At 58.5% G+C, this 57,215-nt stretch carries 49 protein-coding genes, 2 tRNA genes and 1 pseudogene; 30 read left to right on the plus strand and 22 right to left on the minus strand.

What is annotated here, in order from left to right; all coding sequences use genetic code 11:
- Positions 1-24: 24 nt before the first annotated feature.
- Complete coding sequence (locus tag LG371_RS06025; RefSeq protein ID WP_225748009.1) at positions 25-471, plus strand: META domain-containing protein; 447 nt, start codon at positions 25-27, stop codon at positions 469-471.
- 193 nt (positions 472-664) lie between these two features.
- Here LG371_RS06025 and LG371_RS06030 read toward each other — a convergent pair whose 3' ends face one another.
- From LG371_RS06030 to LG371_RS06040, 3 genes are all read right to left on the minus strand, one after another.
- A complete protein-coding gene (locus LG371_RS06030) occupies positions 665-1,438 on the minus strand; it encodes a 1-acyl-sn-glycerol-3-phosphate acyltransferase (RefSeq protein ID WP_225748010.1) in 774 nt (257 codons plus the stop codon).
- A 57-nt stretch (positions 1,439-1,495) separates the two neighbouring features.
- Positions 1,496-2,317 carry a bifunctional DNA-formamidopyrimidine glycosylase/DNA-(apurinic or apyrimidinic site) lyase gene (gene mutM / locus LG371_RS06035; RefSeq protein ID WP_225748011.1) on the minus strand — a complete coding sequence of 274 codons (822 nt, stop codon included), beginning with the start codon at positions 2,315-2,317 and terminating at the stop codon, positions 1,496-1,498.
- Between the two features lie 179 nt (positions 2,318-2,496).
- On the minus strand, positions 2,497-3,171 hold the full coding sequence (locus LG371_RS06040) for a hypothetical protein (RefSeq protein ID WP_225748012.1): 675 nt from the start codon (positions 3,169-3,171) through the stop codon (positions 2,497-2,499).
- Between the two features lie 184 nt (positions 3,172-3,355).
- Here LG371_RS06040 and LG371_RS06045 point away from each other — a divergent pair, with 184 nt between their 5' ends.
- Both LG371_RS06045 and LG371_RS06050 read left to right on the plus strand, forming a co-directional pair.
- The gene (locus LG371_RS06045) at positions 3,356-4,324 is read left to right on the plus strand and encodes a tRNA dihydrouridine synthase (protein ID WP_370632658.1); all 969 of its coding nucleotides are present in this window, start codon (positions 3,356-3,358) and stop codon (positions 4,322-4,324) included.
- A 138-nt stretch (positions 4,325-4,462) separates the two neighbouring features.
- Entirely contained in the window at positions 4,463-5,152 is a 690-nt protein-coding gene (locus LG371_RS06050; protein ID WP_225748013.1) for a TIGR02117 family protein, read from the plus strand.
- A gap of 125 nt (positions 5,153-5,277) precedes the next feature.
- Here LG371_RS06050 and pncC read toward each other — a convergent pair whose 3' ends face one another.
- The 10 genes from pncC to LG371_RS06100 all read right to left on the minus strand — a co-directional run bounded on the left by pncC (position 5,278) and on the right by LG371_RS06100 (position 18,217).
- Positions 5,278-5,751: a nicotinamide-nucleotide amidase gene (gene pncC / locus LG371_RS06055; protein WP_225748014.1), complete on the minus strand. Its 474-nt coding sequence runs from the start codon at positions 5,749-5,751 to the stop codon at positions 5,278-5,280.
- Between the two features lie 13 nt (positions 5,752-5,764).
- The gene (nudB, locus tag LG371_RS06060; protein ID WP_225748015.1) at positions 5,765-6,268 is read right to left on the minus strand and encodes a dihydroneopterin triphosphate diphosphatase; all 504 of its coding nucleotides are present in this window, start codon (positions 6,266-6,268) and stop codon (positions 5,765-5,767) included.
- Positions 6,265-7,713, minus strand: a complete 1,449-nt coding sequence (locus LG371_RS06065) for a mechanosensitive ion channel family protein (protein WP_225748016.1) — start codon at positions 7,711-7,713, stop codon at positions 6,265-6,267. Before LG371_RS06065 ends, nudB begins: the two co-directional genes overlap by 4 nt.
- Before the next feature lie 316 nt (positions 7,714-8,029).
- Positions 8,030-12,199: a pilus assembly protein gene (locus LG371_RS06070; RefSeq protein WP_225748017.1), complete on the minus strand. Its 4,170-nt coding sequence runs from the start codon at positions 12,197-12,199 to the stop codon at positions 8,030-8,032.
- A 216-nt stretch (positions 12,200-12,415) separates the two neighbouring features.
- Positions 12,416-13,681, minus strand: coding sequence for a F390 synthetase-related protein (locus LG371_RS06075; RefSeq protein ID WP_225748018.1), 1,266 nt, complete (start codon positions 13,679-13,681; stop codon positions 12,416-12,418).
- A gap of 249 nt (positions 13,682-13,930) precedes the next feature.
- Complete coding sequence (locus LG371_RS06080) at positions 13,931-14,872, minus strand: MBL fold metallo-hydrolase (RefSeq protein ID WP_225748019.1); 942 nt, start codon at positions 14,870-14,872, stop codon at positions 13,931-13,933.
- 18 nt (positions 14,873-14,890) lie between these two features.
- Positions 14,891-15,604 (minus strand): bifunctional 2-polyprenyl-6-hydroxyphenol methylase/3-demethylubiquinol 3-O-methyltransferase UbiG, encoded by a 714-nt coding sequence (ubiG, locus tag LG371_RS06085; protein WP_067595139.1) that lies wholly within the window; start codon positions 15,602-15,604, stop codon positions 14,891-14,893.
- 85 nt (positions 15,605-15,689) lie between these two features.
- Positions 15,690-16,046, minus strand: coding sequence for a hypothetical protein (locus LG371_RS06090; RefSeq protein ID WP_067595135.1), 357 nt, complete (start codon positions 16,044-16,046; stop codon positions 15,690-15,692).
- A 72-nt stretch (positions 16,047-16,118) separates the two neighbouring features.
- Positions 16,119-16,529: a hypothetical protein gene (locus LG371_RS06095; RefSeq protein WP_067595132.1), complete on the minus strand. Its 411-nt coding sequence runs from the start codon at positions 16,527-16,529 to the stop codon at positions 16,119-16,121.
- 92 nt (positions 16,530-16,621) lie between these two features.
- Positions 16,622-18,217: a glycosyltransferase family 39 protein gene (locus tag LG371_RS06100; protein ID WP_225748020.1), complete on the minus strand. Its 1,596-nt coding sequence runs from the start codon at positions 18,215-18,217 to the stop codon at positions 16,622-16,624.
- Positions 18,218-18,525: 308 nt separating this feature from the next.
- Here LG371_RS06100 and LG371_RS06105 point away from each other — a divergent pair, with 308 nt between their 5' ends.
- Positions 18,526-19,137, plus strand: a complete 612-nt coding sequence (locus LG371_RS06105; RefSeq protein ID WP_225748021.1) for a DUF4189 domain-containing protein — start codon at positions 18,526-18,528, stop codon at positions 19,135-19,137.
- 190 nt (positions 19,138-19,327) lie between these two features.
- On the opposite strand, the gene LG371_RS06110 is transcribed toward LG371_RS06105, so the two are convergent.
- Entirely contained in the window at positions 19,328-20,152 is an 825-nt protein-coding gene (locus LG371_RS06110; RefSeq protein ID WP_082890806.1) for a pyruvate, water dikinase regulatory protein, read from the minus strand.
- Positions 20,153-20,305: 153 nt separating this feature from the next.
- Between LG371_RS06110 and ppsA the strand changes: the two genes are divergently transcribed.
- From ppsA to LG371_RS06135, 5 genes are all read left to right on the plus strand, one after another.
- Positions 20,306-22,699, plus strand: coding sequence for a phosphoenolpyruvate synthase (gene ppsA / locus LG371_RS06115; RefSeq protein ID WP_067595124.1), 2,394 nt, complete (start codon positions 20,306-20,308; stop codon positions 22,697-22,699).
- Positions 22,700-23,041: 342 nt separating this feature from the next.
- Positions 23,042-23,485: a hypothetical protein gene (locus LG371_RS06120; RefSeq protein WP_067595121.1), complete on the plus strand. Its 444-nt coding sequence runs from the start codon at positions 23,042-23,044 to the stop codon at positions 23,483-23,485.
- 86 nt (positions 23,486-23,571) lie between these two features.
- Positions 23,572-24,657, plus strand: coding sequence for a TerC/Alx family metal homeostasis membrane protein (locus LG371_RS06125; RefSeq protein WP_067595113.1), 1,086 nt, complete (start codon positions 23,572-23,574; stop codon positions 24,655-24,657).
- A 252-nt stretch (positions 24,658-24,909) separates the two neighbouring features.
- Positions 24,910-26,970 carry a methionine--tRNA ligase gene (metG, locus tag LG371_RS06130; protein ID WP_225748022.1) on the plus strand — a complete coding sequence of 687 codons (2,061 nt, stop codon included), beginning with the start codon at positions 24,910-24,912 and terminating at the stop codon, positions 26,968-26,970.
- A 143-nt stretch (positions 26,971-27,113) separates the two neighbouring features.
- Positions 27,114-27,620, plus strand: coding sequence for a hypothetical protein (locus LG371_RS06135; protein WP_225748023.1), 507 nt, complete (start codon positions 27,114-27,116; stop codon positions 27,618-27,620).
- A 113-nt stretch (positions 27,621-27,733) separates the two neighbouring features.
- Here LG371_RS06135 and LG371_RS06140 read toward each other — a convergent pair whose 3' ends face one another.
- Positions 27,734-28,429, minus strand: a complete 696-nt coding sequence (locus LG371_RS06140; RefSeq protein ID WP_225748024.1) for an OmpA family protein — start codon at positions 28,427-28,429, stop codon at positions 27,734-27,736.
- Positions 28,430-28,742: 313 nt separating this feature from the next.
- Here LG371_RS06140 and LG371_RS06145 point away from each other — a divergent pair, with 313 nt between their 5' ends.
- From LG371_RS06145 to LG371_RS06160, 4 genes are all read left to right on the plus strand, one after another.
- Positions 28,743-29,693 carry a replication endonuclease gene (locus tag LG371_RS06145; protein ID WP_225747994.1) on the plus strand — a complete coding sequence of 317 codons (951 nt, stop codon included), beginning with the start codon at positions 28,743-28,745 and terminating at the stop codon, positions 29,691-29,693.
- Positions 29,669-29,839: a hypothetical protein gene (locus LG371_RS06150; RefSeq protein WP_225748025.1), complete on the plus strand. Its 171-nt coding sequence runs from the start codon at positions 29,669-29,671 to the stop codon at positions 29,837-29,839. Before LG371_RS06145 ends, LG371_RS06150 begins: the two co-directional genes overlap by 25 nt.
- Positions 29,840-29,849: 10 nt before the next feature.
- Positions 29,850-30,146: a hypothetical protein gene (locus LG371_RS06155; RefSeq protein WP_225748026.1), complete on the plus strand. Its 297-nt coding sequence runs from the start codon at positions 29,850-29,852 to the stop codon at positions 30,144-30,146.
- A 152-nt stretch (positions 30,147-30,298) separates the two neighbouring features.
- A complete protein-coding gene (locus tag LG371_RS06160; protein WP_225747993.1) occupies positions 30,299-31,129 on the plus strand; it encodes a transposase in 831 nt (276 codons plus the stop codon).
- Positions 31,130-31,534: 405 nt separating this feature from the next.
- On the opposite strand, the gene LG371_RS06165 is transcribed toward LG371_RS06160, so the two are convergent.
- The 4 genes from LG371_RS06165 to LG371_RS06180 form a co-directional block, all read right to left on the minus strand.
- Positions 31,535-32,179 carry a TetR/AcrR family transcriptional regulator gene (locus LG371_RS06165; RefSeq protein WP_225748027.1) on the minus strand — a complete coding sequence of 215 codons (645 nt, stop codon included), beginning with the start codon at positions 32,177-32,179 and terminating at the stop codon, positions 31,535-31,537.
- Positions 32,180-32,497: 318 nt separating this feature from the next.
- Positions 32,498-33,523 carry a UDP-N-acetylmuramate dehydrogenase gene (gene murB, locus LG371_RS06170; protein WP_067595101.1) on the minus strand — a complete coding sequence of 342 codons (1,026 nt, stop codon included), beginning with the start codon at positions 33,521-33,523 and terminating at the stop codon, positions 32,498-32,500.
- Positions 33,516-34,904 (minus strand): MATE family efflux transporter, encoded by a 1,389-nt coding sequence (locus LG371_RS06175; protein ID WP_067595098.1) that lies wholly within the window; start codon positions 34,902-34,904, stop codon positions 33,516-33,518. The genes murB and LG371_RS06175 overlap by 8 nt, the downstream gene beginning before the upstream one ends.
- Positions 34,905-35,518: 614 nt before the next feature.
- Positions 35,519-36,178, minus strand: coding sequence for an OmpA family protein (locus tag LG371_RS06180; protein ID WP_067595095.1), 660 nt, complete (start codon positions 36,176-36,178; stop codon positions 35,519-35,521).
- Positions 36,179-36,366: 188 nt separating this feature from the next.
- On the opposite strand from LG371_RS06180, the gene LG371_RS06185 reads away from it, so the two are divergent.
- The 9 genes from LG371_RS06185 to lpxA all read left to right on the plus strand — a co-directional run bounded on the left by LG371_RS06185 (position 36,367) and on the right by lpxA (position 46,929).
- Positions 36,367-36,909, plus strand: coding sequence for a hypothetical protein (locus tag LG371_RS06185; protein WP_156503590.1), 543 nt, complete (start codon positions 36,367-36,369; stop codon positions 36,907-36,909).
- 92 nt (positions 36,910-37,001) lie between these two features.
- Positions 37,002-38,423, plus strand: coding sequence for a cysteine--tRNA ligase (gene cysS, locus LG371_RS06190; protein WP_225748028.1), 1,422 nt, complete (start codon positions 37,002-37,004; stop codon positions 38,421-38,423).
- A gap of 386 nt (positions 38,424-38,809) precedes the next feature.
- The gene (gene ispC / locus LG371_RS06195) at positions 38,810-39,988 is read left to right on the plus strand and encodes a 1-deoxy-D-xylulose-5-phosphate reductoisomerase (protein ID WP_225748029.1); all 1,179 of its coding nucleotides are present in this window, start codon (positions 38,810-38,812) and stop codon (positions 39,986-39,988) included.
- Positions 39,989-40,161: 173 nt separating this feature from the next.
- The gene (gene rseP, locus LG371_RS06200; protein ID WP_225748030.1) at positions 40,162-41,514 is read left to right on the plus strand and encodes an RIP metalloprotease RseP; all 1,353 of its coding nucleotides are present in this window, start codon (positions 40,162-40,164) and stop codon (positions 41,512-41,514) included.
- A 3-nt stretch (positions 41,515-41,517) separates the two neighbouring features.
- Entirely contained in the window at positions 41,518-43,917 is a 2,400-nt protein-coding gene (bamA, locus tag LG371_RS06205) for an outer membrane protein assembly factor BamA (RefSeq protein ID WP_067595079.1), read from the plus strand.
- 12 nt (positions 43,918-43,929) lie between these two features.
- Positions 43,930-44,430 (plus strand): OmpH family outer membrane protein, encoded by a 501-nt coding sequence (locus LG371_RS06210; protein WP_225748031.1) that lies wholly within the window; start codon positions 43,930-43,932, stop codon positions 44,428-44,430.
- An 88-nt stretch (positions 44,431-44,518) separates the two neighbouring features.
- Positions 44,519-45,547, plus strand: a complete 1,029-nt coding sequence (gene lpxD, locus LG371_RS06215; protein WP_225748032.1) for a UDP-3-O-(3-hydroxymyristoyl)glucosamine N-acyltransferase — start codon at positions 44,519-44,521, stop codon at positions 45,545-45,547.
- A 1-nt stretch (position 45,548) separates the two neighbouring features.
- Positions 45,549-46,013, plus strand: a complete 465-nt coding sequence (gene fabZ, locus LG371_RS06220; RefSeq protein WP_225748033.1) for a 3-hydroxyacyl-ACP dehydratase FabZ — start codon at positions 45,549-45,551, stop codon at positions 46,011-46,013.
- A gap of 139 nt (positions 46,014-46,152) precedes the next feature.
- Positions 46,153-46,929: an acyl-ACP--UDP-N-acetylglucosamine O-acyltransferase gene (gene lpxA / locus LG371_RS06225; protein WP_067595059.1), complete on the plus strand. Its 777-nt coding sequence runs from the start codon at positions 46,153-46,155 to the stop codon at positions 46,927-46,929.
- 249 nt (positions 46,930-47,178) lie between these two features.
- Here lpxA and fumC read toward each other — a convergent pair whose 3' ends face one another.
- From fumC to LG371_RS06240, 3 genes are all read right to left on the minus strand, one after another.
- Positions 47,179-48,573 carry a class II fumarate hydratase gene (fumC, locus tag LG371_RS06230; protein ID WP_067595057.1) on the minus strand — a complete coding sequence of 465 codons (1,395 nt, stop codon included), beginning with the start codon at positions 48,571-48,573 and terminating at the stop codon, positions 47,179-47,181.
- A gap of 169 nt (positions 48,574-48,742) precedes the next feature.
- A tRNA-Asp gene (locus LG371_RS06235) sits at positions 48,743-48,819 on the minus strand.
- 13 nt (positions 48,820-48,832) lie between these two features.
- A tRNA-Val gene (locus LG371_RS06240) sits at positions 48,833-48,908 on the minus strand.
- 213 nt (positions 48,909-49,121) lie between these two features.
- Here LG371_RS06240 and recJ point away from each other — a divergent pair.
- The 8 genes and pseudogenes from recJ to LG371_RS12385 form a co-directional block, all read left to right on the plus strand.
- On the plus strand, positions 49,122-50,819 hold the full coding sequence (recJ, locus tag LG371_RS06245) for a single-stranded-DNA-specific exonuclease RecJ (protein ID WP_225748034.1): 1,698 nt from the start codon (positions 49,122-49,124) through the stop codon (positions 50,817-50,819).
- Between the two features lie 172 nt (positions 50,820-50,991).
- Entirely contained in the window at positions 50,992-52,668 is a 1,677-nt protein-coding gene (gene pilB / locus LG371_RS06250; RefSeq protein ID WP_225748035.1) for a type IV-A pilus assembly ATPase PilB, read from the plus strand.
- 36 nt (positions 52,669-52,704) lie between these two features.
- The gene (locus tag LG371_RS06255) at positions 52,705-53,937 is read left to right on the plus strand and encodes a type II secretion system F family protein (protein ID WP_067595048.1); all 1,233 of its coding nucleotides are present in this window, start codon (positions 52,705-52,707) and stop codon (positions 53,935-53,937) included.
- A gap of 94 nt (positions 53,938-54,031) precedes the next feature.
- On the plus strand, positions 54,032-54,889 hold the full coding sequence (locus LG371_RS06260; RefSeq protein ID WP_067595045.1) for an A24 family peptidase: 858 nt from the start codon (positions 54,032-54,034) through the stop codon (positions 54,887-54,889).
- Between the two features lies 1 nt (position 54,890).
- The gene (coaE, locus tag LG371_RS06265) at positions 54,891-55,496 is read left to right on the plus strand and encodes a dephospho-CoA kinase (protein WP_067595042.1); all 606 of its coding nucleotides are present in this window, start codon (positions 54,891-54,893) and stop codon (positions 55,494-55,496) included.
- Positions 55,497-55,499: 3 nt separating this feature from the next.
- Positions 55,500-56,276, plus strand: a complete 777-nt coding sequence (gene zapD / locus LG371_RS06270) for a cell division protein ZapD (RefSeq protein ID WP_225748036.1) — start codon at positions 55,500-55,502, stop codon at positions 56,274-56,276.
- Complete coding sequence (yacG, locus tag LG371_RS06275) at positions 56,273-56,455, plus strand: DNA gyrase inhibitor YacG (RefSeq protein ID WP_067595036.1); 183 nt, start codon at positions 56,273-56,275, stop codon at positions 56,453-56,455. The genes zapD and yacG overlap by 4 nt, the downstream gene beginning before the upstream one ends.
- 120 nt (positions 56,456-56,575) lie before the next feature.
- Positions 56,576-56,668, plus strand: a pseudogene (locus tag LG371_RS12385) (TRAM domain-containing protein); the annotation flags it as partial.
- Positions 56,669-57,215: the final 547 nt, after the last annotated feature.

Raw genomic sequence — 57,215 nt, forward strand, 5'->3', positions numbered from 1 at the left:
TGTTCACCCGAAAGGAGATACACCATGAAACCGATTTACCTCGCCGCCCTCCTGCTCGCCGCCTGCGCCGCGCACCCCGCCGATTCCGCAGCCAACGCGCCCGCTCCCGCTCCCGCTCCCGCCGCGCAGGCCGAGCAGCCGCCGCTGGCCGGCCAATGGCGCATCACCCGCATCGGACAAACCCGCCCCGCCCCCCGCAGCCTGCTGCGCTTCAACCCCGAAGCCCAACGCTTCAACGCCAACGTCGGCTGCAACACCTTGGGCGGCAGCTACCGCCAACAAGGCCATGCCCTGAACTTCGGCGAAACCGTTACCACCCTGATGGGCTGCCCGCAAGCCATCCATCTGCAAGAGCGCCGGCTTGCCGAAAACGTGCTGCCCAACGTGGCCGCCTACCGCCTCGCCAACGGCCGGCTGGAGCTGCTCGACAGCGCCAACCGCGTCTTGCTGCAAGCCGTGCCCACACGTTAGCCTGCCAAGTGTGATCGGCCGATAAAAAGGCTACCTGAAAATGAGCAACGCGGATTTCTGCGAATCCAAAATTTTCAGGTAGCCTTTTGCCGTGCCGCGTGCAGGCCGTGCATCCATACCCGGCCTGCCGAAAATTTTTCAGGTAGCCCCAAAGGCTACCTGAAAACTTGAACGCAAGCGAAACCCAAACGCCTCAATCTCCCCCGTTCACCACCCCGCCCACAAAAGCCTCGGTCTTATCCTTGAGCAGGAAGCGGGCGGAGGGGTCGGCGGCTTCTTCGGCGGTGAGCGCGAGCGGCGCGGAGCAGTCGGCGCGCACGATGATTTCGGGCATGGAAACAATGCGCCACAGCGAAGTGAAGAGGCTGGTGTTGCCCGCATAGGCGGGGCCGATGCTGCGTTTGCCCGCCGCATCGCAATAGCGCAGCGCCACGGCCACGGCGGGCAAGCCGCTATCAAGCGCAGATTGGAACAGCGCGGCCTTAAACGGCAGGGTGCCCGTGCCTTCCGAGGCTTTGGTTTCGGGGAAGAACGACACGCTGTGCCCCGCCGTGAGCGAGCGCACGATGGCTTCGTTTACCGGCGCCACGTCGTTGCGGCTGTTGCGGTTGATAAACACCGCGCCGGTGCGCGCCACCACGGCGCCGATAATCGGCCAGGAGCGGATTTCGCGCTTGGCGATAAACACGGTGGGATACATGGCCATCAAAATCATCGGGTCGAGCCAGGAAACGTGGTTGGCCGCGCCGAGAAACACGAGCGGAAACGGCGGGTTGGCCGGGTTGGCTTCAATGCGGATGTGCAACACTTTCAGCATGCTGCGCGCGAGCCGCTGCATCACGTCTTTGCTGTGCTGGTTGTATTCGCGCAGGCGAAACAGGCTCACGGCGGTGAGGAAAAACCAGCACAGCAGGTGCAGCAGGCGGAAGAGGCGGGTGAAGAGGGAAGTGGGTTGTGTGTTCATCATTATTGGTGTAGGAAGTGGCAAAAGGCTACCTGAAAAATCAGGCTACCTGAAAACATTTCAGCGCTGGCACTGCGGGCAATAAAAACTACTGCGCTGGCCGAGCACCTGCCGCGCAATCGGCGTGCCGCACGCCCGGCAGGGCTCGCCTTCGCGGCCGTACACATTATATTGCTGCTGGAAATAGCCGCTTTGGCCGTCGCTGTGTAGGAAATCGCGCAGGCTGCTGCCGCCGGCTTCCAGCGCCCGTTGCAGCACGCTGCGGATTTCGGCCACTAGGCGGCGGCACTCCTCAGCGGAAACGCGGTCGGCGCGGCGCGTGGGCAGGATGCCGGCGGCAAACAGCGCTTCGTTGGCATAAATATTGCCCACGCCCACCACGATTTTGTTGTCCATCAGCGCGGTTTTCACGGCGCTTTTGCGGCGCGAGAGCGCGGTTTTCAGGTAGCCTGCGGTGAATTCGTCTTGCAGCGGCTCGGGGCCCAGGTGCTGCAACAGCGGATGTTGCTCGGCAGCGCCGGCAAACCACAGCACGGCGCCGAAACGGCGCGGGTCGCGCAGGCGCAGCACGGTGTGGTCGGCGGTGATGATGTCGAGGTGGTCGTGTTTTTCCGGCGGCGGCGCGCTGCCATCCGGATACACGCGCAGGCTGCCCGACATGCCCAAATGCAGCAGCATCACGCCGTGGGCAAACTCAAACAGCAAATACTTGGCGCGGCGGCGGATGTGCACAATGCGGCTGCCGGCAAGCTGCTGCGCCAAATCGGGCGGCACCGGCCAGCGCAGCTTGGGCTGGCGCACCACCACTTCGGCCACGGTTTTGCCCTGCATATAGGGCTGGATGCCGCGGCGGGTGGTTTCAACTTCGGGCAATTCGGGCATGGCGGGATGGGTGGAAATGGGCGGGAGGGGAAGTTTAGACCGTTTGCGCGGTTTAGGCTACCTGAAACGATGTCTCAGAGAAGCTAAAGCGTCAGCTTCAACGCAGTTAAATAAGGCTTGGAAATTTTTCAGGTAGCTCCTGCTTGCGTCGAAGGCTACCTGAAAACAATCCACTGAAACTACTGCCGCTGCTGCGCCGCCTGCTGCTGCCGCCATTTGGCGCGGTGCTCGGGCTCGTAGGCGAGGTTCATGATGGTTAGCCCGGCCATGCCGCCGTTTGCTTCGGCGGGCACAACGAAGGCAAACAAATCGCCGCGTTTAAACTGCCGCGTGCCCGTCTCGTCCACAGCCTTCTGCCGCTCCTCGGCTGTGGAGAACATCCCGCTGTTTAAAATGGCAAACTCCTGCTCCGTGAGCCGCGGATACGGCGCAAAGCCGATCTCCTCCAAATCGCGCGCAAAAGCGGCAACATCATTGTCGGCACGCAGCAGCACCAACATTTGCAGCACCTTGCTGTCGCCGTCGAACACCAAAGATTGCTGCGCGGCATGGCCGCGGATTTCGCGCTGATACACTTCAATCGCGCCGGAATCGCCGGCAAGCATCCGATTGCCGAAACGCATATAGCCGCCGTTGAACCGCTGCAAATCGGGATACCGCTCCTTCGCCTGCTCCAGCGTGGTTTTGCCCACCGCCACATTTTGCAGAATCGGTGCAGACAGCGCGGCCGGCGCGCCGCTTTGTTCGGTAGGCACAGAATCTGCCGAGCCCCCGTTTGTATTCATCTCGCAGGCACACAGCCCCGCCAACAGCGGCAGCAGCAGGGCGATTTTGATTTTGGCGGCAACAGTCATGGCAATCCTTGCAATGGGTATCCATCGAAGCCGCCACCATACAAGATAAAGCCCGGCGGGGCAACGTTGCCGCGCAGGCTCAGCTTCCGAAAGCACGGCACCATTTTTCAGGTAGCCTTTAGCGCGGCAAGAGGCTACCTGAAAAAATATCCGGCAACCCACCCAACGCGGTAAAATCCCCGTTTTGCACGCCGCCCCCTTCACTATGCACCTCATCCTCGCCCCCATGCAGGGCCTGCTCGACCCCGTTATGCGCCACCTCCTCACCCGCATCGGCGGCTACAACGAATGCGTTACCGAATTCGTGCGCATCACCCACACCCTCCACTCCCGCGCCACCTGGCGGCGCCACATGCCCGAAATCGACCACGATTGCCGCACCCCCGCCGGCACCCCCTGCACCCTCCAGCTCCTCGGCAGCGACCCCGAAAACATGGCCGCCAACGCCTGCGCCGCCGCAGCCGCCGGCGCCCGCAAAATCGACCTCAACTTCGGCTGCCCCGCCCCCACCGTAAACAAACATCAAGGCGGCGCCATCCTCCTGCGCGAGCTCGAACGCATCCGCCAAATCGTCTCCACCGTGCGCCAAAGGCTACCTGAAAACATCCCCCTCACCACCAAAATGCGCCTTGGCTACGACAGCGACCACCTCGCCATCGAATGCGCCCAAGCCATCGCCCAAGGCGGAGCCGCCGCCCTCGCCGTGCACGCCCGCACCAAAACCCAAGGCTACCGCCCGCCCGCACACTGGCCGCAAATCGCCCGCATCCGCCAAGCCGTATCCATCCCCGTGATTGCCAACGGCGACGTATTCAGCCTGGCCGACTACCTCGCCATCCGCCAAAGCAGCGGCTGCAAAGCGTCATGCTCGGCGCGGCGCCGTCATCACCCCGACCTCGGCCGCCAATCGCCCGCCACAACCAAGGCCTCCCGCCCGATCCCGCCCCTTTTGCCGACTACCTCGTTTGGATGCGCCAATTCTTCCAGCTCTGCCGCCAAGAAGCCGGCGACACCCCTACCCGTCGCCCGCCTCAAACAATGGCTCGGTATGATGAAACCCCACCACCCCAGGCCGAACAGCTCTTCGCCCAGCTGCGCACCTCCCCACCCCGCCGAAGTCGAACACCTATTGGAACACTACCCGGCCAACTGACACACAGGCTACCTGAAAACGAGTGCAGCGAGTTTTGCCAAAACAACGCAGTACCCTGCCTTCAGAAGCTCCGTTTTAGCTTCGCAGAAACTCCACTTCCTTCGGAAGCTCCGTTTTCAGGTAGTCTCATATTCCGCCATGCCCACACTCCGCCGCCTCATCCGCCGCAGCCTTCTCAGCCTCGCCGCCCTGCTCCTGCTCTACGGCGCCGCCGTTTGGCTGCTGCCCCACATCAAAAGCCCCGGCCACGCAGAAGGCGAGCCCGAAATCACCGTTTGGCTGCTCTCCAACGGCGTGCACACCGACATCGTCGTCCCCGCCGTAAGCAGCGAAGCCGACTGGCGGGCCGTGTTCCCCGCCGAGCACACCCGCAGCCAAGAATACACCCCCTGGCTCGCCATCGGCCTCGGCGACAAAAACTTCTACCTCACCACCCCCACCTGGGCCGACCTCCGCCCCGGCACCGCCCTCAAAGCCGCCACCGGCCTCTCCAGCAACGCCGTCCACGCCACCTACCTGCACAGCCTCGAAGGCTGCGCCCGCTGCGCCCCCATCCGCATCAGCCGCCCCCAATACCGCCGCCTCGTTGCCTACATCCGCCAAAGCCTGCAATGGCACAACGGCCGCACCCGCCCCATCCCCACTCATCTGGTATACGGCGATCACGACGCCTTCTACGAAGCCACCGGCAGCTACAGCCTCTTCTACACCTGCAACACCTGGACCAACAACGCCCTCAAAACCATGGGCAGCGACGCCGCCCTCTGGACCATCACCGAACAAGGCATCTTCCTGCACCACCCGCCCCAGGACACACCCCCGCCGTAAAACCACCTCAACCAGCCTTACCGCAGCCCTATTTTCAGGTAGCCTCCATCCCCGGCTAAGGCTACCTGAAAACCGTGTCAACCCGTTTTCAGGTAGCCTTTTATTTCGATTTCGTTAGCGGGAAACTAGCGCTCCAAATACCGCTTCATCAGCATCAGCGCAAAACGCACGGCCTGGGCGCGCACGGCGGCGCGGTCGCCTTGGAAACGCTGTTCTTTCGCCCAAATGCGCTGCTTGGTGGCCAGGCCGAACCACACCGTGCCCACGGGCTTGCCTTCGCTGCCGCCGTCGGGGCCGGCGATGCCGGAAATGCTCAGGGCGTAGTCGGCTTTGGTGGCGATGAGCGCGCCCAGCGCCATTTCGCGCACGGTTTCTTCGCTCACGGCGCCGTAGTGGCTGAGGGTGGCGGCGTTCACGTTCAGCAGCTGCTGTTTGGCGTGGTTGCTGTAGGTAACGAAGCCGGTTTCAAACCAGGCGGAGCTGCCGGGCAGGCGGGTGAGCTCGGCGGCAAGCTGGCCGCCGGTGCAGGATTCGGCACAGGTGATGGTTTCGCCGCGTTCGGCCAGCTTTTGGGTAACTTCTTGCAGCAGGGTGTCCATGGTAATCGCTCGTTTATTTGTTGGCCGTATCATGGCTTAAAGCGGGGGATGCCGTCAATTTTTCAGGTAGCCTGCTTTCGGTTTCGGCGGCCAGGCGCAACAGTGCTTCGCGGTTGGAGGGGGAAAAGGCGAGCTGTGCGGCTTCGGCCAGCGGCAGCCAGCGCTGGGCGCGATGTTCAGCGGGGGCGGTGCGCACGGGGCGGCGGGGAATCACGGCGGAGAAAACGTGCTCGGTGTTGCGGGTGATGCCGGGGGCGTAGCGGTGGCGCCAGTGTTCGTAGATTTCGTATTCGTTTTGGGTGTGCCAGTCGGTGAGGGCTTCGGGTGCGAGTCGGATGCCGGTTTCTTCGGCTACTTCGCGCAGGGCGGTGGCAAAGGGGGTTTCGCCGACTTCGAGGCTGCCGGTGACGGATTGCCAGAAGCCGGGCGGGGACACGCGCTCGAGCAGGAGGGCTTGGCCGCAACCGTCGTGCAGCACCACGAGCACGGATTCGGGGCGTTTGTAGGCGGGGCTCATCGCGGCGGCTCCGCGCTGCTGCCGGCCACTTCGTCGGAGGCGGTGTCGCCCTGCGCTCGGTAGCCGGCTTTGAGCAGGGCGGCGGCATCGGGCAAGAGCTCTTGGTTCAGTATGCGCACTTCGCGCTGCGGGAAGGGGAATTCGATGCCTTCTTCGTTGAAACGCTGCCACACGGTGAGCAAGATGGCGGAATTGAGGCCGAGGAAGCCGTTTTCCGGGTCGCGCACCCAGAAGCCGAGGCGCAGGTTGATGCCGTTGTCGGCAAAATCAATCAGATAGGCTTTGGGCGGCGGGTCGGCTTTCACCCTGTCCTGCGCGGCGGCGGCTTCCTGCAAAATCTGCAAGGCCTGCGCCAAATCGGTGTGGTAGGCTACCTGAACGTCCAGGCTCTGCCACAGCGATTTGCCGGTGTAGGATTCGTTGATCACGGCGGAAGTGATGAAGGTTTCGTTCGGAATCAGCGCTTCCTGCCCGCCGGCGCTGCGCAACACCACGAAGCGGGCGGTGATTTGCGTAACATAGCCGGTGAAGTTGTTTACGGTGAGCCGGTCGCCGGGGCGCACCGAGCGGTCGCCCAAAATGATGAAGCCGGACACATAATTGCTGGCGATTTTCTGCAAACCGAAGCCCAAGCCCACGCCGAACGCGCCGCCGAACACGGAAAGCACGGTTAAATCGATCCCCACCAGCGGCAGCGCAATCAGCACCGACAGAATCAGCAATATCGTGCGCGCCAGCTTGGAAAGCATGATTTGCAGGTTGGGGTCGAGCCGTTTGCTGCCTTTCAGGCGCGTGTCGATATAGCGCGACAGCCACATGGCGCCGACCACCATCACGCCCACCCACAGCAAGCCGGTGAGTACGGTATAGAGCGAGAGCCGCGCCGAACCCACTGAAAATTGCAGACCGCGCAGCCAGGCAATAATGATGTCGTCGATGCCGGAAGCCCACAGCAGGAAGGTGCCCCACAGCGCGGCGGCCAGCGAAGACTCCATGCGCGAGGAAAAGCGGTTGGCCGGAATGGCCGAATGGAACACCGCCAGCACCACGCGAATCAGCAGCATCCAGCGTGCCGCCATCACCAGAAGCCGCAGCCACACCGCTGTGGCGCCGAGCAGCCCGTACCACGCCACCAAGGCCGCCGCACCGGCCAGCAGCATCAGCAGCGGCCAGCAAGTGCGCCGCCAGATGTGGCGCAGCAGATAGGTTTTGCCGTCGTCGTCCGGCAGTTTGGCCAGCAGCTTGCCGGCCAGGAAATAGGTGCCGAGCAAAATGCCAACGGCCAGCGCGAAATCCAGCCAGCCGCGCGTGCCGGAAAGGCTGCCGAGCAGCTGGTTCAGCCCGAATTCTTCGCGCGAAAATAAGGCGAGCAGATGCGATTTGCCGCTTTCGCCAAGGTTGTCGAGCCATTCGGCGTTGTCGGCGGCGGTGAGCAGGGGGAGCATGAAAAATCCGTTTCTTGAAGCGAGATGTGTGATGGGGTGGGATTATAGCAAGGGGGCAATGGTTTCATTGCTGGTTTTTCGAGTGGAATTTTTCAGGTAGCCCTTTATAGCGAATGAACACGCTTTCAATACCAAGCGGCGAGCGGCAAACGATACAGTAGTCTGGCAAGGAGAGCTAACGCTTTAGCGAAAGTTAAGTTCATTTGCTATAGCGTGTTGGGTATGACTTAGGCAACGGCAGCAAGCACCCATCATCCGGCTGTCCACAAAAAAGCCGTCTGAACATTCAGACGGCTTTGCATTTGGCGAAGCAGAATTAGTCGAAAATCTCACGCCAAGAGATGCGGCGGATGAGGGCAGTTTCAAAGGTGTTGGTCGGTGCCTCCATAAGACCAGTATCACCAGCAAGGATATTACGGATACTGCGTTGGCCAGCCACTACAGCCTCTTTAGCAGTACCAACCGGAGCCATGATACCACCCACTTCCAGCATACCGCCCAATTTATCGGCGCCATCAAAGCGGCCGTCTTTGTTGGTATCGAATGCCGGCAGATTGTACTGACCACCAGTTTGCAGATCCACTGCAATCAATGCCGTGGCACCGTTTGCTTTACACACATTGGTGCTATTCGGAAGGCTGCGTACTGCCGTAAAGGTAGCCACACGGTTCGCCCTCACACCAGGCTGAGACACAATGGCCTGACCCGGGAGCAGCGTTAAGCGCCAGCCTTTATGGTGGCTCTGCAAGGCATTTTGGGTCACCTGATAAAGTTTCTGCTGCAGGTTTTTGTTGGTTGAATAAATAGCATCAACATCTTCACTGCTACCAATGCTCTGCCCCAACAAATCGTTATCGCTAATCGGCCCTTGTTCGGCGAAGAGGCCCAGCGCATAGTTCTGCACGCCCGGCGCAACGTCATTCAGTGAGAAATACTGGCCGGTACCCGCAATCACATACAGGTGACCACCGGTTTGCACCACTGTCGGAGCAGCCGTAATCGGTGAGCCTGTGCCGCTGGGGGTGTACAGGGGCTGGTTGTTATAAGCCTTAGCCCAAGTGCTACTAGTGGCATCATAGTTCACTCGCCACATTTTGCCGCTCAAATCGCCAACAAACACGGCTTCCGGAATATCGTCGCCATTTTGGTCATAGATTGTAGGTTCACCCACACCTTCCTGACCCAACGGCACTTTCCAGTAGTTGCGATTAAGCTGCCAAACACCACTATTATTATCGGCGCGCAAAATATACAGGTAGCCGCTGTTGGAATTGCTGTTTACACCGCTGCTAAAGATCACAATCGGATTGTTGTCTTTATCTTTGGCAATAGTCGGTTTGCCAACGGTTAAGCCCAAATCGGGATCATCGGCATTTGAGAATTCCCATAGCACATTAGACGCGCTGGGGTTACTCAAATTGGTAACATCCAAGGCATACACCGAAGCACCACCACGGCCTGCCGAGCCCACCACGATGGATTTTGCCGTGTTGCCGAAGCAAACTTCGCCTGTAACCGGCGTACCATCATTCAAATACTGATGCTGCGGGTTATCTGTACGCAACGACAAGCTATACAGTTTTGGCAACGCAGTAGACGGGATATAGCCCATCACTTCACCGCCATCCTGATTCAAGATATGCAACACACCAGCATTGGAGGCCGTGGCATAGAAGTTGGGACGAACGGTGATATTCCTATTGGCGTATTCACAACCATTAGGTTTCTGCTGCGGCGGCAAGATAGGCTGCACACCGGAATTGATGATGGTGCCCAGCAAGCCTCTCTCGCGTTTGCGCCAAGCAGAGCCTTCTAAGCTCGGATCACCCAATGTGTACTGAATCAGGCTATTAGCAGAAGCGCCGGCATTCATCGCGCTAGAGAAAGCTGCTGCATTTCCGGGAGTAAACTGTACAGTACTGCCACTGGTACTTTCGGTAAACAACTTGCGGGAGCCCCAACCTGTGGCTGTATGGAATACTTCTAACTTAGAAGAAGCACGCCATGCAGGAGTAAAAGTTAAGCCATTCCCTTGCAAGCCGATTCTCTGTGCAATCACATCGCCCGACAGTTCATCCACGTTATAAGAAGACTGCAAACCAAGTGAGTTACCGATTTTCAGCGTTTCATTCTGATGCTCAGTTACTCCCACAAATGCTTGGGATGGATCAGTATATTCATTGGCTTTTTTAAATGCATCTTCCAAAGCCTGCATCATATTTTCCGGGCTGTTACCTAAGGCGAAGTTTCTCGGCATCCCTTCAGGGAACAATATCGGTGAGCTGCTGACTCCTGGCGCATCAGCAGTCCAACTGCCGCGAGAGTCATTCGGCATCACAACAGGATTTTTAGGATCATCAGGTGCATAGTTAAAACCGCCATATTTTGCTGCCCAATAATAAGCATTACCGATTGAGTTCTCATCATTCTGCTCAAAACGGCCTTTACCGTTTTCCAGCACATCAATCATGAAAGTATTGATATGTTGATTACCTGTAATATCTGTTCGGATATCTTGAGTTCTACCCCAATAGGCCAGAGCAACAATACCGGCTGGAGAATAGGGAATCCTATTCTTACCGCCAGAACCGCGAGACCAATCCCATGTTGAACCGCCAAGTCCTTTAAATCTCTCCTGATCCAAAATTTTCGATAAAATTTCTTGCGTTTTAATTTCAGGATCGTCTTTTACACCGCTGCTGGGAATAAAATTGGGCAAATCTTTTTCATCGTGGGTAAAGGTATCGCCAATCAGAATCATGGTATTAGATCGGCATTGCGCCTCATCTGGAGAAGCCAAGCCGCGAGTGAGAGGATCATCCCAGTTGTAAATCATCGGAAATCCATCGGCTGAACGAGGATTAATACCGAATTGACGCTGAGTCTGCTCATAATAGGCAGGCATCCCTTTATGGCGCAGATAGCGCTGAGCGGTATAAAACAGCTCGGCGGCAGTATCGTAGCCTTTATAATTGCCAGCATCCCCAAATTTATTGATATAGTTAATCGCACCGCTATTGGTAACCCCTGTTTGTTTAGCATCATCGCTATCTGGATTTACCGCTAACACACCGGTTCTTTCATCCCACTCCCGACCATAAGTAATATTGTTTTCCGTTTGCGTACGATCCAGATATTTCATACGAGCACGCAACACGCCGCCGCTCACATCATTAGTATGTGCCAATTGATAGCCAAAAACGGAGAAACGCGCAGGGCGGCTATCCGGTCCGGAGCCACGGCCATACTTCTGCATCAATCCTTCCGGTTTGTACACGCTACCGTATTGACGGCAGTTAGATGGCAAGCTAGATGCGCCGGAAGTACCAGGATCACAAGCCTTCACCACCACCGGAAGCCAAAAATTCGTCAGGTTGTCTTTACCAAGAGAGGCGTTTTTTGCCACATTAACAATGGATTTAGTTGCTCCTGGAGCAATGAGGGGATTAATTATATCGCGGTCTTGATACATCAACGCGCCATCACGGTTCATACGCACCGGCGTAACAAAGAAACTTTCGTTCACAAAGAAGATCTTGTTAGGTCTGCCGATTTTCTCACTGGCTGCCACTTGAGGCTGCTGCTGAGGAGATTGCAAAGAAGGTTTACCAGGGATGGGGGAAGCATAGTAGCGGAAACCCAACGCCCTAGGCAAACCAACCGCATCCGAGGTAGTGGCAAAAGAGTCCACCATGCTGGCAGGAATAATCCTTTTCAGGAACATAAAGTTTGCAGCGGTTGGAGAAGCAATATGAATCGCTCTTAAGCGCAAGCGAAAGTGTTGCTGACCGTTCTGCTGTTGACGCGGATTCACATAAGCTCGGCGTAGGAATGTACTGCTAGTCGTATCGCCGGCCTCATAGTTAGTTGGATCATTGCCCATACCGCGCGCCCGGTTACCGCCAGTTAGAGAATAGCGGAAAATATCCACGGCAGACATCGTGGCCCAGTTTAGGAAGTTGCCACTATATTCGTCAGTATTACCGGGGCACAAACCCACATTGCCTGCAGCATCAGTGCTGGCTCTTGAAGAAACCTCAAAATATCCGTTAGTGCTACCATACTCTTTAAATGTATAGCACTTGGTATTATCGAAATACCCGAGATAATAGCGTTTCCATTGATTTTGCCGTTGAACCTGACTACTACCAATTATCAAGGTAGGATATCCGTCATCTATAAATTCGTTATTAGAATAAGCCGCACCGGCTGTCGGGTGCTCTACGGATGGAGTAAGGGTAATGTTCGGGCCATGCTTGATGGTTACGCCCGACAGGGGAATATTACTGATAGGCACGGTTGCCGCTTGAGTGGTAAAGCTGAAGCTGAAGCCGAAGCCGAAAATGGCCGCTGCCAATATGGTTGGCTTGAAATGTTTTTGTAGATTAGGAGTTTTCATTTCTGTCATTCCATTGCTTGAGTAGATAAGTAACGCTTTCCTATCATTGGTAAATTCTATCGCCGCAAGAAAAGCAATAGAATTCACTTTATCTGGCAGTTTCTATTATAACCCGTTTTCCCACAAAGAAAAACCAAGACAGGTATCCCTGTAGCAAGCAATTTCGCTGCCATACACACCACACTCCTTCAATATTTCTTGGCATCCCCCCTGCCAAGCAGCAAAAAAGCCGCTTCCCGCAGCTTTTTTCGTTCATCCCCGACCTGGAGACCGGTTGGCGCGCCAAATTCCAGATCTTCGGCCTTAACCCGCTTCCACGCACACAATCCGCCGTCGCTTTTTGGTGAAATCCTGCTCCGGTGCGCGGGCATCCAGCCGCCACTCCAGCCTAGGTGTGGGCACGCCTTGGGTGGCGAAAAAAGCGTTGAGGTGGGTGGTGAAGGCTTGCCACTGCCCGGCAGAGAGAGCGGCCTGAAGGGTCAGGATGTGCCGCTCTTGGGTGAGGCGGTAATCGACATTCCACGGCAGGATTTGGGCGATGGCGCGCGATACGGCATCAGCAAACAGGGTTTTCCGCCCGAACACCAGCGCATCGTCGCAACGGCCTTCGATGCGGCTCAATACGGTGCAGGCGCTGCCGCAGGGGCAAGGCTCGGGGCTCACTGCCAGCACGTCGTTCAGTCGGTAGCGCACGATGGGCTGGGTTTGTCGCGTGAAATCGGTGATAACGGGCACAAAGCGTTCATCATCCAGCCATTCGCGTTCGAAATAGACGAATTCTTCGTTCAGATGCAGCCGCCCGTGTGCGCAGGTGGCGGCGAGGAAGCCTTCGGTGGCTTGGTATACCTCGTGCAGATTGGGAAACACGCTGCGGATAAACTCGCGCTCCGCCGCGCCCAACACTTCCGCCGCCGACACCACCTTCTTCGGTGCCAGTTTCAGCCGCCCTGCCCGCACCGCCTCCGCCAAGGCCGCCAACACCTGCGCCGGCGCCACCACGATGGTGGGCTGCTGGCGCTCGGCCTCGGCCAGCAAATCGGCAAACGGGCGGAACAAATCATAATAGGCAAACGACAGGCAGGGCGTTCTCACCGCCTGATAAAGATTGCTGCCGGCACGCAGAAACAGCGCCACACGCTCGCCGCTCAAAAGGCCGTTCGGCAGCATTTTGGCCAACATAATGCCCGCCCACACCGCCTGTTCGCGCGGCGACACGGCAAACAGCCCGCGCATGCCCGACGTGCCAGAAGACAGGCCGATGCTGATGCCGTTTACCGTGGGCGAAAAATCGCGGCTCTGCTCGGCCTGCAAAGCGAGCGCCATGGCTGCCTCGCGGTTTAGGCCGGCGGTATTCATGCGGCTGAATTCCTGCATCATCAGCGCCTTATCCATCTGCGGCCATTGGGCGAACGGCTTTTTCAGGTAGCCCGAGAAATAGGGGCTGCAGCTGAGGGTGCGCGCGAAGAAGCGTTGCAGCTGTTGCTGTTGGTATTGCTCCAAGGCGGGGCGGCTGGTGAAACGCAGGCGGCGGGCGCGGTGGTAGGCGGTGAGCAGGGGCAGCAGGCGCATGGCGGGCTTTCGGGATGGGTTGGGATTTTTAGTTTCGCAGAAACTCACTGCGTTCGTTTTCAGGTAGCCTTATGGCGTTGGGGGCTACCTGAAAACAGAATAGTTGCTTTGCTTTTAATCGGTTTAACTGCTTGGCAATACTTTTTCAGGTAACCTTTTGCGCAGGAAGGCTACCTGAAACTTTCCGCTGCCATGTAGGCTGGGCAAAACGCCGCCAAGCTGCGTTTGAACTGCGTTGCAACATTGTTTTCAGGTAGCCTCTTCCAGCTCGTGGCTGAGGTACACGGGGATTTGCGGACTAAGCGCGGCGAGCTGGTTTAACGTGTTTTGGAAGGCGGCGGCATCGTCCATAATCAGGCGGCTCACGGCGGCGGGCGGGCGGCCTGCGCGGAAATTGCGTTGCGACCAGGCGGCATCGGCGGCCAGCAGCACCCAGCCGCGCTCGGTGTGCACAAAGGCGCCCAAGTGGCCGGCCGCGTGGCCGGGCAGCGGCAGCAGCACGATTTCGCCGCCGCTTTCGGGCAGCGCCCAGCCGCGTTCAAACGGTTTCAAGTTTTCAGGTAGCCTCTGCACGGCAAAGGCTTCGGCGGCCAGCAGGCGGCTTTCCACATCCTGCGGCATTAAATCGGGCAGGAAGCCTTTGAGCAGGGCGGGCAGGCCGCGCAGGCGGCGGATTTTCGCCCAGCCTTCGCCCGAGGCAATCAGCGGCACGGCGGGAAAATCTTTCAAGCCGGCGATGTGGTCGCCATGAAAATGCGAGAGGATGATGCCGCTCAAATCGCGGGCGCGCAGCCCTTGGGCGGCCAACTGCGCCGCCATGCCCTGCTCGGGCGAAAAATACACGGGCGTTACCCAGCGGTAGAGCCGGTATACGCCGCGCGCGGCATCGAAAAAATGGTTGGCATAGCCCGTGTCCCACAGCCAGAAGCGGCCGCGCACTTCGAATAGGAACACGCGCGCGGGAAACTCGCAGGCGCGCCAGCCCGCCCCGCGCACCGCCACGCAGGCGGGGTGGGTGCAGTATCCGGCGCTGAAGAAGTGGATTTTGGCCATGTTGTTGGATGATTGGCTGGTGGATGTGTTGGATAACGGCTGTTTATTTTTCAGGTAGCCTCCAGGCGGCGGGAGGCTACCTGAAAAATTGGCGGCAGAGTGTGCAATTAGCGCCGTGCAGCCTGCTGGCGCTACCATTTGGCGCGGCATCCGCAATCAACCCGCCGCGCGGCAGGCAATCATATAGTTCACATCGGTTTGGCGGCAGAGGCGGTAGCGGCGGGTGAGCGGGTTGTAGGTGAGGCCGCTGGCGGCGGCCACATCCAGCCCGGCTTGGCGGCAGAGGCGGGCGAGGTCGGCGGGGTTGATGAAGCGCTGCCAATCGTGCGTGCCCTTGGCCACCAGGCCGAGCACATATTCGGCGGCCACAATCGCTTGGGCGTAGGATTTGGCGGTGCGGCTGAGGGTGGAGAAAAACACGCTGCCGCCGGGCTTGGCGAGCCGGGCGCAGGCGGCAATCACGGAAGCGGGGTCGGGCACGTGCTCGAGCATTTCCATGCAGGTGACCACGTCATAGGCGGCGGGCTGCTCGGCGGCGAGCTCTTCTACGCTCACGCAGCGGTATTGCAGGTTGGCCAGCCCTTGCTGCTCGGCGTGGGCTTGGGCTACCTGAAGGGATTTTTCGGCCATGTCGATGCCGAGCGCCTGCGCGGCTTCGCGGGCGAGGGCTTCACTGAGGATGCCGCCGCCGCAACCCACGTCGAGCACATTTTTACCAGTCAGCCCACCGCTGTGTTCGCGGATAAAGCCGAGGCGCAGGGGGTTGATGTCGTGCAGGGATTTGAACTCGCCTTCGGGGTTCCACCATTGGGCGGCGAGGCGGCTGAATTTGTCGATTTCGGTGGCATCGACGTTGCGGGCTTGGGTCATGCGGTTCTCCTGATGGGTTGGGCGGGGCGGCTGCCGTTTTCAGGTAGGCTGATTGGGGCGGGAAGGCTAGCTGAAAAACAGGGGCTTAGCGGCTGCCGCTGCCGTAGCGTTGCAGGCTGCGCTGCACGGAATCTCGGATGGCGGCGCAGTATTGCGGCGGCTGTTTGCCTTCGGTTTGGCGGCTCAGGAAGGCTTTGGCTTCGTCGGCGCTGAGCACGCGTTCACAGCTGCTTTGGTTGAGCTCCTCGATGATGGTTTGGAAGGCGACTTTGTAGCGGTTGTCTTGCGCGGCATCGGGCTGGCAGGTGGTGGCGTAAATCATGATGTCGAAGCTGTCTTTCAGGTAGCCTTGGCATTGCTGTTTGCTGGCTTGGGCGGGGGCGGCCTGCGCCAGCGCGGGCAGGAAGGCGGCGGCGAGCAGGGCGAGATGGTGGGCTTTCATTTGGGTTTCCTTATATATATTACAGTTTCGGTTGGATTGAGAGGTTAGCTGAAATTTCAGGTAGCCTTTGGTTTAACGGCTGCGGTAGCGCTGTTCGATGGCGGGCATTTCGGTTTTGATGGCGGCGCAGTATTGCCGTGCGTTGCCGGGCACGCGGCTAAGCTCGCGGCGGATAAGGGGGCGCAACTCTTCGCGTTTCACCACGCTGGGGCAGCCGCTGTCGGCGAAGCGCTGGCGCACGCTTTCCACCACGGCGCGGTAGCGCTCGGTATCGCGTGCGTTGGTTTGGCAGTCGCCGGTAACGAAGGTGGAGAGCTTGAAGCCGTCGATCAGGTAGTTCAGGCATTGCTGGCGGTCGGCTTGTGCGGCAGGCCGGGCGGCGGCTTGCGGCTGGCTCTGCGGGGCAGATGATGATGCGGCACAGCCGGCCAAGGCTGGCAGCGCGATGGCGGCCAGGAGCAGTTTGGTATTGAATGTGAGCATGATGTTTCCTTTTGCGGTTGGTTTCGGCAGCGATGGGGGTGATGGAAAGGCTACCTGAAAATGCTGCCGTCTGTTTTCAGGTAGCCTCTAAACTATTCATCCCGCTGCCACAACACAAAGGCTTCGTGCTTCTCGCGCGGGCGGGCGGCCACGGCCAGCTCGGCGGCCTCTGGCACAGCGTCGCGGCGCAGGGTGGCCACAAAGCGGCAATCCTCGCCCAGCGGGTATCGGCCGTATTCCTGCCAGGCGTGCCGCACCACGGGATGCTGGGCAGACACGCAGGCATCGGCGGGCAGCGCCGCTTCCAGCCGCTCCACCACGGGGCGGTAGCTTTTGGCCGCATCCAGCCAGGGCAGGAACAGCGTGAGGATGAGCGACCAGCACAGCGTGAGCCCCGCCGCCCAATTGGTAACCGCCTGCCGCCCGCGCACATATTTGCGCGTGATGGCCAGCAGCCACACCGGCGTGAACAACACCGCCACAATCACCGGAAAATAATCGATATCACGCTGATAATACGGGCTGAAATAAGCCGCCCGCTCGGCCAGCTTGGCCGGCCAGCCGAAATTCATGGCAAAAAAGCCGAGCCACACAAACAGCGCCAGCGAGCCGAACGTCATGATGCCGAACCAGTTGAAAAACGCCGCCGCGCCGCGCCGCAGCTGGTCGGCCTGCGCCGCCGCCGCCAACACCAAAGGCGGCAGCAACACCAGCAGCCTGTCTTCATTGCGCTGCGGCGAAACGGCCAGCAGCAAGCCGAACACCAGCAGCCAAATCACACACAAGCTGTTCCAGCCGTGGCGCGGCAGGCGGCGCTGGCGGTAGAGCGTCCACAAGGCCAGCGGCCAGGCCGGGAAGGCAAACCACAGCAGGTTTTTCAGATAATAGCCAGCGGAAAAATTAAAACCCAGCCGGCCGAATCCGCCGAAGGGCGCGAGCGCATGATACCGCCACCATTGCGCAAAAGCCTCGGGCGACAAGCCGTTGAGCACCAGCGGCCACACAAACAGCAAGGGCAGCGTGAGCCCCGCCGCCGCCAAAAGCGTGAGCCAGAAGCGCTTATTGTGCCAATGCTTGTCTAGCGGCAACAGCGCCGTGGTGAGCATCACGCCCAAAAGCGGCACCAGGCTGCCGGAAAGCGAGAGCACCGTCCAGCCCAAGAGCGTGAGCACAATCGCCTTCACCGTTTTCTGCCGCGCCATCGCCAGCGCATAAAAGCTCAGGCTCAAGCCGCACAGGGCAACGATTTGCCCGCCCACGAAGTGGCTCATCATCAGCAAGCCCGGGCAGCCGATGAGCACCAGCACCGCCGTGCGCCCGTTGCGCCTCCCCAAGAGCATCCGCCCCGCCCCGCCCATGGCCGCCATCGACACCGCCGCCAGCGCCGCGTTCACCATGCGCACCGCCTCATAAGGCGGCAGCCGCCCGAACAGCTTCACAAACAGCGCCGAGAGCCACACATACAAGGGCGGCACATCCCAATGCAGCACGTCGCCATCCAGCGGCAGCCACCACTGCCCGCCCTCCAGCACCTGCCGGATCACGGCATACACCTGCGGCTCGTCTTGCCACAAATCGTGGGCAAACACGCCCGGCCACAGCCAAACGAAAGCCAGCAGCAGCAAAAGCCAAGGCCGCTCGTAAGTGGGCGGGGCGGGGCGTTGCTCGGGCGGGAGGTAGGTTAGCATGGGGTGTCCAGCGGGGAAATTCGGATTGGGCGCTATTGTATAGCAAACTGCCTGCGGTGGCAGAGGCGCAGGATAAGGAGGCTACCTGAAAACCGAGATAGGGTTTTAGCTGCATTGAAGTTCACGTTTTCAGGTAGCCTTTATTTGCCGCATTGGCTCGCGGCAGGCTGGGCATTCATGCCCAAGCTGCGGGCTTATTTTTCAGGTAGCCTCCAAGCAGCGGGCAGCGCTATACAAGATTTTGTTTTTTGTTACAATCCCGCCAGCGGAAACACCCCTTTTCCCCCTTTGCAAACAGGAGCGGCAAGATGAAACAGAACATCACCCACACGGCGGCGGGCGTATTGGCGGCGCTGCTGCTATGCGGCGCGGGCGCGGCTTGGGCACAACCCACACCAGCGCAAATTCAGCAACAAGAGTTCCAGCGGCAGCAAAACGAACTCGGTATGTATTACCAACAGCAGCAGAATAATCGGCGAACTGCCCCGAGCGGCCCCTCCGCCGCCGAAGTGCGCGCTTGGGAGCGGCGCGAGGCGCAGGTGCAGGCCGAAATCGCCCAATTGCGCCGCACGCCGTTTTATATGGCCATCGCCTACGATTTCGACACCCGCCAATCTATGTGGAGCGGCGGCTATGCATCGGAACGCCGAGCCGTGGAAGAAGCCCTGCGGCAATGCCGCTCCGCCAACTGCCGAGTAATTAAAACCTTTGCCAACACCTGCGCAGCCGTGGTGGAGCCCGACAGCCGCGCAAAATCGGCGGCAGACATCTTCGTTGCCTTAGACAAAAACGACCGGCAGGCGGCCGCCAAAGCCATGCATTCCTGCGAAGCGCGGCACGACGCGGGCAATTGCAGCTATTGGCAAGTGCGCAAACCTTTATGTACCGGCTACGATTACAGCATCTACGGCCAGCGCTGAATCCGCGGCAGCCAACCAACAGGCTACCTGAAACCATGTTTCAGTTTTCAGGTAGCCTTTTGTCGTACTTGTTCTCGGCAGGCCATCCGTCACCGCCAGTCAAAGGATAAAGGCTACCTGAAAATTTTAGCTGCGCAGAAACTCGCGAAGCTCGTTTTCAGGTAGCCTTTTGTTCACACTGCGGCAGGGTTTACGTGCGCCGTTGCAGTTTGCAGGCCTGCATGATGCCGGCGGCGAGCTCTTCCACGGATTTGTGGGTGGTGCTGGTGTGGGGGATGTTGTGCTGGCGGAACATGGATTCGGCTTCGTGCACTTCGCGCCGGCAGTTTTCGGGGCTGGCGTATTGGGAGTTGGGGCGGCGCTCGGTGCGGATGTGGTGCAACCGGGCGGGGTCGATGGTGAGGCCGAAGATTTTGCCTTTGTAGGGCTTCACCATGCGCGGCAGGTCGGTGCTGTCCAAATCATCGGGGGTGAGCGGGTAGTTGGCGGCGCGGATGCCGTATTGTAGGGCGAGGTAGAGGCAGGTGGGGGTTTTGCCGCTGCGGGATACGCCCATGAGGATTACGTCGGCATCGGCCAGGTCTTTGGCGGATACGCCGTCGTCGTGGTTGAGGGAGAAGTTTACGGCTTCCATGCGGGCGTCGTAGCGCTCGGTGTCTTGGATGCCGTGGGTGCGCCCCACTTGCAGCACGGCCTGGGTGCCGAGCTCTTCTTCGAGCTTGTTGATGAAGGCGTCGAAAAAGCTCAGGTGCAGGCCGTTGCAGTTTCTAATGATGTGGCGGATGTCTTCGTTTACGATACTGGTGAAGATGATGGGGCGCAGGTTGCAGCCGCTGGCGATTTTGTTTACTTCAGCCACGATGCGCTCGGCTTTTTCCGGGGTGTCGATGAAGGGGTAGGTGAAGCGTTTGAATTCGATGTTGTCGAACTGGTTGAGCAGGGCGTCGCCCATGCCCTCGGCGGTGAGGCCGGTGCGGTCGGAGATGAAAATAGCGTGGCGGGTGCAGGGCGGCATGGTTTTTTCCTTTCAGGTAGCCTTCAGCGGGCAGATCAATCAAACAAACGCCGTATTCTAGCAGCTTCCCGCGCACGGGGCATGACAGAAGCACGCCCAGCGGCTAAAATAGCCGCGCTTTCCCTCAATCACATATATAGGATGGAATAGAACATGTCTGGCAACAATGTAATCTGGTTTGAAAATCTGCGTATGACCGACGTGGAACAGGTGGGCGGCAAAAACGCCTCCCTGGGCGAAATGATCAGCCAGCTGGCTGAAAAAGGCGTGCGCGTGCCCGGCGGCTTTGCCACCACGGCCGAAGCCTACCGCGCGTTTTTATCGCACAACGGGCTGAACGAGCGCATCTCCGCCGCGCTGGCCGCCTTGGATGTGGACGACGTGGCCGAGCTGGCACGCGTGGGCGCGCAAATCCGCCAGTGGATTTTGGACACCCCCTTCCCCGCCGAGCTGGAAGCCGATATCAAAACCGCGTGGGACAAACTCGTGGCCGACGCCGGCACCGACCAAATCTCCGTGGCCGTGCGCTCCTCCGCCACCGCCGAAGACTTGCCCGACGCCTCCTTTGCCGGACAACAGGAAACCTTCCTCAATATTCAAGGCCTGGACAACGTGAAAGAAGCCATGCACCACGTGTTCGCCTCGCTCTACAACGACCGCGCCATCTCCTACCGCGTGCACAAAGGCTTCGCGCACGACGTGGTGGCCTTGTCTGCCGGCGTGCAGCGCATGGTGCGCTCCGACAGCGGCGCTTCCGGCGTGATGTTTACCATCGACACCGAATCCGGCTTCGACCAAGTGGTGTTCGTTACCGCCTCCTACGGCCTGGGCGAAACCGTGGTACAGGGCGCGGTGAACCCCGATGAATTCTATGTACACAAACCCATCCTGCGCCAAGGCCGCCCCGCCATCCTGCGCAAAACCATGGGCTCCAAACTGATTAAGATGATCTTCTCCGACACCGCCGAAACCGGCAAATCCGTGCAGGTGGTGGACGTGGACGAAGCCGAGCGCAAACGCTTCTCCATCAGCGACGAAGAAGTGACCGAGCTGGCCAAATACGCGCTGATTATCGAAGAGCACTACGGCCGCCCGATGGACATCGAATGGGGCCGCGACGGCCTGGACGGCAAGCTCTACATCCTGCAAGCCCGCCCCGAAACCGTGAAATCTCAGGAAGAGCGCAACAGCACCCTGCGCCGCTACCGCATCGAAGAAAAATCCGCCGTATTGTGCGAAGGCCGCGCCATCGGCCAGAAAATCGGCCAAGGCACCGTGCGCCTGATCAAAACCGCCGCCGAAATGGACCAAGTGCAGTCCGGCGACGTATTGGTAACCGACATGACCGACCCAGATTGGGAGCCGGTGATGAAACGCGCCTCCGCCATCGTCACCAACCGCGGCGGTCGCACCTGCCACGCCGCCATCATCGCCCGCGAGCTGGGCATTCCGGCGGTAGTGGGCTGCGGCGACGCCACCGAGGTGCTCACCAGCGGCCAGAGCGTTACCGTATCCTGCGCCGAAGGCGACACCGGCCTGATTTACGACGGCCTCCTGAAAGTGGAAATCATCGACCTGGCGCTCGACAACATGCCTGCCTCGCCGGTGAAAATCATGATGAACGTGGGCAACCCCGAGCTTTCCTTCGGCTTCTCCAGCCTGCCCAGCGAAGGCATCGGCCTGGCGCGCATGGAATTCATCATCAACCGCCAAATCGGCATCCACCCGCGCGCCCTGCTCGAATTCGACCGCCAAGACGCCGAGCTGCAAGCCCAAATCACCGACCGCATTTCCGGCTACGCCTCGCCGGTGGATTTCTACATCGACAAGCTGGCCGAAGGCATCGCCACCATCGCCGCCTCCGTGTATCCGAAAAAGGTGATCGTGCGCACTTCCGACTTCAAATCCAACGAGTATGCCAACCTGCTCGGCGGCAACCTGTATGAGCCGCACGAAGAAAACCCCATGCTCGGCTACCGCGGCGCCGCCCGCTACGTTTCGCCCGATTTCAAAGACTGCTTCGCCCTCGAATGCAAAGCGCTCAAACACGTGCGCGACGAAATGGGTCTCACCAACGTGGAAATCATGATTCCCTTCGTGCGCACCCTGAACGAAGCCGAAGCCGTGATCCGCCTGCTGAAGGAAAACGGCCTCGAACGCGGCAAAAACGGCCTGCGCCTGATCATGATGTGCGAGCTGCCCACCAACGCCGTGCTGGCCGAACAATATCTGAAATACTTCGACGGCTTCTCCATCGGCTCCAACGACATGACCCAGCTCACCATCGGCGTGGACCGCGACAGCGGCGGCCCGATTGCCGGCACCTTCGACGAGCGCGACCCGGCGGTGAAAGTGATGCTGCACCTGGCCATCAAAGCCTGCCGCAAGCTGAACAAATACATCGGCATCTGCGGCCAAGGCCCGTCCGACCACCCCGACTTCGCCAAATGGCTGGTTGAGCAAGGCATCGAAACCATTTCGCTCAACCCGGACACGGTGATCGAAACCTGGCTCTACCTCTCCAAAGAGCTGCCGCCCAAGCAGTAAGCCCGGCTGAAAAGCGCTAAGCAAAGGCTACCTGAAAACTTTAGCCGCACAGAAAATAAGCTGTGCCGTGTTTTCAGGTAGCCTTTTATGCCAAGGAGGCAAACCGCAGGCAAGCCGAGCGCCTTTTGCAGCAATATGCAAAATTTGCTGCCGCCGCCCGCCGCTTGAATTACAATGCCGCCCTGCGAAAGGCTACCTGAAAACGAGCGCAGCGAGTTTCTGCGAAGCTAAAACGAGCGCAACGAGTTTCTGCGAAGCTAAAACGCAACGCAGTGAAGTTTCTGCGAAGCTAAAATTTCAGGTAGCCTCTACACACACCCTTCCCGTGAAACACCCGACGCCATGAACGATTTCATCATCACACCATTCGAATCGGTAATCACCGGCTCGGAGATTTTCCGTTTGGACGCCACTTTCGAAGACATCAACCAAGAATGGGGCGAAGCCGGCCGCATCCTGATCGACAACATCATGCGCCAAACCACCGAATACCGCTCCGCCTGCGAGCTGATCTACCGGCATGAGGGCAGGCAGCTCAAATCCATCGTTTGCAGCAAACACACCCATCCCACGCTAAACGGCCTGCCCGTGTTTTCTGCCGAAAGCATCGCCGCCTGGAAAGCGCAGCACGACTATGTGGAAGACGAATACTACCTCACCTTCCCCGACCTGGGCATATGCATCGGCGGCATGGGCGGCAAGAAAATCCCCAAAGGCGAAGACCGGCTGGTGATTGCCTTTGCGCGCAGCGAGATTGAGTATTACAAAATGTTTGTGCAGATATAAACCGTTTTCAGGTAGCCTGCTTCCCGCCCAAACCTGCCTGTGTTTTTCAGGTAGCCTCCATCACACACCACCATAAGGATTCTCCCATGACCACCCACCATTTAGGCTTCCCGCTGGAGACCGTTGCCGTATTCGTTGTGCTCTCCGTGGGCGCGATTGCCATTGATTTGTTTGCCCACCGCAGCGACAAGCCCATGTCGCTCAAAAGCGCCGCGCTGTGGTCGGTGTTTTGGGTGTTGGTGTCGCTGGCGTTCGGCGGCTATCTGTGGGTGCACCACGGCAGCGAGATGGCCAGCCTGTTCCTCACCGGCTATGCGCTGGAAAAAGTGCTGTCGGTGGACAACCTGTTTGTGATCATGGCGGTGTTTTCCTGGTTCAACATTCCCGAGGGGCTGCGCCACCGCGTGCTGTATTGGGGCATCATCGGCGCGATTGTGTTCCGCCTGATTTTCGTGGCCATCGGCACCGGCCTCTTGGCGCTGGGCCCGTATGTGGAAATCCTGTTTGCGCTGATTGTGGGCTGGACGGCGGTGATGATGCTGCGCCGCGACGATGAAGCCGAGGCCAACGAAGATTATTCCGAACACCTGGCCTACCGCTGGGTGCACCGCTTCTTCCCCGTGTGGCCGCGCCTCTACGGGCACAACTTCTTCCTGCGCGGGCACGAGCTGGAAGAAGCTCGCCGCCTGCACCCCGACGTGCAGCTCGAGCCGGCCGGCGAAGATTTGAAACACCCCGAGCAAAACCATCCGCAGCCGGTGAAAAAAGGCGCGCTGGTGGCCACGCCGCTGTTTTTGTGCCTGGCCATCATCGAGCTTTCCGACGTGATGTTTGCCTTCGACAGCGTGCCGGCGGTGATTGCCGTATCCAAAGAACCGTTGATTGTGTATAGCGCCATGATGTTTGCCATCCTCGGCCTGCGCACCATGTATTTCGTGCTCGAAGCCTTGCGCGGGCGGCTGGTGCACTTGGAAAAAGCCGTGGTGGCACTGCTGTTTTTCATCGCCATCAAGCTCGCCCTCTCCGCCTCCGAGCACCTGTTCCAGCACGGCTACGAGATTTCGCCCAATGCTTCGCTGATGGTGGTGTTGGTGGTGCTGGCGCTGGGCGTGGGCGCGTCTTTCGTGTTCCCCGAAAAGCCCAAAGCCGAAGCAGACGATAAGCAGCCCTAAACGCAGAGGCTACCTGAAAGCGCCAGCTGCAGCGAAGCTAAAAATAATCGAGCCAAGCAAAAGGCTACCTGAAAAACGGTTTGCACTTGAAGCCGGCTTTTTCAGGTAGCCCTTTCCCCATCCAAGGCCACCTGAAAAATATTTGTAGCTTCGCTGCAGCCAGTACTTTCAGGTAGCCTTCTCCCTGCTAAGGGCCTGCCCTTTGTGGCATAATGCCACCCTGTTTTCACACGATTTAACCGAGCTTCCAACATGAGCAAACCACGCAAAATCCTCGTTACCTCCGCGCTGCCCTATGCCAACGGCAGCATCCATTTAGGCCACATGGTCGAACACATCCAAACCGACGTTTGGGTGCGCTTCCAAAAACTGCGCGGCAACGAATGCCACTACTGCTGCGCCGACGACACCCACGGCACGCCCGTGATGCTTGCCGCACAAAAACAAGGCATCGCGCCCGAAGACATGATTGCCAAAGTGCGCGAAGAGCATCTTGCCGACTTTACCGGCTTCCACATCGGCTACGACAATTATTACAGCACCCATTCACCTGAAAACAAACAGTTTTCCAAAGACATTTACCGCGCACTCAAAGCCAACGGCAAGATTGAGAGCCGCGTCATCGAGCAGCTTTTCGACCCCGAAAAACAAATGTTCCTGCCCGACCGCTTCGTCAAAGGCGAATGCCCCAAATGCCACGCCCAAGACCAATACGGCGACAACTGCGAAGTCTGCGGCACGACCTATTCCCCGACCGAACTGATTAACCCGTATTCCGCCGTTTCCGGTGCCAATCCCGAATTGCGCGAATCCGAACACTTCTTCTTCAAACTGGGCGAGTGCGCCGACTTCCTCAAAGCATGGACTTCCGGCAACAACCCGCACGACGGCAAGCCCCATCTTCAACCCGAAGCCCTCAACAAAATGAAAGAATGGCTGGGCGAAGGCGAAGAAACCACCCTGTCCGACTGGGACATCTCCCGCGACGCGCCGTATTTCGGTTTTGAAATTCCCGACGCGCCGGGCAAATACTTCTACGTTTGGCTGGACGCGCCTGTCGGCTACATGGCATCGTTTAAAAACCTGTGCGACCGCATCGGCATCGATTTCGACGAATACTTCAAAGCCGACAGCCAAACCGAGATGTACCACTTCATCGGCAAAGACATCCTCTATTTCCACGCCCTGTTCTGGCCCGCCATGCTGCATTTCTCCGGCCACCGCACCCCGACCGGCGTCTATGCACACGGCTTTTTGACCGTGGACGGACAAAAAATGTCCAAATCGCGCGGCACCTTCATCACCGCCAAATCCTATCTGGAACAAGGCCTGAACCCCGAGTGGATGCGCTACTACATCGCCGCCAAGCTCAATAGCAAAATCGAAGACATCGATTTGAACCTGCAAGACTTTATTTCGCGTGTAAACAGCGACCTCGTCGGCAAATACGTCAACATCGCCGCCCGCGCGTCAGGCTTTCTGGCTAAACGCTTTGAAGGTCGTCTGAAAGACGTTTCAGGCAGCGCATTGCTGGCAAAACTCGCTGCCGAAAGCGACACCATCGCCGAGCAATACGAAAACCGCGAATACGCCCGCGCCCTACGCGACATAATGGCATTGGCAGACGCCGTAAACGAATACGTCGATGCCAACAAACCGTGGGAGCTCGCCAAACAAGAAGGTCAAGACGAACGCCTGCACGAAGTATGCAGCGAACTCATCAACGCCTTCACCATGCTGACCGCCTACCTCGCCCCCGTATTGCCGCAAACCGCCGCCAACGCCGCGCGTTTCCTCAATCTGGACGCGATTACCTGGGCGAACACGCGCGAAACCTTGGGCGAACACGCCATCAACAAATACGAACATTTAATGCAACGAGTGGAGCAAAAACAAGTGGACGATTTAATCGAAGCCAACAAACAAAGCATTGCCGCCGCAGCCGTGCCTGTTGAAGACAGCAAATACGAAAAAGTCGCCGAACAGGCGAGCTTCGACGACTTCATGAAAATCGACATGCGCGTCGCCAAAGTATTGAACTGCGAAGCCGTCGAAGGCAGCACCAAGCTCTTAAAATTCGACCTCGATTTCGGTTTTGAAAAACGCATCATCTTCTCCGGCATCGCCGCGTCCTACCCGAATCCCGCCGAATTGAACGGCAGAATGGTCATCGCCGTCGCCAACTTCGCCCCGCGCAAAATGGCAAAATTCGGCGTATCCGAAGGCATGATTCTGAGTGCCGAGCTGCCCGACGGCTCCTCCCGTATCCTCAGCCCCGATGAAGGCGCCGAGCCCGGTTATAAAGTGTGCTAAGCGCCCAGCCGGCCGCCTTGTCCGCACCGTCGGCATAAGCTTTCCTGCAGCCCATTCATTTTCAGGTAGCCTCATCCGGGCTACCTGAAAATGTCTGTTCCCGTTTCAAGCAAGCTCCGTTTTCACAAAGCTCAAGGAATCCCATGCGCCAACTCCTCGCCCTCCTCCTGTTTGCCGCCTTGTCCGCCCCCGCCGTCGCACAACACCAGCCAGCCGCCCCCCATTCTGCCACGCCCACCCTCGCTGCTGAGTGCGAACAGCTCATCAAAGACACGGACACCTTAGCCACTGGTGCGTTCTGCTACCGAGACAACCCAGAAGTATCGGCATATTTCAACGAATTATCTTTAATACTGCTCTTTAACCATCCCAAAGCAGAGCTTTGTCGCCACCAATTACGCCACTCCCCCGCAAAAAACTACCGCCTCAACGCCGATTCCAACAAACTATGTATCGACAGCCGCGCCGAACGCGCCCGTCTGCGCCGCCAAATAGAAGCCTTGGTCGATGAAAAAATGCCCGAATACGCCGCCGAAGAAGCGCCTAGGCGCGGCCTCACCGCCGCCGAGCTGCTGCGCCGAACCCGTGCCGAAGAAGCCGCGCGTCGCGCCCGGGTGGATGTCTATATCCGGCAAACCGAAGGGCAATAACTTCCCGAGTTTCCCCAACAAAAGGCAAACGAAAAGGCTACCTGAAAATTTTAGCTTCGCAGAAACTGCTCTGCGTTGCGTTTTCAGGTAGCCTTTTATTCCGGCCGCCGGGCTTATTTGCCCGCTTCGCCCGAAGCAATCAAAATTTCCACGCGGCGGTTTTGCGCACGGCCTTCCGGATTGTCCGAACCGTCGGGCTTGGCATTGGGAGCCACCGGATCGGCCGCGCCCTTGCCTTCCACGGCAATCGCCTGTTGCACGCCGTGGCGCACCAGCCAGTCTTTCACCGATTGCGCGCGGCTCACCGACAACCTGCGGTTGTATTCCGCGCTGCCTTTGGCATCGGTGTAGCCCACGATGGTAACCTTCGCCGCCGCGCCGCGCTCGTTAATCATGGCCGCCACTTTCTCCAGCGCGCCCGCCGCTTCCGGCTTCAGGCCGGCCTGGCCGAAATCAAACAGCACGTCGGACGACAAATTCACCGCCGTGCCCTGCGCGGTTTCGCGGGTGGTGAGCGTGTCGCCCTGCGCCATATTGTGGGCGGATTCCTTCATGCCGCTATCCGACAGGCTGCTCAGGCCGGAGGACGCGCCCTGCGGCTGGGAAACGCTAGCCGCGCCTTCGGAAGCCGCCGAGGCCGCCGCATCGGAAACCGCAGCAGCGGATGCGTCAGACGCCGCAGCGGCATCGGACACGGCCGAAGCCTGGCTCGCGGCAGAGGCATTCTGCGCCGCGCCGGACGGCTGGCCGCCGCAGGCAGACACGGCAAACAAAGCCGCCACCATCACAGATAAAGTTTTCAAATTCATGGTGCACACTCCTATCGGGTTGAAATCGGACAAACGGCTCTAACAGCAAGCCGGTATTCCCGCGCCGTTGGCAGGCCAACCGCTGCGGGAACAGGCGGATAGTACCGCAAAACAGGCTGGCGGAACAATCAATTGGCTGCAAAATTGAGTGCTTGCTCCGGGATATTTTTCAGGTAGCCTTATATTACGCCCCGACAACAGGGGCAAGCAGTAAAAACCAATCTGAACAGTATCTTAGGCGGTTGCTTGACAGCCAGCCTGCATTCGAGTAAGCAAAGATTGCCCTTGTGTCATAGACCAAGGGCGATTTTTTATGAAACTCAAGCAACAGATGATGAAGCAGGGCAAGGCAAGCATAGCGAGCCGAAGCCTTCCTTGTCTGAATAGAAACAACTCAACCGAAGCCAAGACGGCACCTTCGAAATGGTGCAGTCAGGCCGATAATGCCGAAGCTGCACAGGTTCGGCTGAATGAGTTCACGACCGCCCACCGCAAATCAGCCTATGTGCTGCAACTCAACGTCAAGTCTTTTATAGACCGCCACGGCATCGACCGCGTTGGATTTTTAACGCTGACTTTTGCCGACGAAGTCAAATGTCCGAAAGAAGCACAGCGTCGCTTCAACAGCCTACGAACCCACTTTCTCAAAAAACATTACCCCCAATACATCCGCGTAGTCGAACGCACCAAAACAGGCCGCATACATTACCACCTGCTAGTAGCCTGCAAGGAAAACATCCGCCGCGGTCTGAACTTCCGCCAAATCGCCGCCCGTAATTACAAAAGCGCGAATGCCGCGATACGCGGTCACTGGGCACGCCTGCGCGAAGCAATGGGCAAATACGGCTTCGGCAGAAGCGAACTAATGCCCGTCAAAACCAACAGCAAAGGCTTGGCAAACTACATTGCCAAATACATAGGCAAGCACATAAACGCACGGATAAGCGCAGACAAAGGCGTTCGCTTATGCCAAACCAGCCAAGACAAAGGCTTTCGCTGGAAGATTGCGACAAGTGGCTTTCAATTCGTAAGCGAAGGGTCGAAGCAATGGCGGCAGAAACTCGCCAAGTGGGCGCAAGAATGGGACAGCTACTTTTTCTACAAAACCCTGAAGGAAAGCAAAACACGGGGCGAACCGCAAAACTACATATCGATAAACCCGAAGATTTCCGCCCCAGCATGGACGGCAAACCGTGGACAGCCCCAGCCTACGCACCGCAAAACACAGCCATTTCTACGATGCCCTACCCTGTCGCCTGTGTGAAAAGCGGCGCGGCCTGTACCTGTTATACCGACCAAGCCACCCCGATACGGGGCATGGATAAAGGCTTGTGTATCGACTTTGCCGAAAACGGCATTTACAATCCCTACCGAACCGCCGCGCAGAGTGCCGCAGCGGATAAATCATAGGAGGTGTGAAATGTTTGAGAAGGTGCATTTAGGTAAAGCAGTTAGTGATATAAGGTATTTGCAAGACGAAATGTTTGATGGCAATAATCTTTTTGCAAAGCGTGTCCTTGGCAACCCACAGCCTGAAAATAGAACCTTGGGCGCGTTGGTAGTGGACAGCCAGCAAGCGAACGTTTTGGCAAAAGCATTGGCCACCGTCAAGCAAGAATTCGAGTTAGACCGCGCCGAAAGCCTGATAGTGGCAAATATGATTGAAGCCGTTGAGCAGTTGTTTGCTGTCGTCTCGCAAACAAGGCGAGTAGAATAGTTTTTGTAGTACCCCGCCCAATGGAAGCCGTGAAAGGTAGCTGGTCGTAGGAGGCCGAACAAAAGATAGGCAGGGCGGGATTTCCGCATTTAATTCTGAACAGTATCCAAGGCCGCCAAATGGTATGCCTGCATATAAGTGGAGAATACACCATGAACTATTTAGGAATAGATGTAAGCAAGAAAAAAATAGATTGCTGCCTAATCGTAGAGGATAAGTACCTACATCGCGTATTGAAGAACGACCAAAGCGGATTTGAGAAGCTGCGGGATTGGCTCAAGAAGTACACGGACAAACCCGTTTACGCCTGTTTGGAAGCGACAGGCATTTATAGCGAACACATCGCCGATTGGCTGCATGATGAAGGTCATAGCGTAGCGCTCGTCAACCCGTTAAGTATTAAGAAATTTGCAGAGATGCAATTGCTGGCAGTCAAAACAGACAAGCAAGATGCCAAGACCATCGCCAAGTATTGCCAGATGACACAACCCACGCTGTACGCACCGCCGCCGAAATCTGAACGGCAGTTAAAGGCGCTAACCCGTCAAGTTGAATATTTAAAAGAAATAGTAGTGGCCAATCAAAACCGCTTTCAGGTAGCCCAAGACATCACTACTCCCATCATTGCCGACACAATAGCGCATCTTCGGCAGCAGATTGCGCAAGTCGAGCAGCAAATTCAAACGCACATCAAGCAAAGTCCAGACCTCAAAGACAAGGCCGACCTGCTAAAGTCGGTTCGGGGCATCGGTGCAGCGACGATACCCCACCTGATAACGCTGTTCGGGTTCAAGACGTTTAGCACGGCAAAGGCTGCGATTAAGTACGTTGGATTAAACCCCATTATCAAACAAAGCGGCGAAAGAAAAACAAGGTTTATCTCTATCTCGAAACAAGGGGATAAGACTATTCGAACGGCGTTATATTGCCGGCAGTCCGCGCATTCAGTTTGCCCGAATGGCAGCCGTTTGTTAATCGTTTGAAGGCTTCCGGCAAGACGGGCAAGCAGATTGTTTGCGCAATAATGCGGAAGCTGTTGGTGTACTGTTTTACCGTGTTGAAGAGCGGCAGACCCTACGACCCGCAAATACAAGCAGCCTGAATGGCTTTAGCTCCGCAGGAGGTAAAGGCAGGCAGGTTGCCGCCAAGCGAAGCGCGGCAGCTAAATGGTTGTCGCTTCGCAAGGGGTAAAATACGCCGAAAAATCAATAGAGATGCGGTGATTTAACCAACATTTACACAGTGAAAATTTGACAAGATATGTAACAGTATCTTTAGTTAGCCCGTAGCCGCAGCTTGGGCTAGCTGAAACTTTCAGGTAGCCTCCAACGGCAAACGGCGGCGGGAACTGCTTCCTGCCGCCGTGGTTTGCTTGCTGCGCCGCCGGTTCACGAGCGGTATTGCGCCATCAGCTCGCAGTAGTTTTGATAGTGTTCTTTGGCCACGAAGCCGCGCACCAGGCTCATGGTTTGGTAGATGCCGCGGCGTTTGGCGCCGTCGTCCCAGTTGCCGATGTGCTGGGAGTTGTCGAAGTCAAACCAGTATTTGGTGAGCAGCCATACGTTGAGGCCGAGCTCGCGCAGGGCTTCGTCGTCGGCGTCGAGGATGCCTTTGGCGCGCAGCTCGGTGAATATCCGCACGAGCAGCGGGGAAATTTTGATGTGGGTGAATTCGTTGTGCTCGCCCCAAAGCTCTTTGCTGCGGGTGAGCAGGGTGTTGACGTCGCTGAATAAAAAGCGGTATTCCCAGAGGATGTCGTACACGCCGCTCATGTATTCGCCCATTTTGGCCATGTTGTCGGGCAGGGGGGTTTGCTGGATGTAGTCGAGCAGCTTGCCGCTGTAGCGCTGGAAGAGCTGGACGATGATCTCGTCTTTGTTACGGAAGTGGTAGTAGAGGTTGCCGGGGCTGATGCCGAGAGCTTGGGCGATGTGGTTGGTGCTGATTTTGCGCTCGCCTTCTTCGTTGAAGAGCTTGAGGCTGATGTCTACCACGCGGTCGTAGGTGCTGGGTTTGCCGTTTTTCTTGGTCATGTGCTGTTCTCCGTTGCTGTATGGCCCGTTTAGCAGCCAACCGCAGCGTGGTCGTGCCGCCTGCCGCCGCGATTATAGCCGCCTCTGCCCCTTTCGGTATAGTGTCGGCAACTTTATGCCCGCATAAAAGGCGGGAAACGTTGCCTGATTACCATTTCTGGCAAAAGGCGTGGCATAAAGTGCAAACCTTTGGCGGGCAAGGGCATGAAGGCTACCTGAAAAAGAAACAGCCATCCTTCACGCCCATAATTTTTCAGGTAGCCTTCCCTAATGGAATTAGGCTACCTGAAAATTTGTGCGGCTTATATTTGTTTCACCCTAGCCCAGCCACACCGGCTCGGGCTCCAGCCACACGCCGAAGCGTTGGAACACGCAGCCGCGCACATGCTCAGACAGGCGGCGCACATCTTCCGCGCTGGCGCCGCCAAGGTTAACCAACACCAACGCCTGCTTCTGGTGCACGCCGGCATTGCCTTCGCGGTGGCCTTTCAAGCCGCATTGGTCGATCAGCCAGCCGGCGGCGAGCTTGGCCTGGCCGTTTGGCTGCGGATACACCGGCAGCGCGGGATACTGCCGTTTCAGCGCGGCGGCCTGCTCGGCCGGCACAATCGGATTTTGATAGAAACTGCCGCAGCTGCCCATCTGCGCCGGGTCGGGCAGCTTGCGGCGGCGGATGCGGCACACGGCTTCGGCCACGGCGGCGGCGGTGAGCTGCGCGCCCCCGGCCACGGCCTCGGCTTCGCTCTGCACATCGCCGTAATGCAGCTTGGGCTGGAATACGGTATCCAGCGCAAACTCCACCGCGGTAATCACATAACGCCCGCCGGATTGCTTAAACAGGCTGTTGCGGTAGGCAAAGCGGCAGGCGGCGTTTTCAAAGCGCACCGGCTGCCCGGCATCCAAATCCCAAGCATGCACGGCGGCGATGCAGTCTTTCGCCTCCACGCCGTATGCGCCGATATTCTGCACCGGCGCGGCGCCCACCGTGCCGGGAATCAGGCTCAAGTTTTCCAGGCCGCTCAAGCCCAGCGCGATGGTGTGCTGCACGAAATCGTGCCAGTTTTCGCCGGCCTGCGCGGTGAGGCGCACTTTGCCGCCGCCTATCGGCTCGGGCGCGTCGATGCCCTTATTGGCCATGCGCACCACCAGCCCGTCGTAATCCCGCATAAAGAGCACATTGCTGCCGCCGCCGAGCCACAGCACGCTCTGGCGGCTGTATTCAGGCAGGCGCAGGATTTCAGGTAGCCTTTGGGCGCTGTCCAGCTCGCACAGGGCGGCGGCGCGCGCACTCAGGCCGAATGTGTTCAGCCCGCTCAAATCGGCATGGCGCAGCAGTTTAATCATCGTCTTGATGCTCCAGCATTTCTTCGCTCACTCCTTCCAAACACCACAGCAGGGCCACCGCCGCGCACATCAGCGACAACACCAGCGCCGCCCAAAAGCCGTAAATCCCCAGCCGCGTGCCGAAGGCCAAGAGGCAACCCAGCCCGAGGCCGACCACCCAAAACGCGATGGCGTGAATCACCATCGGCAGCTTGGTCACCTTATAGCCGCGCAGGGCATAGGAAGCGATGCATTGGATGGCATCGGCCAGCTGGAAGGCGGCGGCAAACAGCAGAATCGTGGCGCCCAATTCGATCACGGCCGCGTCGTCGGTGTAAATCCGCATAATCGGGTAGCGGAACAGCACGGTGAGCACCGCCGTGATAATCGACAAAGCCGCGCCGGAAGAAAGCGCCACGCCGGCGGCATAGCGCGCCTGGTAGTAGCGGTCGGCGCCGATGGAAAAGCCCACGCGCACGGTTACCGCCGCGCCGATGCCCTGCGGAATCACATAAATCAGGCTGGTGATGCTGTTTACCACCTGCTGCGCGGCCACATGGTCTTCCGCATTGCCCGGCAGGCGGGCAATCAGCAGCATCATCACGGTAAACAGGCTCACTTCCAAGAAGAACGACAAACCAATCGGCACGCCCAATTTGGTGATCTGGCGCAGGATTTTCGCATTCGGCTTGGAAAAGCGCGAAAGCAGGCCGAAGCGTTGGAAATATTTCTGCTTGGCGATATACACCCACAGCGCGGCCGCGTTAAACCAAAACACCAGCGCGCTGGCCAGGCCGCAGCCCGCGCCGCCCAACGCCGGCATGCCCAAATCGCCATACACGAAAATATGGTTCAGCGGGATATTCATAAACAAAGTAATCCAGCTCATCCACATAATCGGTTTCGGCTTGCCCAAGCTGGAAGCGAAGGCATGCAACGCACGGTGCACCATGGCCGCCGGCATGGAGAGCGCCACAAAGCCCACATACTGCGAAAACTGCCGTTTCACTTCCGGGCTCAAATCCAGATAATGATTGATCGGCTGCACCATCAGCCACAGCACGGCCATGCCCACAAAGCCCAGCATCAGGCCATACCACATGCCCTGCCGCCCCAATTCGCCCACCTGCTCGGTTTCGCCCGCGCCGTGCGCTTGGGAAATCATCGGGTTGAGCGCAGTCATGATGCCCATGAAGGTGATAAACACTGTAACGAAGGCGCTGCTGCCCAAGGCCACGGCGGCCAAGTCCGGCTTGCCCGCGCCGCCCGCCATCACCGTATCCACAAACCCCACCCCCACCTGGGCAATCTGCGCCAAGAGCATAGGCATCGCCAAAGCCCCCATGCGACGGGCTTCATTGCGGAAAACGGCGGGGGAATAACGGTTTAAGTCGAGCAGCATAATCAAATGAAAGAGTGGAACACGGGCGCCATTTTAGCAGAAACGCAACATAAGTTGTAGTAACGCAACACTCCGCCCCGCTCCCGCCTTGCGCATAAAATAGCGGAAGACGCCTGATTCAACAAAGAAAACGCCAACAATCCGCCCCGCATCGGCATATATATAACAAGTGTTGTTTGCCTGCCGACAGCGGGTGGACAAACCGGAGCAAACGTGAACCATCTGCCGCCACGCCGCCATGCCCGCAGAGGCTACCTGAAAATACAGCGGCGATTATTCGGCGGTTTCAGGCAATCGCATATTTTCAGGTAGCCCCAACCGCGCGCAGGCTACCTGAAAATAGGGGATTGCGAGAACGGGAGAGCTTGGGCAGCCGAAGCCGTTTACCTATTCCCTCGGCAATCGTTTACATTCGTCTGGCTGCACAAGCTACCTGAAAGCGGAGTTTCTGCGAAGCCAACGCACAGTTTCAACGCAATTAAAACCAAAAGTCTACCTGAAAACGAGCTTCGTGAGTTTCTGCGCAGCTAAAATTTTCAGGTAGCCTCTTCCGCATTCCATGCAAAACGGCACGGCGGGCTGCCGTGCCGTTTCCAAGTTTCACACCAAACCGCTTACTGCTGGCGCGCCTGCGAAGTCGGGTTGATGAGGATTTCCACCCGGCGGTTTTGCGCACGGCCCACTTCGGTGGAGTTGTCGGCAATCGGCGAACGCGAGCCGTAGCCCACGGTGCTGATGCGGTTGGCGGCCACGCCGCGGCCGTTCAGGTAGCCCGCCACGGATTGCGCGCGCTGCTGCGAGAGCGGGTTGTTGATGCGGTCGTTGCCGGTGTTGTCGGTGTGACCGGCCACGGTGATGGTGGTTTCCGGATACTGGGTCAGCACGTCGGCCACGGTGTTGAGCGAGCTCACGGCGTTCGGGCTGAGCGCGGAGCTGTTGGTGGCGAAGGTGACACCGCTGGGCATGGTCAGCTTGATTTGGTCGCCCTGGCGTTCCACTGCCACTTGGGTGTTGGCCAGCTCTTGGCGCAGACGGCGCTCTTGAATGTCCATATAACCGCCCACACCGGCGCCCACCACGCCGCAGCCCAAAGCAGCATTGCGCGCGCCTTTGCTGCCGTGGGTGAGCGCGCCGATAGCGCCGCAGGCAGCCGCGCCGCCCAAGCCGTAGAGCGCGGTTTTAGAAATAGTTTGCTGGCCGGTAACCGGGTCGGTTACGCAGCCGCTCAGGGTGAAGCTGGCAGCCAAAGCCAAAATAGTCAGACGTTTCATCATTTTCGTTATCCTTTCAGGATGCGGTTGAAATATTATTGCAATCATTTTGCCTTGCAGGCAGCCACTATAGGCGAGCCGCCGCGCAAACAAAAGCCGCCGCCGCAAGATTTACCGTTTATCAAACTTTCCAGATATTTGTTTACATTCATCCGCCCGCCGTATGGCTGGCAACAGGGCTTTCGGCTACAATGCCCGCTCGACAACCCGATAGGCTACCTGAAAATATGCCGCGCCCCGCCCGCCTCCTCCTGCCCGCCCTCGCCCTGTTTGCCGCTGCTTTTTCCCACGCCGAGCTCCCCACCGGCCTCTATCTATACCAGGGCAACGATGGGGGCAGCTACCGCCCCGCCGACGAACCCGACGCCATCCCGCGCCCGCGTTCGCCCTCCATCCATGCCGAGCGGAAAGTTTGTATCCCTGCCGACAGCCAAGCCTGGCTGCAAGAGCAAATCCGCCGCCGCACCACCGGCCTCTACCCGCAAGGCCGTTTTGCAGAACGCCAAACCGCCACCGGCCACGCCTACACCCTGCTCAACCCTGCCCAAGCCAAGCCCGGCCTCGATGCCTACACCGTGGGCATGGCGCTGAAAAACGACCCACAAGGCCGCCCCGCCGTATCTTTCTCCATCGACTCCACCGACACCGGGCGTAATTCCACCCACCAAACCCACATTAACCAGTGGTATACCTACCAAGGCTCAAACTGCCCCGCCGATGCCGATGGCGAATAAATGCAGCTCTGCCGAACCTGTGTTGGCTGCGCCGAAGCTGATGTTTTCAGGTAGCCTTTCCCTCTTTCACTAACCATAATTTAAACCCAACCATGACCACCCTCTACAACACTCTCACCCGCCAAAAAGAGCCCTTCGCCCCCATCGACCCCGCAAACGTGCGCATGTACGTTTGCGGTATGACCGTGTACGACTACTGCCACCTCGGCCATGCCCGCGTGATGGTGGTGTTCGACATGATTGCCCGCTGGTTGCGCGAGTGCGGCTATCCGCTCACTTATGTGCGCAACATCACCGACATCGACGACAAAATCATCGCCCGTGCGGCCGAAAACGGCGAAACCATCGGCGAGCTCACCGCGCGTTTCATCCAAGCCATGCACGAAGATGCCGACGCGCTGGGCGTGTTGCGCCCCGACATCGAGCCGAAGGCGACGGAAAACATCCCGCAAATGATTGCCATGATTGAAATCCTAATTCAAAACGGCAAAGCCTATCCCGCCGCGAATGGCGACGTTTACTACGCCGTGCGCGAGTTCCCCGCCTACGGGCAGTTATCGGGCAAATCGCTGGATGATTTGCGCGCGGGCGAGCGCGTGGAAGTGGACGGTTTCAAACGCGATCCGCTGGATTTTGTGTTGTGGAAGGCCGCCAAGGAAGGCGAGCCGGCATGGGAAAGCCCGTGGGGCAACGGCCGCCCGGGCTGGCACATCGAATGTTCTGCCATGAGCGACAACCTGTTCGGCGATACGTTTGACATCCACGGCGGCGGCGCGGATTTGCAGTTCCCGCACCACGAAAACGAAATCGCCCAAAGCGTGGGCGCCAGCGGCCATGTTTGCGGGCACGAACACGCGCACACCCACCACGGCCAAAATATTGCCAGCCATGTCAAATATTGGCTGCACAACGGCTTCATCCGTGTCGATGGCGAAAAAATGTCCAAATCGCTGGGCAACTTCTTCACCATCCGCGAAGTGTTGAAGCAATACGACCCCGAAGTTGTGCGCTTCTTCATCCTGCGCGCCCACTACCGCAGCCCGCTGAACTATTCCGACGCGCATTTGGACGACGCCAAAAATGCCCTCACCCGCCTCTACAACACCTTGGCCAACGTGCCGCCCGCAGAATTTCAGGTAGACTCCGAAGCCAACGATTACACCCGCCGCTTCTTCGCCGCCATGAACGACGACTTCGACACCGTGCAGGCCGTGGCCGTATTGTTCGAGCTGGCCGGCGAAGCCAACAAAACCCAATCTGCCAAGCTTTCCGGCTGCCTCAAAGCCCTGGCCGGCACCATCGGCCTCCTCCAGCGCAGCCCCACCGAATTCCTGCAAGGCGGCACGGCGGCAGGCGGCTTGGGCAACGAAGAAATCGAAGCCCTCATCGCCCAGCGCCAACAAGCCCGCGCCAGCAAAAACTGGGCCGAATCCGACCGCATCCGCGACCTGCTTGCCGCCCAAGGCATCACCCTGCGCGACGGCGCCGGCGGCACCACTTGGACGCGCGATTAAGCCATCCGCCCCAAGCAAAATGGCTACCTGAAAACGCAACGCAACGAAGTTTCTGCGAAGCTAAAATTTCCGCTTCGTAGAAATGCCCGGAGCCCGTTTTCAGGTAGCCTTTCCCGTTCCTCCCTGCCGCCCAATAGCAAGCACAGGCAAAAAGCAGTATAGTTCCCCATTTGCCAAACCGCTTTAAGCAGCCCAAAGCAACCCCACCCACCCACACAAACAGGCTACCTGAAAGCGCCAGCTTCAACGAAGTTAAAACACAGTTTCCAAAGAAAACGGAGTTTCTGCGAAGCTAAAACGAAATTTCTGCGAAGCTAAAACGCAGCCAAAAACAAGCAAAGCAAATTTCAGCACAGCCAAAAACAGCCAACACACCGCCACCCGCCATGACCCAATCCCTCACCATCCTCGGCAGCACCGGCAGCATCGGCAGCAGCACGCTCGACGTCGTTGCCCGCCATCCCGAACGTTTCCGCATTTTCGCCCTCAGCGGCCACCGCCAAACCGACAAGCTGGCCGAGCAGTGCCTATCCTTCCGCCCGCAATACGCCGTTACCGCCGATGCAGCCCAAGCCGCCGAGCTGCGCACACACCTCGCCGCCGCCGGCTGCCCAACCGAAGTGCTGCACGGCGCTCAAGCCCTCATCGACATCGCCACCGCGCCCGAAACCCACGGCGTGATGGCCGCCATTGTCGGCGCCGCCGGCCTGCCGCCCACGCTTGCCGCTGCCCGCGCCGGCAAAACCATCTATCTGGCCAACAAAGAAACGCTGGTGGTGTCCGGCAGCCTCTTCATGCAAACCGCCGAACAGGCCGGAGCGCACATCCTGCCCGTAGACAGCGAACACAACGCCATCTACCAAGTTCTGCCGCCCAACAAAGACTACCTGAAACACAACGGCGTCGAATCCATCATCCTCACCGCATCCGGCGGCCCCTTCCTACACACCAATCTGGCCCACTTCCCCGCTATCACCCCCGCCCAAGCCGTCAAACACCCCAACTGGCAGATGGGGCGCAAAATCTCCGTAGACAGCGCCACCATGATGAACAAAGGCCTCGAGCTGATTGAGGCGCACTGGCTGTTCGGCTGCCCGCCGGAAAAGCTCGAAACCGTCATCCACCCGCAAAGCGTGGTGCACAGCATGGTGCGCTACACCGACGGCTCAGTGCTGGCGCAGCTAGGCACGCCCGATATGCGCACGCCCATCGCCTACTGCCTCGGCCTGCCCGAGCGCATCGCCTCCGGCACCGCGCCGCTGGATTTCGCCAGCCTCGCCGCGCTCACCTTCGAAGCGCCCGACTACCGCCGCTTTCCCTGCCTCGAGCTGGCCTACCAAGCCATGCAGGCCGGCGGCGGCGTGCCCTGCGTACTCAACGCCGCCAACGAAATCGCCGTGGCTGCCTTTCTAGACGGCCGCATCCGCTTCACCGACATCGCGCCGGTGGTGCGGCATACGCTGGAGCAGGATATTTCAGGTAGCCATCAAAGCCTGGAAGGCCTGCTGGCCCGGGATGCCGCCGCCCGCCGCGCGGCGACGGATTATGTGGAACGGCTGGGCTGAGCCCTGCCCACAATGTTTTGTCCAAACCGCCTGTTTCCATTACAATACGGCGTTTCCCCTATTCTCCGGCACATCATCGGGCTACCTGAAAACGCAAGCTTCGGCGCAGTGAAAATCTGAAACCCCGATTTTTCAGGTAGCCTCAAGCAGCAAGCCGGGCTCAAGGAGCATCTTTGTCTCTTCTCTATACCGTTGGCGCGTTTATCGTGGCCATCATGATTTTGGTCAGCCTGCACGAGCTGGGGCATTTGCTGGTGGCGCGCTGGTGCGGCATCAAAGTGCTGCGCTTCTCCGTGGGCTTCGGCACGCCGTTTTTCAACAAACGCTGGCGCAACATCGAATGGTGTTTGGCGCCGATTCCGCTGGGCGGCTATGTGAAAATGGTCGATACGCGCGAGGGCGACGTGCCCGAGGCCGACCTGCCCTACGCCTTCGACAAACAACACCCCTTCAAACGCATACTGGTGGTGGCCGCCGGCCCGCTCACCAATCTGGCGCTGGCCGTGCTGCTCTACACCTTCTCCTTCGGCCACTTCGGCGCGCAGGAAGTGCGGCCGATGGTGGGCATGGTGGCGCCCGAATCGCTGGCCGAAAAATCCGGCTTCGCCCCCGGCGACACCATCCAAGCCGTAAACGGCAAAGCCGTGGCCACTTGGGGCGATGCGCAGTCGGAAATCATTTTGAATCTGGACGCGAGCAAAGTTCAGGTAGCCGTGCGCCAGGCCAACGGCCAAGAAACCGTGCGCACCATCGACGCCGCCGGCACGCCCGAAGCCAAAGAAGTGGCGCGTCGTGGCGGCTACTTCGGCCTCACCGCCCTGCGCAAAACCACCATCCTCGCCACCATCCAGCCAGGCTCGCCCGCCGAACGCGCCGGCCTGCGCAAAGGCGACCGCGTGGTGGCCATCGACGGGCAAATCGTACACACCTGGCCGGAATTAACCACCGCCATCCGCCGGCATCCGCAAGACAAGCTCACCGTAGATATCCTGCGCGGCGGCAAACCTTTTCAGGTAGCCCTGCGCCCCGACAGCCGCGAAGACCGCAACGGCGAGCGCTACGGCTTTGCCGGCTTCGATTCCGAAACCGACCGGCGCTGGATGTCGCTCGCCACCTACCACTACCACCCCTCCTGGCCTCGTGCCGCTGAAATGGGCATAGAGCGCGTGGGCACCTACACCGCGCTCACCGGCCGCCTGTTTGCCCGCCTGCTCACCGGCCAGGCTTCCGTGAGCCACATCTCCGGCCCGCTCACCATCGCCGACTACGCCGGCAAAACCGCCGCCTCCGGCATTCAGGATTACCTGGAATTTCTCGCCGTGGTCAGCATCAGCCTCGGGATTTTGAATTTGCTGCCGATTCCTATTTTAGACGGCGGTCATTTAATGTATTATGCCGCCGAATGGATTCGCGGCAAGCCCGTCAGCGCCAAAGCGCAGATGTGGGGGCTGCGTTTTGGCCTCTCCCTGATGCTGATGCTGATGCTGGTGGCCTTTTTCAACGATATCACCCGATTATTGGGATAAAGCATGAAACTGAACAAACTTTCTTTCGCCTTGTTTGCAGCCGGCCTGTCTTCTTGGGCGCTGGCCGCCGCACCGTTTACCATCCAAGACATCCGCATCGAAGGCCTGCAACGCACCGACCCCTCCACCGTGCTGGGCTACCTGCCGGTGAAAGTGGGCAGCACCTTCAACGACGGCGAAGGCGAGCAAATCATCAAAAACCTCTACGCCACCGGTCTGTTCGACGACGTGCGCGTGGAAACCATGGGCAACCAAGTTTTGCTCACCGTGGTGGAGCGCCCCATCATCAACACCCTCACCGTAACCGGCGGCAAAACCCTGCCCAGCGACGCCATCAAGAAAAACCTCGACAGCTTCGGCCTGGGGCAATCGCAGCCGTTTAACCAAGCCATCCTGAACCAGGCCGTGGCCGGCTTGCAGCAGGAATACGCCAACCAAGGCAAACTCTCCGCCACCGTTACGCCGGAAGTAACCCGCCTGTCGCGCAACCGCGTGGACATCACGCTGAAAATCGACGAAGGCGCCACCACCCGCATCGAAGAAATCGACTTCGAAGGCAACCAGCACTTCTCCAACCGCACCCTGCGCCACCAGATGAAGCTCGACCGCCACGGCATGCTCAGCTGGCTCTCCAAAGACGACCGTTTCTCCGACGAACAATTCCGCAAAGACCTGCAATCCATCACCGACTTCTACCAAAACGAGGGCTTCTTCGAAGGCCGGGTGGAAGATGCCGACGTGCGCTACAACCAAGACCGCACCAAACAAACCCTGTGGATTAAGGTGCACGAAGGCGAGCGCTACCGCTGGGGCAAAGTGCGCATTGAGGGCGACACCCGCGAAGTGCCGCGCGAAGAGCTGGAAGCCCTGCTGAAAATGCGCGAAGGCAAGCGCTACAACCGCTCGCAGATGGTGGATAGCCTGCAAGCCATCCAAGACCGCATGGGTCAGGCCGGCTACGCGCTGGCGCAAGTGGGCGTGCAGCCGCAGCCCGACCAGGCCAACCACACCGTGGATTTCGTACTCACGGTAAACCCCGGCCGCAAATACTATGTGAACCAAATCCACATTTCCGGCAACAACAAAACCCGCGATGCGGTGATTCGCCGCGAAATGCGCCAAACCGAAGCCGCGCCCTACGATTCGGCCAAAATCAACCGCTCCAAAGACCGCATCCAGCTTTTGGGCTACTTCGACGATGTGAAAGTGGAAAGCCGCCCGCTGCCCGATACGCCCGACCAAGTGGACATCGACGTATCGGTGAAAGAGCGTTCCACCGGCTCGGTGGAAGTGGCCGCCGGCTGGGTACAGGATACCGGCCTGGTGCTCTCCGCCGGCGTGGCGCAGGATAACCTGTTCGGCACCGGCAAATCCGCCAACTTCCGCATTGCCCGCGGCAAAACCCAAAACACTGCCTCGCTGTCGTTTACCGACCCCTATTTCACCCCCGACGGCGTGAGCTTGGGCTACGACATCTACTACCGCGGCTTCATGCCCTACAAATCCAGCTCCAGCAGCATCGGCTCAAACAACTACGAAACCACCCGCATCGGCGTGGGCGCGCGCATGGGTGTGCCTATTACCGAATACGACCGCGTAAACTTCGGCCTCGGCGTGGAGCACCTCACCGTGAAGCTGCACGGCGACAAGCTGAACCAACCCTACCGATACCAAGACTTTATTCGAGAACACGGCGAGAAAAACTGGCTGCTCAAAGGCAACATCGGCTGGGGTCGCAACAAAACCGACGATGCCCTGTGGCCAACCCGCGGCTACACCACCAGCGTAAACGCCGACCTCGGCTTGCCCGGCGGCGATTTGCAATACTACATCCTCACCCACGACCAGCGCTGGTTCTTCCCCTTGAGCAAGAGCTTCACCCTGATGCTCGGCGGCGAAGTGGGCTATGCCGGCAAGTTCGGCGGCACCTCCACCGTGCCCTTCTTCAACAACTTCTACGGCGGCGGCCTAGGCTCCGTGCGCGGCTACGAAAGCGGCTCGCTCGGCCCGAAAGTGTATGAGAACTACAGTGGCGGCAGAAACATTGTGAACTACGGTGGCACCTATAAAGCCTATGCCTCCGCCGAGCTGCTATTCCCCTTCCCCGGCGTGAAAGACCAACGTTCCGTGCGCCTGAGCGTGTTTGCCGACGCCGGCAGCGTGTGGGACGGCAAAACCTACACTCCCGATGCCTACGGCCCCGCCAAACCGAACGGCACCAACGGCTACTACAAACAAGACCACCGTTCCACCTTCAGCAACGAATTGCGCTATTCCGTGGGCGCGGCGCTCACCTGGCTCTCGCCCCTGGGCCCGATGAAATTCAGTTTCGCCCATCCGCTGAAAAAAGAGGATAGCGACCAAATCCAGCGCTTCCAGTTCCAGCTGGGCACGACGTTCTAAGGAAGGCAAGCCATGAAGTCCACCCTCCCCCGCCTCGCCGCGGCCGCCCTTGCCGCCGTTTTGGCGCTGCCGGCCGCCGCCGACGGCGTGCAGAAGCTCGGTTTCATCGACACCGAGCGCGTGTATCAGGAATCCACCCAGGCGCAGCGCATCCAAACCACGCTGCAAAGCGAATTCGGCAGCCGCCAGCAGGCGCTGCAACGGCTGCGTGACCAGGGCATCGCCCTAAAAACCCGCCTCGACCAAGGCCACCTGAACGCCGCCGAACGCCGCCGCACCGAGCAGCAGCTGATCGAGCTCGACCGCAACCTGCGCCGCCAGGCCGCCCAGCTCACCGAAGAGTACAACCTGCGCCGCAACGAAGAATTCGCCGCCCTGCAGCAAACCGCCAACCGCGTCATCACCGACTTGGCACGCCGCGACGGCTACGACCTGATTATCCAAGACGTCATCTTCGTCAACAGCCGTTTCGACATCACCGACGAAGTCATCCGCGCCCTCAACAGCCAATAAAGGCTACCTGAAAAACATAAACGCAGCCCAAGCCGGGTTTCGGCAGCACAGCCCGCCCGGCTCATCCGCCACACAGGCTACCTGAAAAATGCAGAAACCGCTTTCCCAACTCACCGCCGCATTAGGCGGCCGCATCGTAGGACAAGACGTGGCCGTCAGCCGCATTGCCCCGCTGCATGCCGCACAGGAAGGCAGCATCAGCTTCGTCGCCCACGCCAAACACCTGCCCGAAGCCCTCGCCAGCCAGGCCGGCGCCCTGATTGTGCACCACAAGCTGGCCGACAAACTGCCCGGCCGCAACCTCATCGTGTGCGACAACCCGCAGCTCTACTTCGCCCAAACCGCCCGCCTGTTCCACCCCGCGCCCTTGCCCAAAGCCGGCATCCACCCCAGCGCCGTGGTGGAAGCCAGCGCCGTCGTGCCCGCCAGCTGCGAAATCAGCGCCAACGCCTACATCGGCGAGCACACCGTATTGGGCGAAGGCTGCCGCATTCTGGCCAACTGCGTGGTGGAAGCCGACTGTGTGCTGGGTCAACAAGTTACCCTGCACCCGAACGTAACCGTGTATGCCGGCTGCACCCTCGGCGACCGAGTAGAAATCCACTCCGGCGCCGTGATCGGCGCCGACGGCTTCGGCAACGCCTGGGCGCAAGACCATTGGTACAAAATCCCGCAGGTGGGCAGCGTGGCCATCGGCAACGACGTGGAAATCGGCGCCAACACCACCATCGACCGCGGCGCCATCGAAAACACCGTCATCGCCGAGGGAGCGAAAATCGACAACCTCGTGCAAATCGCCCACAACGTGCACATCGGCGCACACACCGCCATCGCCGCCTGCGTGGGCATTGCCGGTAGCACCCACATCGGCGCCTACTGCCAAATCGGCGGTGCCGCCATGTTTGTCGGGCACATCAAAGTGGCCGACAAAACCTTTATCGGCGGCGGTACCCTGGTGGCCGCCTCCATCAGCGAGCCAAACTACTACGCCAGCTCCTACCCGCTGCAAACCCACCGCGACTGGGTGAAAAACGCGGTGCACCTGCGCCATTTAAACGAGCTGCACCGCCGCGTGAAAGATTTAGAAAACACAGTAAAACCAACAAAGGAACAATAACATGCAATTAGAATCCATCGAACTGCCCTTAGACGTGCACACCCTGCAACGCCTGCTGCCGCACCGCTACCCCTTCCTGCTGCTCGACCGCGTGATCGGCTTTGAAAAAGAAAAAAGCCTCACCGCCATCAAAAACGTCTCTATCAACGAGCCCTTTTTCGAAGGCCACTTCCCCGATTTCCCCGTGATGCCCGGCGTGTTGGTGATTGAAGCCATGGCGCAGGCCGCCGGCGTGCTCGCCATCCTCAGCCGCGGCGAGCGCCAGGAAAACGAAATCTACTTCTTCGTCGGTATCGACAGCGCCCGATTCAAACGCCAAGTCGTGCCCGGCGACCAGCTGCAAATCCACTTGGACGTGATTACCCACAAGCGCGACATCGGCAAATTCAAAGCCACCGCCACCGTAGACGGCCAAATCGCCGCCGAAGCCGTGATCATGTGCGCCAAACGCGCGGTAGACAAATAGCCCGTATTTTCAGGTAGCCCTACCGCTTCGGCGGCAGCCGCGGCGGCATGGCGAAAACCTCGTTTCACCGCCATCAAGCCCGCCCCGGCTGCATTTTTCAGGTAGCCTCTCCCGCCCGCCGCCCCATTAAGGAAAACCCATGTCCCTAATCCACCCCACCGCGATTATCGACCCCCAAGCCCAGCTCGACAGCAGCGTTAAAGTCGGTGCCTACAGCGTGATCGGGCCCAACGTGCAAATCGGCGCCGGCACCGAAATCGGCCCGCACGTCGTCATCAACGGCCACACCACCATCGGCGAGCACAACCGCATCTTCCAATTCGCCAGCCTCGGCGAAATCCCGCAAGACAAAAAATACCAGGGCGAGCCCACCCGCCTCATCATCGGCAACGGCAACACCATCCGCGAATTCACCACCTTCAACCTCGGCACCGTTACCGGCATCGGCGAAACCCGCATCGGCGACGACAACTGGATTATGGCCTACTGCCACCTCGCCCACGACTGCGTGGTCGGCAGCCACACCATCTTCGCCAACAACGCCTCCCTCGCCGGCCACGTAACCATCGGCGACTACGTCGTGCTCGGCGGCTACACCCTCGTGTTCCAATTCTGCCAAATCGGCCGCTACGCTATGACCGCCTTCGCCGCCGGCGTGCACAAAGACGTGCCGCCCTACTTCATGGCCGCCGGCTACCGCGCCGAGCCCGCCGGCATCAACAGCGAAGGCATGCGCCGCAACGGCTTTTCCCCCGAGCAGATCGCCAACGTGAAAAACGCCTACAAAATCCTCTACCGCCAAGGCCGGCCCCTCGAAGAAGCCCGCCGCCAAATCACCGAGCTGGCCGCCGGCGCACCCGAGCTGGCCATCCTCAACGACTTCCTCGCCGACTCCCGGCGCAGCATCATCCGCTGAATTCATCTGCAAACAGCAAAAGGCTACCTGAAAACTCAGCAGGAAATTTTCAGGTAGCCTTTTTGTCGCTCACAGAAAACCACAAAACCATACCGCATGAAACATTCGCCCCAAGCTGCTCAGAAGGCTACCTGAAAACAACCCCACCGTTTTTCAGGTAGCCTCTTTCCCCAGCCAATACAAAAGCGCACACCGTTTCCGGCATGCGCTTTCTTTGCGGCGCGAAGCCGCGTCAATCCGATATCAGGTTCACTTCAGGCTGCCCACCATATCGGCCGGGCGCACCCATTGGTCAAACTGCTCCGCCGTGAGCAGGCCGGATTTCACCGCCTCTTCGCGCAGCGTGGTGCCGTTTTTGTGCGCCGCTTTGGCGATTTTGGCGGCATTTTCGTAGCCGATTTTGGTGTTCAGCGCGGTGACCAGCATCAGCGAATTGTCGAGCTGCATCTGGATGCGCGGCAGATTCGGCTCGATGCCGGCGGCGCAGTGCTCGTCAAACGAAATGCAGGCGTCGGCCAAGAGCTGCGCCGATTGCAGGAAATTGGCCGCCATCACCGGTTTGAACACGTTGAGCTGAAACTGCCCCTGCGTGCCGGCAAAGGAAATGGCGGTGTCGTTGCCCAATACTTGGGCGCACACCATGGTCAGCGCCTCGCATTGGGTCGGGTTTACCTTGCCAGGCATAATGGACGAGCCGGGCTCGTTTTCAGGAATCAGGATTTCGCCGATGCCGGAACGCGGGCCGGAAGCCAACAAGCGGATATCGTTGGCAATTTTATACAGCGACACGGCCAGCTGCTTGAGCGCGCCGTGGGTTTCCACGAAGGCGTCGTGCGCGGCCAGCGCTTCAAATTTGTTCGGCGCGGTCACAAAAGGCAGGCCGGTAAACTTGGCAATATAGGAGGCTACCTGAACATCGTAACCCTTGGGCGTGTTCAGTCCGGTGCCGACGGCGGTGCCGCCCAAGGCGAGCTCGGCCAGATGCGGCAGGGTGTTTTCCAGCGCGCGGATGCCGAAGGCGAGCTGGGCGGCATAGGTGGAAAATTCCTGCCCCAAAGTCAGCGGGGTGGCATCCATCAAATGCGTGCGGCCGATTTTCACCACCTGCGCAAACTCGGCTGCCTTGGCGGCAAAAGTCTGCTGCAAACGCTTCACGGCGGGCAGGGTGTGCCGCACCACTTTCTGGTAAGCGGCAATGTGCATGGCGGTGGGATAGGTGTCGTTGGAAGACTGCGATTTGTTCACATCGTCATTCGGATGGATCACGCTTTTCTCACCCAGCTTGCCGCCGTTGAGCACATGGGCGCGGTTGGAAATGACTTCGTTCAGGTTCATATTGGACTGCGTGCCGGAGCCGGTCTGCCAAATCACCAGTGGGAATTCGCCGTCCAGCTTGCGCGCCAGGATTTCATCGCAGGCGGCGGCAATCAAATCGCGTTTTTCCGCCGGCAACACGCCCAAATCGGCATTGGCAAAGGCAGCCGCCTTTTTCAAATAGGCAAACGCTTCAATGATTTCCTGCGGCATGGAAGCGGCCGGGCCGATTTTGAAGTTGTTGCGCGAACGCTCGGTTTGCGCGCCCCAATAACGCTCGGTCGGCACCTGCACTTCGCCCATGGTGTCTTTTTCAATACGAAATTCCATTACACAGCTCCTGAAGTTGGTTGAAAATCTGGGTTGTTCAGCAGAAAACAGTTGGTTTCCACAACCCTTATTAGCCGGGCGAATATACCACAAAATCAATTCGTTTTTACACGGCAGGCAGGAAATGTTAAAGCCCTCCTGCTTTTCAGCAGAAGGGCTTTATTTCGTGTGGCGCGGTGGACGGGACTCGAACCCGCGACCACCGGCGTGACAGGCCGGTACTCTAACCAACTGAGCTACCACCGCGCGCGCAAAAAAATGGTGGGTGATGACGGAGTCGAACCGCCGACATTCTGCTTGTAAGGCAGACGCTCTACCAACTGAGCTAATCACCCGTGTCGTGCACAGCACTAGAAGATGCGCATTAAACCAAACTATCCATTTTATTGCAAGCACTATCTTGAAAAAATTTAAGCAGATTTCCCCACTAGATTGTTTTAAAAAATAAAAAACTTTTTGGCATTTCCGCCGACGCACCTCTAGCCAAGCATTTCACCCTGTCATTTGAGGTATAATAAACCCTTCGATTCCATCACCTTCCCCGGTTTATGCATACCGTTATCCGCACACGCCAGCCCGATGCCCAGGCCGAGCAAACCCTGCTGAATGCCGGCACGCCGCCGCTGCTGGCCCGCCTGTTTGCCGCGCGCAACGTGCGCTCTCCAGAGGAGCTGCATACCAATCTGGGCAGCCTGCTGCCGTTCCAATCATTGAAAAATATCGAAGCCGCAGCCAAGCGGCTGGCACAAGCCATCCGCAATCAGGAGCGCATCCTGATTATTGCCGATTACGATGTGGACGGCGCCACCGCCTGCACGGTCGGCATCTTGGGGCTGCGCCGCATGGGGGCGATGGTAGATTTTTTGGTGCCCGACCGTTTCAAACACGGCTACGGGCTGACGGCGCACTTGGCCGAAGTGGCCGCCCAACGCGGCACACAGCTGTTGCTCACCGTAGATAACGGCATGTCCAGCGCCGCTGCCGTGGAACGCGCCAAAGAATTGGGCATGGACGTGATCATCACCGATCACCACCTTCCGGCTGACAATCTGCCAAACTGCATCATCGTTAATCCCAACCAGCCCGGCTGCGGCTTTGCCAGCAAAAACTTGGCCGGCGTCGGCGTGATTTTCTATGTGCTGACCGCACTGCGTGCACATTTGCGCGCGCAGCAGTGGTTTGCCCCGAACAGGCTACCTGAACCCAATCTGGCCGACCTGCTCGATTTGGTGGCACTGGGCACGGTGGCCGACGTGGTGCCCCTCGACCACAACAACCGCATCCTGGTTACGCAAGGCATCAACCGGATGCGGGCCGGCAAAACCCGCATCGGCATCCGCTCGCTTTTTCAGGTAGCCAAACGCGATATACGGGAAGCTAAACCCTTCGACCTCGGTTTTGCCATCGGCCCGCGCATCAACGCCGCCGGCCGGCTGGATAAGATGGACATCGGCATCGCCTGCCTGCTCTCCAGCGAACCGGGCGAAGCCTCCGCCCTGGCCGAACAGCTCAACGAGCTCAACCGTGCTCGCCAAGACATCGAGCAATCCATGCTGCAAGAAGCCGTGGCGGCAGCCGACCAAATCATCGTGGGCAACAGTTTAAGCATCACCGCCTTCCATGCCGGCTGGCACCAAGGCGTGATCGGCATCGTGGCCGGCCGGCTCAAAGACCGTTTCCACCGCCCGGCCATCGTATTCGCCCCGGCCGGCAACGGCGAACTGCGCGGCTCCGGCCGTTCGATTCCCGGCCTGCACCTGCGCGACGCCATCGACTTGCTGTCCAAGCGCCACCCCAATCTCGTCCTGCAATTCGGCGGGCACGCCATGGCCGCCGGCCTCAGCATCCGCGAAGCAGCATTCCCAACTTTTCAGGTAGCCTTTGAAACCCTGCTGGCCGAGCTGCTCGACCAAGACACGCTCACCCGCACCTTATTAACCGACGGCAGCCTGAAACCGGACGAACTCTCGCTGCAAACAGCGGAAACCCTAGCCAAGCAAGTATGGGGGCACGGCTTCCAGCCGCCCAGTTTCCACAACCAATTCGAAGTATTGTGGCAGCGCATCGTGGGCAACGGACACAAAAAAGCCGGCCTAAATTGCGGCGGGCAGGTGGTGGAAGCCATGTTTTTCCGCTGCACCGAAGAACTGCCAGCCCAAATCCGCACCGTATACCGTCCGGTGGCCAACCAGTGGCGCAACCAATGCGAATTGCAGCTGTATATCGAGCACTGGGAAGCCGCCTAAGCGGAGCCGGCTCGGCAAACGGTATATTCTTACCGTGATTTAACTTATAATCACATCTTAACTATAGTATGTAAAAGCATTATTACTAAAATGTGGGTATTGTCGGCAGCAATCTAAGAGCAAATAAAGTGCCGATTTTTTCAAATTCGTTCTACTTTACTCAGGCAAATATATGAGCGTCGGACTATTGCGCGTCCTGTTTCAAAACAAACTCATCGAACAGGACCAGGTTGAAAAATACCGAGAAAAAATTAATCAAAACAAAAATATCATCCCCATGCTGGCCGAGGCCGGCATCATCAAGCAAGCGGATTTGGCTCAGCTGCTGGCCAAACTGTTCCACTACCCCATTTTGGATTTATCGCAGTATTCCCGCTCCATGATGGTGCAGGACGTACTCAACGATGCGCAAATGACCGAGCATCGCTGCGTACCCTTATTCAAACGCGGCCAGAAACTGTTTTTGGGCGTTTCCGACCCTACTTTGTTGCAAACATACCAAAAGCTGATTTTCCCCAGCGGCCTGATGGTCGATTTGGTGCTCATTAACGATGAACAGCTGGATGGCCTGCTGGAATTTGCCAGTCAAACCTCCACTTCGATTTTGGATGAAATTTCTTCCGACTCCACCGGAATAGCAGCTCCAGCCGCCATGATGGTAAACGACGAGGAAGAAGACGGGCCGATTGCCAAGTTTATCCACAAGGTGCTGTCTGACGCCCTGAACACTGGGGCTTCGGATATCCATTTCGAATTCTACGAAGAAATGGCGCGCATCCGCTTCCGTACCGACGGTCAGCTGCGCGAAGTGGTACAGCCCCCGCTGAATATCCGCGGACAGATTGCTTCGCGTATCAAGGTTATGTCGAAAATGGACATTTCCGAAAAGCGCGTGCCGCAAGACGGCCGTATCCAGATTCAGTTCAACAAAAACCAGAAACCGATCGACTTCCGTGTGAACACGCTGCCCACGCTGTTCGGCGAAAAAATCGTAATGCGTATTCTGAACTCAGATGCAGCAACGCTGAATATCAACCAGCTGGGTTTCGAGCCTTTCCAAAAAGAATTGCTACTGGAAGCCATCCACCGTCCCTACGGCATGGTGCTGGTAACCGGCCCGACCGGTTCCGGTAAAACCGTATCGCTGTATACCTGCCTGAACATTTTGAATACCGACAGCGTTAATATTTCCACTGCCGAGGACCCTGCGGAAATCAACTTGCCCGGTATCAACCAGGTAAACGTGAACGACAAACAAGGCTTGACCTTCTCTGCTGCGCTGAAGGCTTTCCTACGTCAAGACCCGGACATCATCATGGTGGGTGAGATTCGCGACTTGGAAACCGCCGACATTGCCATTAAGGCTGCCCAAACCGGCCACATGGTGTTCTCAACCCTGCATACCAACAATGCGCCGGCCACCTTATCGCGTATGCTGAATATGGGCGTGGCGCCGTTTAACATCGCCAGCTCGGTTAATCTGATTATGGCGCAGCGCTTGGTTCGCCGTTTGTGTACCTGCAAACAGCCGATTGAGCGTCCACCGGCCGAAGCCTTGCTGAAAGTCGGCTTTACCGAAGAAGATTTGAAAAAAGACGATTGGCAGCTCTACCGCCAAGTGGGCTGCGACCGCTGCAAAGGCAAAGGCTTCAAAGGTCGTGCCGGTGTGTATGAAATCATGCCGGTTACCGATGCGATGCAAAAAATCATCATCAACAACGGCACAGAGGTGGATATTGCCGAACAGGCTTATGCCGATGGATTGGTCGATCTGCGTCGGGCAGGTATTCTCAAGGCAATGCAGGGCATTACCACCTTGGAAGAAATTCTTGCCACCACCAACGACTAAACCTAAAAATCAGTTTTAATTCAAAAGGGAATCATCATGGCTGTAAAAAATACCAAATCCACAAAAAAGCAAACCGGACTGAGTTTTGAGTTTGAAGGCCGTCACATGGAAACCGAGCAGATGGTGCGCGGCGAAGTTGTGGCCAAAGACGAACAAGACGCCCGTGCCAAACTGGCTCGTCGCCGAATTAAAGTCATCAGCTTGAGCAAAAAGAAAAAAGTTCGTGAGAAAAAAATCACTCAAGCTGACATTACCGTATTTACCCGCCAGCTGGCCACCATGATGAAAGCCGGCTTGCCGGTGATGCAAGCATTTGATATTGTGGCGAAAGGCCATTCAAACGCCTCCATGACTAAACTTTTGATGGAAGTGCGTAACGACATTGAGCAAGGTACTTCCATGGCCAATGCTTTCCGCAAGCATCCCAAGTATTTCGATGATTTTTATTGCAACTTGGTGGATGCGGGTGAGGCTGGCGGTGTGCTGGAAAACTTATTGGATAAGCTAGCCGTCTATAAAGAAAAAACCCTTGCTATTAAGAAAAAAATTAAGAGTGCCCTGACCTACCCGATCGCAGTAGTTGTGGTAGCTATTGTGCTGGTTATGATTATGATGATGTTCGTATTGCCTGAGTTTAAAAAGGTATACGACGGCATGAACGCCCCTATGCCTGCGCTCACGCAATTCATGATGGGCATTTCGGATTTTATGGTGTCTTGGGGCTGGTTGGTCATTATCGGTATGGTCGGAGCGGTAGCTGGCTTTATCCAGTGGCATAAACGCTCTCCGGATTTACAAAAACGAGTAGACGGCATGCTATTGAAACTTCCTGTTTTCGGCAATATTGTAGAAAAAGGTACCATTGCCCGCTGGGCGCGTACTACCGCCACCCTGTTTACAGCTGGCGTTCCCTTGGTGGAAGCACTTGATTCTGTGGGCGGTGCTTCAGGCAACATTATCTATGAGGAAGCCACCCGCAGCATCCGCAACCAAGTTAATCAAGGTACCTCGCTAACCAGCGCCATGAACTCCACAAACCTATTCCCCAATATGGTTCTGCAAATGACTTCTATTGGTGAAGAATCCGGCGCACTGGACGACATGTTGAACAAAGCAGCTGAATTCTATGAAGAAGAAGTAGATGCAGCAGTTGCGACCTTGTCCTCTTTGATGGAACCCATCATCATGGTGGTATTGGGCAGCATCATCGGCGTGATTCTGGTTTCCATGTACCTGCCGCTCTTCAACTTGGGTAACGTAGTCGGCTAGTATTCATCGCTGAAGCATCTTTATATCAATCGTCAAACGGTTTTCAGGTAGCCTTCCCTCGGCAGGCTACCTGAAAACACACTCTCCCATCCCTATGACCAATCTCGAACCCAGCCTGTATATCCCCTTTGCCGCCCTGCTCGGGCTACTGGTAGGCAGTTTTCTCAACGTGGTGATTTACCGCCTACCGGTAATGCTGGAAAAACAATGGCAAGTCGCCGCCAAACAGCATCTCAATCTGCCGCTGGATGAAGAAGACCAAAAGCCGTTCAACCTCAGCACGCCGCCCTCGCGCTGCCCCCAATGCGGCAGTCCGGTGAAACCGTGGCAAAACATCCCCATTATCAGCTTCCTCTTGTTGCGCGGCCGCTGCCACAGCTGCCACACCCCCATCGGTTGGCGCTATCCCGCCGTCGAGCTGCTCACTGGCATCCTGTTCGGCATCGTTGCATGGCGCTACGGCGACACCTATCTCACCCTCGGCGGCCTCGTGTTCACTGCCATTCTGGTGGCGCTCACCTTTATCGACGCCGATACCCAACTGCTGCCCGACCAGCTCACCCTGCCCCTGGTTTGGCTCGGCCTGTTGTTCAACTGGCAGGTCGGCTTCGTGCCCCTGCCCTCGGCTCTGCTCGGCACGGTGGTCGGCTACCTGAGCCTGTGGCTACTGTTCCACCTGTTCAAACTCATCACCGGCAAAGAAGGCATGGGCTACGGCGATTTCAAACTCTTGGCCGCGCTCGGTGCCTGGCTCGGCGTGAGCACCCTGCCTGTGATCGTATTCGTGGCCGCGCTGGTGGGGCTGGTGGCCGCGCTGGTGATGCGTGCCGCCAAAGGCCAGCCCATCGCCTTCGGCCCCGCGTTGGCCATTGCCGGCTGGCTGGTTTTTGCCGCCAACGAGTATATCTTGCAAGGCATTCATTGGTGGCTGCAAAAATCCGGGTTTATCTAACATGACCGCCTGGGTCGGCCTCACCGGCGGCATCGGCAGCGGCAAATCCACCGCCGCCCGCCTGTTTGCCCAACACGGCGTGCCGCTGATTGATGCCGATGCCGTTTCCCGAGCCCTCACCGCAGACGGCGGCGGCGCCCTTCCCGCCATCCGTGATGCCTTCGGCAGCAGCCTGTTCGATTTTTCAGGTAGCCTCAAACGCGCCGACCTGCGCCAGCTCGTATTCCAATCCCCTCAAGCCAAAGCCCGGCTCGAAAGCATCCTCCACCCGCTGATTCTCGCCGACATCCGCGCCCGCCAGCAGCAATTCCCCCAAGCCGCCTACGGCATCATCGAAATCCCCCTACTTGCCGAACAACCTGTTTTCCAAAGCCTTGTGCAGCGCATCCTCCTCATCGATTGCAGTGAAGAAACGCAAATCCGCCGCACTACCGAACGCAGCGGCCTCTCCCGTGATATGATTGCCGGCATTCTGGCCGCCCAAGCCAGCCGCCAGGCGCGGCGCCGCATTGCCGACGACATCATCTGCAACGAAGCCGGCCTGCCCGAGCTCAGCGCTGCCGTGGCGCGCCAGCACCTTATCTACCAACACCTTTTCGGAAGCTGAACCATGTCCGACCTCATCACCTTCGAGCACCCCCTCTCCGAACGCGTGCGCAACTTCCTGCGCCTCGAGCACCTCTTCTCCCGCTTCTACACCACCCGCGACCAACAATCCGCCTGGGCGCACCACGCCGCCCTCGGCACCCTGTTTGAAATCATGGATTGCGCCGCCCGCGCCGAGCTCAAGCTCGACATCCTGCAAGAGCTCGAACGCCAGCGCCAGCAGATTTCCCAATCCGAACGCGAACAATACGACGCCACCCCCGAGCAAGAAGCCCTCTACCAAGCCACCCAAAACCTACAAGAAGTACAGCAGAAATTCGGCCAACACCTGCGCGAAAACGAATGGCTCATGGGCGTGAAGCAGCGCATGCTCGTATCCGGCGGCACCAGCCCCTTCGACCTCCCCTCCTACCACTACTGGCTGCAACTGCCCCACGAGCAGCGCCTCGCCGACCTCAACTGCTGGATCCGCTCCCTCACCCCCACCAGCGAAGCCATCAGCCTGCTCCTGCGCATCCTGCGCCGCAACAGCTACAGCCTCGACTGCTGCGCCGTGCTCGGCAACTACCAAAACGCCAAGCTCGGCAACAACATCCACATGCTCGTCGTCGATGTTGCCCAATCCTGCCAAACCCTGCCTGAAATTTCCGCCAACAAATACTTCACCCACATCCGCTTCACCCAAGCCACCCAAGAAAGCCCCCGCGGCAAACAGCTCGAAGAAAACATCCCCTTCACCCTCAAAATGTGCAGCTTCGACCCCATCACCGACAAACCATGAGCACCCCCACCGTACCCTGCCCCACCTGCCGCCGCCCAGTAGAATGGAGCGAAGCCAGCCCCCACCGCCCCTTTTGCAGCCAACGTTGCAAAATGATCGACCTCGGCACCTGGGCCGACGAAAGCTACCGCATCCCCAGCCAAGAAGAATCCCCCAGCTCCCCCGGCGATCACGAATAGGCGCAAAGGCTACCTGAAAAAGCAAGCTTAGCCTCCAGCAAACCAAACCAACCCCCAAAGGCTACCTGAAAAATCTGCCACCACATTTTTCAGGTAGCCTCATCCTTCCCTAGCCCCACCATGAACACCGCCACCATCCACAGCATCGACCACGAAGGCCGCGGCGTCGCCCGCATCCAAGGCAAAACCACCTTCATCACCGGCACCCTGCCCCAAGAAACCGTTGCCTACCAAATCACCCGCAGCAAAAAACATCACAGCGAAGCCCAAGCCACCCGCATCCTCACCCTCCCCTACCGCACCGCCCCCGCCTGCCCCCACTACAGCCAATGCGGCGGCTGCACCCTCCAACACGCCCACAGCAGCGTGCAAGTCGCCTACAAACAACGCATCCTCGAAGAACAGCTCCAACGCCTCGGCAAAGTCCGCCCCCAATACCTCCTCCCCGCCATCTACGGCCAAGCCTGGGGCTACCGCCACCGCGCCCGCCTCAGCGCCCACCACAGCCAAGGCCAAACCCTCCTCGGCTTCCAAAGCCGCAGCAGCCACCGCATTATCGACATCCACAGCTGCCCCATCCTCGCCCCCAGCTCTCCGCCCAGCTGGGCAACATCCGCACCCTGCTGCAACAACTCAACCGCCTGCACGCCCGCGCACCATCGAGCTGCACCACAGCCCTGCCGCCAACGCCCTCACCCTCCACATCCAGCGCCTGCCCCAAGCCGCCCGCGCCCAGCTCATCCAAGCCGCCCAAGCCCTC

Origin of the sequence: Eikenella sp. Marseille-P7795, assembly GCF_916618725.1 — a bacterium.
In the GTDB taxonomy this organism is placed as follows: Bacteria; Pseudomonadota; Gammaproteobacteria; order Burkholderiales; family Neisseriaceae; genus Eikenella; species Eikenella longinqua.

What these genes read in the sequence shown, in the direction of transcription:
- pilB (WP_225748035.1), top strand. Translation starts at nt 50,992, where the DNA reads ATGAGCGTCGGACTATTGCGCGTCCTGTTTCAAAACAAACTCATCGAA.
- fabZ (WP_225748033.1), top strand. Translation starts at nt 45,549, where the DNA reads ATGCAATTAGAATCCATCGAACTGCCCTTAGACGTGCACACCCTGCAA.
- LG371_RS06165 (WP_225748027.1), bottom strand. Translation starts at nt 32,179, where the DNA reads ATGACCAAGAAAAACGGCAAACCCAGCACCTACGACCGCGTGGTAGAC.
- LG371_RS06095 (WP_067595132.1), bottom strand. Translation starts at nt 16,529, where the DNA reads ATGCTCACATTCAATACCAAACTGCTCCTGGCCGCCATCGCGCTGCCA.
- mutM (WP_225748011.1), bottom strand. Translation starts at nt 2,317, where the DNA reads ATGCCCGAATTGCCCGAAGTTGAAACCACCCGCCGCGGCATCCAGCCC.
- LG371_RS06135 (WP_225748023.1), top strand. Translation starts at nt 27,114, where the DNA reads ATGCGCCAACTCCTCGCCCTCCTCCTGTTTGCCGCCTTGTCCGCCCCC.
- yacG (WP_067595036.1), top strand. Translation starts at nt 56,273, where the DNA reads ATGAGCACCCCCACCGTACCCTGCCCCACCTGCCGCCGCCCAGTAGAA.
- LG371_RS06210 (WP_225748031.1), top strand. Translation starts at nt 43,930, where the DNA reads ATGAAGTCCACCCTCCCCCGCCTCGCCGCGGCCGCCCTTGCCGCCGTT.
- metG (WP_225748022.1), top strand. Translation starts at nt 24,910, where the DNA reads ATGAGCAAACCACGCAAAATCCTCGTTACCTCCGCGCTGCCCTATGCC.
- cysS (WP_225748028.1), top strand. Translation starts at nt 37,002, where the DNA reads ATGACCACCCTCTACAACACTCTCACCCGCCAAAAAGAGCCCTTCGCC.
- murB (WP_067595101.1), bottom strand. Translation starts at nt 33,523, where the DNA reads ATGATTAAACTGCTGCGCCATGCCGATTTGAGCGGGCTGAACACATTC.
- bamA (WP_067595079.1), top strand. Translation starts at nt 41,518, where the DNA reads ATGAAACTGAACAAACTTTCTTTCGCCTTGTTTGCAGCCGGCCTGTCT.
- zapD (WP_225748036.1), top strand. Translation starts at nt 55,500, where the DNA reads ATGTCCGACCTCATCACCTTCGAGCACCCCCTCTCCGAACGCGTGCGC.
- LG371_RS06075 (WP_225748018.1), bottom strand. Translation starts at nt 13,681, where the DNA reads ATGCGCCTGCTGCCCCTGCTCACCGCCTACCACCGCGCCCGCCGCCTG.
- LG371_RS06180 (WP_067595095.1), bottom strand. Translation starts at nt 36,178, where the DNA reads ATGATGAAACGTCTGACTATTTTGGCTTTGGCTGCCAGCTTCACCCTG.
- nudB (WP_225748015.1), bottom strand. Translation starts at nt 6,268, where the DNA reads ATGAGCCCCGCCTACAAACGCCCCGAATCCGTGCTCGTGGTGCTGCAC.
- LG371_RS06110 (WP_082890806.1), bottom strand. Translation starts at nt 20,152, where the DNA reads ATGCCGCCCTGCACCCGCCACGCTATTTTCATCTCCGACCGCACCGGC.
- lpxD (WP_225748032.1), top strand. Translation starts at nt 44,519, where the DNA reads ATGCAGAAACCGCTTTCCCAACTCACCGCCGCATTAGGCGGCCGCATC.
- ubiG (WP_067595139.1), bottom strand. Translation starts at nt 15,604, where the DNA reads ATGACCCAAGCCCGCAACGTCGATGCCACCGAAATCGACAAATTCAGC.
- LG371_RS06065 (WP_225748016.1), bottom strand. Translation starts at nt 7,713, where the DNA reads ATGCTCCCCCTGCTCACCGCCGCCGACAACGCCGAATGGCTCGACAAC.
- recJ (WP_225748034.1), top strand. Translation starts at nt 49,122, where the DNA reads ATGCATACCGTTATCCGCACACGCCAGCCCGATGCCCAGGCCGAGCAA.
- LG371_RS06090 (WP_067595135.1), bottom strand. Translation starts at nt 16,046, where the DNA reads ATGAAAGCCCACCATCTCGCCCTGCTCGCCGCCGCCTTCCTGCCCGCG.
- ppsA (WP_067595124.1), top strand. Translation starts at nt 20,306, where the DNA reads ATGTCTGGCAACAATGTAATCTGGTTTGAAAATCTGCGTATGACCGAC.
- LG371_RS06030 (WP_225748010.1), bottom strand. Translation starts at nt 1,438, where the DNA reads ATGATGAACACACAACCCACTTCCCTCTTCACCCGCCTCTTCCGCCTG.
- LG371_RS06175 (WP_067595098.1), bottom strand. Translation starts at nt 34,904, where the DNA reads ATGCTGCTCGACTTAAACCGTTATTCCCCCGCCGTTTTCCGCAATGAA.
- coaE (WP_067595042.1), top strand. Translation starts at nt 54,891, where the DNA reads ATGACCGCCTGGGTCGGCCTCACCGGCGGCATCGGCAGCGGCAAATCC.
- LG371_RS06185 (WP_156503590.1), top strand. Translation starts at nt 36,367, where the DNA reads ATGCCCGCTCGACAACCCGATAGGCTACCTGAAAATATGCCGCGCCCC.
- LG371_RS06150 (WP_225748025.1), top strand. Translation starts at nt 29,669, where the DNA reads ATGCCCTACCCTGTCGCCTGTGTGAAAAGCGGCGCGGCCTGTACCTGT.
- LG371_RS06140 (WP_225748024.1), bottom strand. Translation starts at nt 28,429, where the DNA reads ATGAATTTGAAAACTTTATCTGTGATGGTGGCGGCTTTGTTTGCCGTG.
- LG371_RS06040 (WP_225748012.1), bottom strand. Translation starts at nt 3,171, where the DNA reads ATGACTGTTGCCGCCAAAATCAAAATCGCCCTGCTGCTGCCGCTGTTG.
- LG371_RS06025 (WP_225748009.1), top strand. Translation starts at nt 25, where the DNA reads ATGAAACCGATTTACCTCGCCGCCCTCCTGCTCGCCGCCTGCGCCGCG.
- LG371_RS06120 (WP_067595121.1), top strand. Translation starts at nt 23,042, where the DNA reads ATGAACGATTTCATCATCACACCATTCGAATCGGTAATCACCGGCTCG.
- LG371_RS06145 (WP_225747994.1), top strand. Translation starts at nt 28,743, where the DNA reads ATGAAACTCAAGCAACAGATGATGAAGCAGGGCAAGGCAAGCATAGCG.
- LG371_RS06260 (WP_067595045.1), top strand. Translation starts at nt 54,032, where the DNA reads ATGACCAATCTCGAACCCAGCCTGTATATCCCCTTTGCCGCCCTGCTC.
- pncC (WP_225748014.1), bottom strand. Translation starts at nt 5,751, where the DNA reads ATGGACACCCTGCTGCAAGAAGTTACCCAAAAGCTGGCCGAACGCGGC.
- LG371_RS06125 (WP_067595113.1), top strand. Translation starts at nt 23,572, where the DNA reads ATGACCACCCACCATTTAGGCTTCCCGCTGGAGACCGTTGCCGTATTC.
- ispC (WP_225748029.1), top strand. Translation starts at nt 38,810, where the DNA reads ATGACCCAATCCCTCACCATCCTCGGCAGCACCGGCAGCATCGGCAGC.
- LG371_RS06050 (WP_225748013.1), top strand. Translation starts at nt 4,463, where the DNA reads ATGCCCACACTCCGCCGCCTCATCCGCCGCAGCCTTCTCAGCCTCGCC.
- LG371_RS06155 (WP_225748026.1), top strand. Translation starts at nt 29,850, where the DNA reads ATGTTTGAGAAGGTGCATTTAGGTAAAGCAGTTAGTGATATAAGGTAT.
- LG371_RS06080 (WP_225748019.1), bottom strand. Translation starts at nt 14,872, where the DNA reads ATGGTAGCGCCAGCAGGCTGCACGGCGCTAATTGCACACTCTGCCGCC.
- LG371_RS06255 (WP_067595048.1), top strand. Translation starts at nt 52,705, where the DNA reads ATGGCTGTAAAAAATACCAAATCCACAAAAAAGCAAACCGGACTGAGT.
- LG371_RS06105 (WP_225748021.1), top strand. Translation starts at nt 18,526, where the DNA reads ATGAAACAGAACATCACCCACACGGCGGCGGGCGTATTGGCGGCGCTG.
- LG371_RS06160 (WP_225747993.1), top strand. Translation starts at nt 30,299, where the DNA reads ATGAACTATTTAGGAATAGATGTAAGCAAGAAAAAAATAGATTGCTGC.
- fumC (WP_067595057.1), bottom strand. Translation starts at nt 48,573, where the DNA reads ATGGAATTTCGTATTGAAAAAGACACCATGGGCGAAGTGCAGGTGCCG.
- lpxA (WP_067595059.1), top strand. Translation starts at nt 46,153, where the DNA reads ATGTCCCTAATCCACCCCACCGCGATTATCGACCCCCAAGCCCAGCTC.
- LG371_RS06100 (WP_225748020.1), bottom strand. Translation starts at nt 18,217, where the DNA reads ATGCTAACCTACCTCCCGCCCGAGCAACGCCCCGCCCCGCCCACTTAC.